Annotated in this window: 58 protein-coding genes and 1 pseudogene (2 of these 59 only partly in view); 32 read left to right on the forward strand and 27 right to left on the reverse strand. The window is 63.4% G+C overall.

The window, feature by feature from the left end; genetic code table 11:
* Together CH296_RS27470 and CH296_RS27475 are read right to left on the reverse strand one after the other, a co-directional pair.
* Positions 1-263, reverse strand: partial view of a hypothetical protein gene (locus CH296_RS27470; protein ID WP_143546451.1) — the beginning only. The gene continues 568 nt to the left of window position 1, outside the view; only the first 263 of its 831 coding nucleotides appear in the window; the start codon lies at positions 261-263; its stop codon lies beyond the left edge, outside the window.
* 59 nt (positions 264-322) lie between these two features.
* Positions 323-1,588 (reverse strand): hypothetical protein, encoded by a 1,266-nt coding sequence (locus CH296_RS27475; RefSeq protein ID WP_143546452.1) that lies wholly within the window; start codon positions 1,586-1,588, stop codon positions 323-325.
* Between the two features lie 1,193 nt (positions 1,589-2,781).
* On the opposite strand from CH296_RS27475, the gene CH296_RS27485 reads away from it, so the two are divergent.
* The 5 genes from CH296_RS27485 to CH296_RS27505 all read left to right on the forward strand — a co-directional run bounded on the left by CH296_RS27485 (position 2,782) and on the right by CH296_RS27505 (position 6,298).
* Positions 2,782-3,258, forward strand: a complete 477-nt coding sequence (locus CH296_RS27485) for a helix-turn-helix domain-containing protein (protein WP_080734334.1) — start codon at positions 2,782-2,784, stop codon at positions 3,256-3,258.
* A 259-nt stretch (positions 3,259-3,517) separates the two neighbouring features.
* Positions 3,518-4,195, forward strand: a complete 678-nt coding sequence (locus CH296_RS27490) for a helix-turn-helix domain-containing protein (RefSeq protein ID WP_094686175.1) — start codon at positions 3,518-3,520, stop codon at positions 4,193-4,195.
* A 203-nt stretch (positions 4,196-4,398) separates the two neighbouring features.
* The gene (locus CH296_RS27495; protein ID WP_143546453.1) at positions 4,399-4,746 is read left to right on the forward strand and encodes a hypothetical protein; all 348 of its coding nucleotides are present in this window, start codon (positions 4,399-4,401) and stop codon (positions 4,744-4,746) included.
* Complete coding sequence (locus CH296_RS27500) at positions 4,746-5,357, forward strand: hypothetical protein (protein WP_094686177.1); 612 nt, start codon at positions 4,746-4,748, stop codon at positions 5,355-5,357. Before CH296_RS27495 ends, CH296_RS27500 begins: the two co-directional genes overlap by 1 nt.
* Positions 5,358-5,449: 92 nt before the next feature.
* Positions 5,450-6,298, forward strand: coding sequence for a hypothetical protein (locus CH296_RS27505; protein WP_143546454.1), 849 nt, complete (start codon positions 5,450-5,452; stop codon positions 6,296-6,298).
* On the opposite strand, the gene CH296_RS29740 is transcribed toward CH296_RS27505, so the two are convergent.
* The gene (locus CH296_RS29740) at positions 6,288-6,626 is read right to left on the reverse strand and encodes an isoprenylcysteine carboxylmethyltransferase family protein (protein WP_256980601.1); all 339 of its coding nucleotides are present in this window, start codon (positions 6,624-6,626) and stop codon (positions 6,288-6,290) included. The two genes, CH296_RS27505 and CH296_RS29740, sit on opposite strands and share 11 nt — an antisense overlap.
* A 333-nt stretch (positions 6,627-6,959) precedes the next feature.
* Here CH296_RS29740 and CH296_RS27515 point away from each other — a divergent pair, with 333 nt between their 5' ends.
* From CH296_RS27515 to CH296_RS27545, 7 genes are all read left to right on the forward strand, one after another.
* On the forward strand, positions 6,960-7,976 hold the full coding sequence (locus CH296_RS27515; protein ID WP_094686180.1) for a DUF3068 domain-containing protein: 1,017 nt from the start codon (positions 6,960-6,962) through the stop codon (positions 7,974-7,976).
* Positions 7,977-8,109: 133 nt separating this feature from the next.
* Positions 8,110-8,310, forward strand: coding sequence for a hypothetical protein (locus tag CH296_RS27520; RefSeq protein WP_094661819.1), 201 nt, complete (start codon positions 8,110-8,112; stop codon positions 8,308-8,310).
* Between the two features lie 274 nt (positions 8,311-8,584).
* On the forward strand, positions 8,585-10,483 hold the full coding sequence (locus tag CH296_RS27525) for a hypothetical protein (RefSeq protein WP_094686181.1): 1,899 nt from the start codon (positions 8,585-8,587) through the stop codon (positions 10,481-10,483).
* A 148-nt stretch (positions 10,484-10,631) separates the two neighbouring features.
* Positions 10,632-11,672 carry an acyl-CoA dehydrogenase family protein gene (locus tag CH296_RS27530; protein WP_094686182.1) on the forward strand — a complete coding sequence of 347 codons (1,041 nt, stop codon included), beginning with the start codon at positions 10,632-10,634 and terminating at the stop codon, positions 11,670-11,672.
* Between the two features lie 547 nt (positions 11,673-12,219).
* Positions 12,220-13,014, forward strand: coding sequence for a ParA family protein (locus tag CH296_RS27535; RefSeq protein WP_052058282.1), 795 nt, complete (start codon positions 12,220-12,222; stop codon positions 13,012-13,014).
* Between the two features lie 194 nt (positions 13,015-13,208).
* Entirely contained in the window at positions 13,209-13,418 is a 210-nt protein-coding gene (locus tag CH296_RS27540) for a hypothetical protein (RefSeq protein WP_094661813.1), read from the forward strand.
* A 170-nt stretch (positions 13,419-13,588) separates the two neighbouring features.
* Positions 13,589-14,518 carry a DUF2637 domain-containing protein gene (locus CH296_RS27545; RefSeq protein ID WP_094686183.1) on the forward strand — a complete coding sequence of 310 codons (930 nt, stop codon included), beginning with the start codon at positions 13,589-13,591 and terminating at the stop codon, positions 14,516-14,518.
* Positions 14,519-14,546: 28 nt separating this feature from the next.
* On the opposite strand, the gene CH296_RS27550 is transcribed toward CH296_RS27545, so the two are convergent.
* On the reverse strand, positions 14,547-14,999 hold the full coding sequence (locus CH296_RS27550; RefSeq protein ID WP_143546455.1) for a hypothetical protein: 453 nt from the start codon (positions 14,997-14,999) through the stop codon (positions 14,547-14,549).
* A 306-nt stretch (positions 15,000-15,305) separates the two neighbouring features.
* Between CH296_RS27550 and CH296_RS27555 the strand changes: the two genes are divergently transcribed.
* The 5 genes from CH296_RS27555 (at position 15,306) to CH296_RS27575 (ending at position 21,634) form a co-directional block, all read left to right on the forward strand.
* A complete protein-coding gene (locus CH296_RS27555) occupies positions 15,306-16,976 on the forward strand; it encodes a Mu transposase C-terminal domain-containing protein (RefSeq protein ID WP_094686184.1) in 1,671 nt (556 codons plus the stop codon).
* A gap of 4 nt (positions 16,977-16,980) precedes the next feature.
* Positions 16,981-17,919, forward strand: a complete 939-nt coding sequence (locus tag CH296_RS27560) for a TniB family NTP-binding protein (protein ID WP_094686185.1) — start codon at positions 16,981-16,983, stop codon at positions 17,917-17,919.
* Positions 17,916-19,148: a TniQ family protein gene (locus CH296_RS27565; protein ID WP_256980602.1), complete on the forward strand. Its 1,233-nt coding sequence runs from the start codon at positions 17,916-17,918 to the stop codon at positions 19,146-19,148. The genes CH296_RS27560 and CH296_RS27565 overlap by 4 nt, the downstream gene beginning before the upstream one ends.
* 204 nt (positions 19,149-19,352) lie before the next feature.
* A complete protein-coding gene (locus CH296_RS27570) occupies positions 19,353-20,519 on the forward strand; it encodes a site-specific integrase (RefSeq protein ID WP_256980603.1) in 1,167 nt (388 codons plus the stop codon).
* A complete protein-coding gene (locus tag CH296_RS27575; RefSeq protein WP_237669161.1) occupies positions 20,516-21,634 on the forward strand; it encodes a hypothetical protein in 1,119 nt (372 codons plus the stop codon). Before CH296_RS27570 ends, CH296_RS27575 begins: the two co-directional genes overlap by 4 nt.
* A gap of 492 nt (positions 21,635-22,126) precedes the next feature.
* On the opposite strand, the gene CH296_RS27580 is transcribed toward CH296_RS27575, so the two are convergent.
* From CH296_RS27580 to CH296_RS29170, 7 genes and pseudogenes are all read right to left on the reverse strand, one after another.
* On the reverse strand, positions 22,127-22,354 hold the full coding sequence (locus CH296_RS27580; protein WP_094686187.1) for a heavy-metal-associated domain-containing protein: 228 nt from the start codon (positions 22,352-22,354) through the stop codon (positions 22,127-22,129).
* A gap of 402 nt (positions 22,355-22,756) precedes the next feature.
* Positions 22,757-23,566 (reverse strand): F510_1955 family glycosylhydrolase, encoded by an 810-nt coding sequence (locus CH296_RS27585; RefSeq protein ID WP_032401329.1) that lies wholly within the window; start codon positions 23,564-23,566, stop codon positions 22,757-22,759.
* Between the two features lie 383 nt (positions 23,567-23,949).
* A complete protein-coding gene (locus CH296_RS27595; RefSeq protein WP_032401331.1) occupies positions 23,950-24,789 on the reverse strand; it encodes a hypothetical protein in 840 nt (279 codons plus the stop codon).
* Positions 24,790-25,027: 238 nt separating this feature from the next.
* Positions 25,028-26,935: pseudogene (locus CH296_RS27600) on the reverse strand (transglycosylase domain-containing protein); the annotation flags it as partial.
* A 54-nt stretch (positions 26,936-26,989) separates the two neighbouring features.
* Positions 26,990-27,754, reverse strand: a complete 765-nt coding sequence (locus CH296_RS27610; RefSeq protein WP_001389365.1) for an IS6-like element IS6100 family transposase — start codon at positions 27,752-27,754, stop codon at positions 26,990-26,992.
* A 39-nt stretch (positions 27,755-27,793) separates the two neighbouring features.
* Positions 27,794-28,369, reverse strand: a complete 576-nt coding sequence (locus tag CH296_RS29165) for a GNAT family N-acetyltransferase (RefSeq protein WP_179277850.1) — start codon at positions 28,367-28,369, stop codon at positions 27,794-27,796.
* A gap of 91 nt (positions 28,370-28,460) precedes the next feature.
* On the reverse strand, positions 28,461-28,838 hold the full coding sequence (locus CH296_RS29170; protein ID WP_155288774.1) for a hypothetical protein: 378 nt from the start codon (positions 28,836-28,838) through the stop codon (positions 28,461-28,463).
* Positions 28,839-28,953: 115 nt separating this feature from the next.
* On the opposite strand from CH296_RS29170, the gene CH296_RS29175 reads away from it, so the two are divergent.
* The 3 genes from CH296_RS29175 to ccsB all read left to right on the forward strand — a co-directional run bounded on the left by CH296_RS29175 (position 28,954) and on the right by ccsB (position 32,092).
* Positions 28,954-29,121, forward strand: coding sequence for a hypothetical protein (locus CH296_RS29175; protein ID WP_155288775.1), 168 nt, complete (start codon positions 28,954-28,956; stop codon positions 29,119-29,121).
* A 342-nt stretch (positions 29,122-29,463) separates the two neighbouring features.
* Positions 29,464-31,116 (forward strand): cytochrome c biogenesis protein ResB, encoded by a 1,653-nt coding sequence (locus CH296_RS27625; RefSeq protein WP_179277851.1) that lies wholly within the window; start codon positions 29,464-29,466, stop codon positions 31,114-31,116.
* Positions 31,117-31,120: 4 nt separating this feature from the next.
* Positions 31,121-32,092, forward strand: a complete 972-nt coding sequence (ccsB, locus tag CH296_RS27630; protein WP_032375699.1) for a c-type cytochrome biogenesis protein CcsB — start codon at positions 31,121-31,123, stop codon at positions 32,090-32,092.
* 9 nt (positions 32,093-32,101) lie between these two features.
* On the opposite strand, the gene CH296_RS27635 is transcribed toward ccsB, so the two are convergent.
* A complete protein-coding gene (locus CH296_RS27635; protein ID WP_080733457.1) occupies positions 32,102-32,233 on the reverse strand; it encodes a DUF3703 domain-containing protein in 132 nt (43 codons plus the stop codon).
* A gap of 11 nt (positions 32,234-32,244) precedes the next feature.
* Here CH296_RS27635 and CH296_RS29180 point away from each other — a divergent pair, with 11 nt between their 5' ends.
* Genes CH296_RS29180 through CH296_RS27645 form a run of 3 tightly spaced genes read left to right on the forward strand, consistent with a single transcriptional unit; the run spans position 32,245 to position 33,838 of the window.
* Positions 32,245-32,391 (forward strand): hypothetical protein, encoded by a 147-nt coding sequence (locus CH296_RS29180; protein WP_155288776.1) that lies wholly within the window; start codon positions 32,245-32,247, stop codon positions 32,389-32,391.
* Entirely contained in the window at positions 32,388-33,020 is a 633-nt protein-coding gene (locus CH296_RS27640) for a TlpA disulfide reductase family protein (protein WP_080736598.1), read from the forward strand. The genes CH296_RS29180 and CH296_RS27640 overlap by 4 nt, the downstream gene beginning before the upstream one ends.
* Positions 33,017-33,838: a cytochrome c biogenesis CcdA family protein gene (locus CH296_RS27645; RefSeq protein ID WP_032375700.1), complete on the forward strand. Its 822-nt coding sequence runs from the start codon at positions 33,017-33,019 to the stop codon at positions 33,836-33,838. The genes CH296_RS27640 and CH296_RS27645 overlap by 4 nt, the downstream gene beginning before the upstream one ends.
* A 316-nt stretch (positions 33,839-34,154) precedes the next feature.
* Here the strand turns inward: CH296_RS27645 and CH296_RS27650 are convergent, their stop codons facing one another.
* The 3 genes from CH296_RS27650 to CH296_RS27660 all read right to left on the reverse strand — a co-directional run bounded on the left by CH296_RS27650 (position 34,155) and on the right by CH296_RS27660 (position 36,389).
* Positions 34,155-34,826: a DUF305 domain-containing protein gene (locus CH296_RS27650; protein WP_094656089.1), complete on the reverse strand. Its 672-nt coding sequence runs from the start codon at positions 34,824-34,826 to the stop codon at positions 34,155-34,157.
* Positions 34,827-34,918: 92 nt separating this feature from the next.
* Positions 34,919-35,437 (reverse strand): DUF6153 family protein, encoded by a 519-nt coding sequence (locus CH296_RS29955; protein ID WP_373557313.1) that lies wholly within the window; start codon positions 35,435-35,437, stop codon positions 34,919-34,921.
* Between the two features lie 4 nt (positions 35,438-35,441).
* On the reverse strand, positions 35,442-36,389 hold the full coding sequence (locus tag CH296_RS27660) for an NlpC/P60 family protein (protein ID WP_179277852.1): 948 nt from the start codon (positions 36,387-36,389) through the stop codon (positions 35,442-35,444).
* A 401-nt stretch (positions 36,390-36,790) separates the two neighbouring features.
* Between CH296_RS27660 and CH296_RS27665 the strand changes: the two genes are divergently transcribed.
* Complete coding sequence (locus CH296_RS27665) at positions 36,791-37,294, forward strand: hypothetical protein (protein ID WP_176457804.1); 504 nt, start codon at positions 36,791-36,793, stop codon at positions 37,292-37,294.
* A gap of 16 nt (positions 37,295-37,310) precedes the next feature.
* Here the strand turns inward: CH296_RS27665 and CH296_RS27670 are convergent, their stop codons facing one another.
* The 6 genes from CH296_RS27670 to CH296_RS27690 all read right to left on the reverse strand — a co-directional run bounded on the left by CH296_RS27670 (position 37,311) and on the right by CH296_RS27690 (position 41,557).
* Positions 37,311-38,039 (reverse strand): TVP38/TMEM64 family protein, encoded by a 729-nt coding sequence (locus CH296_RS27670; RefSeq protein ID WP_045841173.1) that lies wholly within the window; start codon positions 38,037-38,039, stop codon positions 37,311-37,313.
* 86 nt (positions 38,040-38,125) lie between these two features.
* Complete coding sequence (locus CH296_RS27675; RefSeq protein WP_032375786.1) at positions 38,126-38,464, reverse strand: metal-sensitive transcriptional regulator; 339 nt, start codon at positions 38,462-38,464, stop codon at positions 38,126-38,128.
* A gap of 23 nt (positions 38,465-38,487) precedes the next feature.
* On the reverse strand, positions 38,488-38,655 hold the full coding sequence (locus tag CH296_RS29185) for a hypothetical protein (RefSeq protein ID WP_155288777.1): 168 nt from the start codon (positions 38,653-38,655) through the stop codon (positions 38,488-38,490).
* Positions 38,656-38,763: 108 nt separating this feature from the next.
* Positions 38,764-41,028, reverse strand: a complete 2,265-nt coding sequence (locus tag CH296_RS27680; protein WP_094686191.1) for a cation-translocating P-type ATPase — start codon at positions 41,026-41,028, stop codon at positions 38,764-38,766.
* Between the two features lie 29 nt (positions 41,029-41,057).
* Complete coding sequence (locus CH296_RS27685) at positions 41,058-41,321, reverse strand: hypothetical protein (RefSeq protein WP_032375704.1); 264 nt, start codon at positions 41,319-41,321, stop codon at positions 41,058-41,060.
* Positions 41,322-41,353: 32 nt separating this feature from the next.
* Entirely contained in the window at positions 41,354-41,557 is a 204-nt protein-coding gene (locus tag CH296_RS27690; RefSeq protein WP_032375705.1) for a heavy-metal-associated domain-containing protein, read from the reverse strand.
* Between the two features lie 327 nt (positions 41,558-41,884).
* On the opposite strand from CH296_RS27690, the gene CH296_RS27695 reads away from it, so the two are divergent.
* Positions 41,885-42,199 carry a DUF4396 domain-containing protein gene (locus CH296_RS27695; protein ID WP_094686192.1) on the forward strand — a complete coding sequence of 105 codons (315 nt, stop codon included), beginning with the start codon at positions 41,885-41,887 and terminating at the stop codon, positions 42,197-42,199.
* Positions 42,200-42,363: 164 nt separating this feature from the next.
* On the opposite strand, the gene CH296_RS27700 is transcribed toward CH296_RS27695, so the two are convergent.
* The 3 genes from CH296_RS27700 to CH296_RS27710 form a co-directional block, all read right to left on the reverse strand.
* Entirely contained in the window at positions 42,364-43,653 is a 1,290-nt protein-coding gene (locus CH296_RS27700; RefSeq protein WP_094686193.1) for an MFS transporter, read from the reverse strand.
* Positions 43,650-44,810 (reverse strand): PLP-dependent cysteine synthase family protein, encoded by a 1,161-nt coding sequence (locus CH296_RS27705; RefSeq protein WP_094686194.1) that lies wholly within the window; start codon positions 44,808-44,810, stop codon positions 43,650-43,652. Before CH296_RS27705 ends, CH296_RS27700 begins: the two co-directional genes overlap by 4 nt.
* Before the next feature lie 104 nt (positions 44,811-44,914).
* Complete coding sequence (locus CH296_RS27710; RefSeq protein WP_243597145.1) at positions 44,915-45,334, reverse strand: hypothetical protein; 420 nt, start codon at positions 45,332-45,334, stop codon at positions 44,915-44,917.
* A gap of 519 nt (positions 45,335-45,853) precedes the next feature.
* Between CH296_RS27710 and lnt the strand changes: the two genes are divergently transcribed.
* Both lnt and CH296_RS27725 read left to right on the forward strand, forming a co-directional pair.
* On the forward strand, positions 45,854-47,419 hold the full coding sequence (gene lnt / locus CH296_RS27720) for an apolipoprotein N-acyltransferase (protein WP_094642697.1): 1,566 nt from the start codon (positions 45,854-45,856) through the stop codon (positions 47,417-47,419).
* Between the two features lie 163 nt (positions 47,420-47,582).
* Entirely contained in the window at positions 47,583-48,368 is a 786-nt protein-coding gene (locus CH296_RS27725; RefSeq protein WP_243597146.1) for a M23 family metallopeptidase, read from the forward strand.
* 201 nt (positions 48,369-48,569) lie between these two features.
* Here the strand turns inward: CH296_RS27725 and CH296_RS27730 are convergent, their stop codons facing one another.
* Complete coding sequence (locus tag CH296_RS27730; RefSeq protein ID WP_256980605.1) at positions 48,570-49,757, reverse strand: peptidoglycan DD-metalloendopeptidase family protein; 1,188 nt, start codon at positions 49,755-49,757, stop codon at positions 48,570-48,572.
* A 497-nt stretch (positions 49,758-50,254) separates the two neighbouring features.
* Between CH296_RS27730 and CH296_RS27735 the strand changes: the two genes are divergently transcribed.
* The 4 genes from CH296_RS27735 to CH296_RS27750 all read left to right on the forward strand — a co-directional run bounded on the left by CH296_RS27735 (position 50,255) and on the right by CH296_RS27750 (position 53,876).
* A complete protein-coding gene (locus tag CH296_RS27735; protein ID WP_080733473.1) occupies positions 50,255-50,842 on the forward strand; it encodes a TlpA disulfide reductase family protein in 588 nt (195 codons plus the stop codon).
* Between the two features lie 97 nt (positions 50,843-50,939).
* Positions 50,940-52,439 carry a multicopper oxidase family protein gene (locus CH296_RS27740; RefSeq protein WP_094662170.1) on the forward strand — a complete coding sequence of 500 codons (1,500 nt, stop codon included), beginning with the start codon at positions 50,940-50,942 and terminating at the stop codon, positions 52,437-52,439.
* 121 nt (positions 52,440-52,560) lie between these two features.
* Positions 52,561-52,917, forward strand: a complete 357-nt coding sequence (locus CH296_RS27745; protein WP_094610783.1) for a BlaI/MecI/CopY family transcriptional regulator — start codon at positions 52,561-52,563, stop codon at positions 52,915-52,917.
* Positions 52,914-53,876 (forward strand): M56 family metallopeptidase, encoded by a 963-nt coding sequence (locus tag CH296_RS27750; protein WP_094610784.1) that lies wholly within the window; start codon positions 52,914-52,916, stop codon positions 53,874-53,876. Before CH296_RS27745 ends, CH296_RS27750 begins: the two co-directional genes overlap by 4 nt.
* Before the next feature lie 668 nt (positions 53,877-54,544).
* On the opposite strand, the gene CH296_RS27755 is transcribed toward CH296_RS27750, so the two are convergent.
* A complete protein-coding gene (locus CH296_RS27755) occupies positions 54,545-55,042 on the reverse strand; it encodes a rhodanese-like domain-containing protein (RefSeq protein ID WP_256980606.1) in 498 nt (165 codons plus the stop codon).
* On the reverse strand, positions 55,039-56,334 hold the full coding sequence (locus tag CH296_RS27760) for a prolipoprotein diacylglyceryl transferase family protein (RefSeq protein WP_243597150.1): 1,296 nt from the start codon (positions 56,332-56,334) through the stop codon (positions 55,039-55,041). The genes CH296_RS27755 and CH296_RS27760 overlap by 4 nt, the downstream gene beginning before the upstream one ends.
* 296 nt (positions 56,335-56,630) lie before the next feature.
* On the opposite strand from CH296_RS27760, the gene CH296_RS27765 reads away from it, so the two are divergent.
* Positions 56,631-56,824, forward strand: partial view of a hypothetical protein gene (locus CH296_RS27765; RefSeq protein WP_032401334.1) — the 5' portion only. It continues 58 nt past the right edge of the window; only the first 194 of its 252 coding nucleotides appear in the window; the start codon lies at positions 56,631-56,633; its stop codon lies off the right edge, out of view.

Consider the following 56,824-nt stretch of genomic DNA (forward strand, 5'->3'; position numbering starts at 1 on the left):
CCCCAGATCGCCAGCCGCGAGCGGCGTCCGCGCTTGTTCTGTGGGATCGGGCGAGGCACAGGTTTCGGCACCGGCTTCGGTGAGAGGCCGGCGACCGCGGCCTCCCGGCCCGTGTGTACGGGTGGGGCCTCGCTCGCCGGCCGCCCAGCAGCGGCCGGGGTGCGCGGGTGAGGCGTGCTCGGTGTGTCGGTCAGTGTGGTCCGCTCCCACGGTTTGCTTCCGGGACGGGAGGTGCCGGGACTGCGATCAGACAGCGATGCCATAGCTGCTGCTCACTCCTTCTGGTCGACGAAACGCTGGAACACCGAGCACGCCTGCTCCTCTAGACGGGCTGGCTGGTGGTCAGGGCCTGCCACGCCGCATTGGCCTGCTCGAGGGCCGGTCCTGCAGCGGCCACCGCGTCTGCGACGGCAGGCTGTTCGACGACCGTCGAGGCGAAGCCCGCCGCCGCGGTAGCGGCCGGTGCGACCCACGTGCCTGCGTCGCTGACAGCCTTTTCGACGACCGGAGCAGCATTCTGAACGGCCGTGTTCGCCTGAGCGAGGAGGTCCGGTCCCGCCTCCGCCGCCAGTGGTGCCGGGGTGACCGGAACCGGGCTGGTGGTCGGCGCTGCGGGTGCGGGGGCGGGAGCGGGTGCCGGCTCCTCGATCGTCGCTGCTTCGCCGCCGGCGGCCGCGCCGCCGATCAGAGCACCGGCTGCCGCGCCGACCGCGGTGGTCGCAGCGACGATCGGTGCCGAAACCGCCGCTCCGACACCGGCTCCAGCGAGTGCCGCTGCGCCGGGGACGAAGACGTAGCCGACCGGGCCGGCCCAGACGATCGCCGGAGTCAGGACTGGGGTTGCGGCCACGCCGAGTCCGGCACCGATGGCCGCGCCGCCTGCGGTGATCGCTGCGCCGGGGACGAGGCCGACACCGAGTCCGACCAGGCCACCCGTCACGGCACCGGCAGCGGTACCGGCGGCGATACGGTCGGCTCGCGGGGCAGTCGCGAGGCCGTTGTCTACGAGAAGGTTTCCGCCGTCTGCCTGGATGGCCTGGAAGGTGTTCGAGACCTGGCGGGCGAAGACACGGTCGACGCCGTCGGGAATTCGATACGGGGTCGCGCCGATCAGGACGGAGTCGTCATCGACCTCGATAGGCACGATTGTCGGCCGCTTGACCGTCGGCACCGGTGCTGGTGCCGGTGGTGGTGTGGGAGCGACGGTTTCGGGGCTATCGCTGATGCCAGGGCCCTGGATCGGTGCCGGGTTGCTCTCGTAGACGACCGGTTCGGAGTAGTAGGTGGTGTCGTAGGAGGGCCGCTGACGACCTGCGTTGTAGTCGTCGACGGTGCGAGTCTCGGAGTAGTCGTAGATCGGGGTGTAACCGGCGATGTACGAGTCCTCGGGAGCGGGCGGGGCGGGTGCCGGAGCTGGCTGGGTCACACCAGGCTGCTGGCCTGGCGCAACAGACACGCCCGGCTGACCCGGTGCAGCCTGAGCAACACCGGCGCACGCGATGCACAGTGCAATGGGGATGGCGCACGCAGCAGCGATCCGCGTCGTGGTGCGTCGGTGCCGCCCCCCACTACCAGTCGATCTGAACATTTCTTCACCTTTCATTGACGAACAATGCGTTTGGGTTACAGCGGGTAGATCCAAGAAGGGAGCTGGTGCTCTCGGCCCGTCCTCGATTGGTTGTCAACCAATCATGCTGAACAGCAGTGTGATTCAGGTTCTAACCTCGTAGCTCCGCCGACGTGCGATTGGGAGTGCGGGTGATGCCGAAGGTTTGCGGGTCCGATCACCCGCACCCACCAAGTGCACTTGGCTTATGTGAACAAAGACGAGAGGGAGTTCACGAAGAGAATCCACTGAAGGAAGAACGGCACCTGTCTAAATCCTTTCTCTGAGAGGGAGTTGCGGGGTTCTGTCGATGTCCCGGCGGGGCCGCGTAGGTCGGCACACGATGAGGTCGAAGCGTCACCATGCGGCCCTCGCGCCGGTCCATCTGATGAGACGGAGGCGACAACCCTCAAGTCAGGCAATCGCCGGGCTCCCGTCTCACGACTTTTCAACGGTGGCGGGGAGTCCGATCTGCACGTGAGGTCCAGTTCGGGTTCCCCGCCACTCGCTGTGAACGTGATTGGCCTGCCCTGGGCGTTAGGGCGAGCTTTCACGTCCTGAGACCGACATCTGTTGGGCAGGTGTCGATTTCAAGCGTTGGCCTCTTTAGGCGACGTGCTGGAGGTCGGGGCTGTTGGCCGGCTGGGAGTAGCTCGACGGTGACAGCCACTCGGTGAGGACCTGGCCTGTCGAGTCGTCCATCTCTTGGTGAGGCCGATCGTTCTCGTGCCCGGCATCGAGTGAGCACGAAACGAGGCCGATGCCGACGACCGTGGTGAGGGAGGCGCACGGAGTCGAATCCGTGTGGCCGTGACGGGGCGTGGAAGCGGGTCGAAACCGTAACGGTTGAGGTTTCAGCAGCGATGTCATAGGTGCTCCAGTCGTGTGGACTGCGCTGTGCACCTAGGCTGGTAGGCCTGTGGGTGCGGTGCGTTCAGGCGCAGTTGTCATTCGCAGATACGGGACCCCGGGGCGTTCGGACGCCAATCACTTGCGCACCCGGGGTTTCTCTTACTTTGCTTCTGCCCCTCCTTCGATCAGGGGCATCGCCACCTCCACGTTCGGGACTGTGGAGAGCAACTGCCTGTCCTCCAGGTCAATAAAACGGTTCGACCTATCACGACATTTGCATCGTTTAAGGTCATGCACAGATTAGACCTTAGTGGAGGTGCGGCATGGTGTCTAGCAATGAACGGAATGCGACAGTGAGTCGACGCGTCTTGCGGGGGTTCGACCCGGCACGGCTGACGTCGCTGCGTGAAAGTAGAGGCATGAGCCGCGCGGATCTCGCGCGAAAGTCCGGGCTCGGAGGTGCCACCGTCCAGCAATGGGAAGCCGGCACCCGGAGTCCTCAGGTCGATACCTTGGCCCTCGTTGCGAAGACCCTGGGCTTGCCCATCAGTGAGCTTGTCGACGTCCCCCGGGATCAACGGTTCCCCGGAGATTGGCGCGTCCTTCTCGGGCTTACGCAGCCGCAGCTGGGCCAGCAGGTGGGCATCAGTACGTCGATGATTGCTCGCATCGAGCGCGGCGAGGTGAAGCTGACCGATGAGAATGCTCGCCGTCTGGCGACGGCGCTTGAGATTGGGGTCGACGAGCTCGTTCGCAGTTACGAGCGTGCGCGAGACCGGCCGGCTGGCGTTCAGGCGTGACAAGGGTCGCCAGTTCCTGAATGGGCATCGTCGTTGGGTCGACGTCGTGGACCGCAGCGACGGTAGGTGTAGCGCGGCGAGCGACGGCATGAGTGCAGTATGTACCGGCGATTGAAAACAGAGCAACTTAGAAGCAAAAGTTTTGCAAATCAGCCATGTGTGTAACGACATCCATGTAGTTCTGAGCTGCTCCTATGCCAGTCCGGTACATTGATCCGGAAATTGCGATTTTTTTGCTAATCGGACATAGGATGCAGCAATGCAGGAAACAGACGACCTGGCCCGTTTCGGCAAGGTGGTGGCGGCGCGGCGGGCAAGGCTTGCGTTGACCAGGTTCGAGGTCCGTGATGCTGGTGGACCGTCGGACACCACACTTGGCAACATCGAAAACGACACTCTCGGTCGGGCGCCCAGTCCGGCCGTGCTCAGGAGGCTCGACCAGGGCCTGCGGTGGAGCAAAGGGAGCGCAGCTGCTGTTCTCGCCGGTGGCGATCCTGTCCCCCTGGAGAGCCTGTCGAACAGAAACTCCAGATCGAGCAGTGCCGCCGCCGAGCCGGATGCGATTGTGCTTCCTCTGGACGAAATCAACAATCTGTTCGGGCTGCACCGGCAGCTCAATGCCGCGCACGAGAGCTGTCATGGCGCGGATCCCCCACTGGAGGACTTCGACCAGGTCGTCGGGGGATTCAACGCCTTTGTTTCCCGCGTAGCCGGACGGTATGCCACCGCGGTCTTGGAACGAAGTGGGGGCCCTGGGAGAACCCTCCCTCCGATGGCGGAGATGGCATTCGGCCCCCTCCTCGATAAACCCGCCGTCGACTACGACCCGGTCGAGCGCGAAGAACAGCTCTACCGTCGCTGGCTGGCTGGGCGGCACGACGACATCGACGACGAGCTGGACGCCAGGTTCCAGGAGCGATGGGCGGAGCGCGAGTGAAGCAGTTGAAGTTGCGCAGGAAATGGGCAAGGGTGCTTGCTCGGGACCAAGCCTCTCGTAGTACTCCGCGGGGAGAGAACGTTCGGAAGGAACAGACCACAATGGACAGCCAGCTACCGCTACACGATCGAATCAGCAGGCTATTCGGGGGCTTCCGACATCTGGGGACACCCGATGATCTGGACCCGCAGGTCGCGGCGCATGTGAGCAAGAACGTCGGTCGCCACGTCACTGCCGAAGAAGTGAAAGTGCTCCGCAGCCAGGCGGTCGACGCCGCCGAACGAGACGTCCTCGAGGCAGTGGCCACATTCTTCGAGTCGCCGGTTACCTACCTGGTCGGCACCACTGCCGAGCAGATGGACTACAACGCGCAGCTCGATTACTTCGACAATGTTCGGAACTCCCAGGCCACGGTATTTGCTCTACGAACTCGCGTACCGCAGCTGACTCCGGCGATCGCTGAGCGTCTGAGCGAGCTGGTCCGGGACACGCACGGACGTTTCGAGAAGCAGAATCGGCACGAACCGGCCGAGGCTGGCGAATCGACATAATGAGCTCGGTCCGAGACGCTGCCGCTGCAGCGAGAACTATCGACGACCCCGAGCTACGTGCCAGATCCTTCCTCGACACACTGCAACTGCAGTTCACGAGACCCTGGTCGATCGACCAATTCGTTGCCGAGGTTGGGTTCAAGATCGGCCGCGTCATTTTGATCCTCGATCTACCTGATGATCTGAGCGAAAGCGGCGAGGTCTCGGGCTTTTGGGTACGAACTGCCCCGGTCGATGTCATCTACGTCCGTGCGGACGTAGATCCGCTCTTTCGTGAACAATGCATCCTCCACGAAGTCGCACACATACTTCTCGGTCACGATGCCGATGTTGTTGTCACCGAGGACATTCTGGTCGAATCGTTCATGAGGATGGCTCCTGCCATTCCGAGGACAATGATCAGCGCGCTTGCCGAGGAACAACGGGCGAAGGTGTGCTTCACGCGAGTCCCGGATTTCCTTCAGCCCATCGAAGCAGAGGCCGAATGGCTCGGCACCCTCATGCTGGCCCGCGCCGATTCCCTACGCAAGCCGTTCTACCCGGAGAGTATCGACTCGAAAGACAAGGAGACCCTGCGCCGGGTGGCCACAATTTTTGGGTGGCAGATGTGAGCACGTTCTTCGAGGCGATACTGCCAATAGTGTTGTTGGTGTTCGGTCTTCAACGCCTACCGTTGTACAGGCGGAGGCCGCAAACTCGCCCCATGACGGTGCTACTGCTCACTCTCAGTGTTGCGCAGATGTTCAGAATTCATGCGCTGGCAGACGACAAGCTCGACCCTGTCTTACACGACGTAACGGGCCTGTGGAACATGTCTGTTCTGATAGCTCAGGCCTTGGCGATTTGCGCCGCAACACAATGGGTCGGGATGGTGGCGCACTCGACCCAACGTAGTTTTCCGCGTCGCTATCGCTACGCCGTCACCACGGCGTTGGTCGGCGGTCTGGTCATCTCATTTCTGCTCTCCCCCGCGCCGTCGAGACCGACTTACTACCTCAGTCAGACCTTTGCAGCCGAAGGCTGGATGTTGGTCTACTGGGTCATCTTTCTCGGAAGCCTGTCGTTGTGCGTGGTTGTGCCGTTCTACCTGTTGGTCCGCATGGCTTTGATCGTGAAGACCGGAGAATTGGCGCGCGTTCTCACCGCTGCTGCGGTGGCGTGCGGGATGATCCTGCTGTACGCAGTTCACAAGATCGTGTACCTGGTGGCGTTCGCCCGCGGCATAGAGAACTGGTACACCGACCACACCGTTCAGATATCGCTCTTTCTCATCATGTCGCCGCTGCTCGTCGCCGGATACGTTGCGTGGGTGTATATCTGGACGACACTGCTTCCTCGCGTCCAGCGGTACCGACGCATCGTTGCGTACATGGATGAGTGGCAGGCCTTGGCGACTCGAAGCAACGCCATCCTTGCGGACACTCTGATCCCGAGCTCCAAGCGGGCTGCCTGGCGTGCCAGCAGAAATTCCGTCGCGTCTACCCGACTGATGGTCGAGATGGTCGACGGCGAAGACGGTAAGGCAACTTCCGCGGGGGCGACTAGAAGATGAACGGGATCAAGCGCTTAGAGCGCGTCATGTATTCGGCGTACCCCTCTCCTATGCCCTCGAGCATCGCGGACTCTTCCGACGGGATCCGGTGGACATATCCGCCCGCCAGAAACGACACCATGACGGGGGCAAGCCAGTTCCCGTACGCGATGGAGAAGCCCAGCGCGCAGATCAATGCCCCTGTGTACGAGGGGTGCCGAATCAACCGGTACGGGCCCGTCTGCACTACCAGTTGCTCTGGATGCGTGTGGACCTTGAACGTGAAGGACTCCCCGAGCTTTCGCGCCGAAGCCAGCCGGAGGGCCTGCCCGAGTGCAGCGGTGGTCAATCCCGCAACGAAAATCGTTCTCGGGTGCCGATCAATGACGGTTGCCGGCGAGGCCACGCTCAGCACGAGGCCTCCGCCATACGCCAGTGCAAGGCCACGGCCAACTGCTCTACCGGACCCGTTGTCCCGATTCACAGAGCCCGCGCGCGGCCTCCGCTTGGCCATCCTGTACTCCGACAACGCAAATCCCGCGAAAGCGGTAGCCAAAACCGCAGCGGCCGGTCGACTGGTCACGAACAAGGGCAGCCTCTTGACGATCATGCGACACAGCTTCTCAGACTCTGTAGCCGCTCCGAGACGAGCAGGGTACCGACCAACTTCAAGGACCAACGCATGACGACGGCGACACGACCGATCAAAGGCCTGGCACTGGTGGGGGTCGGTGCGTTTCTCGCCGCATCCTCGGCAACAATGTCCCTGTACATGGCTCCACAGCTGGTGAAGACGCCTCTCGACGTCGACTCCGCGACGGTCGCAACAGGCACCGCGACCTTGCTCGACACCGAAGCGCTCATTCAGGGCGTCTCGAAAGTCGATCGCGACGTTCCCATCCGGGTCTTGCAGCAGGTCACTGTCGAAGAACCGTCCGACAGCACCAAGATCACCATGCAATCCGCTGTTCTGTTGCAACGAGACGACAGACCTGGTGAAAGAGGGACGGTCAACGCAACCGTCGACAGATTCACCGCCGACCGCAGAACTGCGATGCCGATGGACGATCCGATCGGGTCGATCCAGAAGTACAACGATCAACCCGCCGACGAAGTCACACACGACGGGCTTTCGCTCAAGTTTCCGTTCGACGTCCAAAAGAGGTCCTATCCGTACTTCGATACGACCGCGCGCCGCAGCCAGGAGATCCAGTTCGACGGCCAGACCACCATCAACGGCCTGGACGTCTACCGGTTCGTTCAGGACATCGCGCCACTAGACACCGGCGGCAAGCTCAGCCTCCCTGCGTCGTACTGGGGTATCGACGGGGACGAAGAAATTCTGATGCACCGGTTCTACAAAGCACGCCGTGAGCTGCTCGTCGAGCCCACGACAGGTGCAATCGTCTTCGGGAAACAAGCGGTTCACCAGTACTACGGCCGCACCGCTGACGACCCCTCGGCGGTCACCATCGTGGAAATGTCGCCGGAGCTCGACGCCGCCACTGTCGACGAGCAGGTACAGCGTGCAGTCGAGTCCAAACGACTCATCGATTGGGCCGAGATCTACGGCCCGCTGACGGCCGGTGGTCTTGGCGTTGTATGCCTCGTTTTGGGGGCGGTAGTGATTCGTCGCCATTCACGCACTTCAGAGCTGGTATTGGAGAAGCCCCAGGCCCTGGCTGATGCCCACCGCTGATGGCTGCCAGACAGTCAATGCGACAGAAGCCTGGCCCAGTTTCGGCGTGTCTGCGGAAGATGCCACGACACTCGAGACAGGATTGGTGGACGCGGGGATGACGGTCCCTCGTCGAGACCGGAGGAGACCACCAGTGCCTCAAAACAGCAAGGGCAAGCGCAAGGCTCTGAGAGCTCGCGCGCCCGAGGAGATCATTCCGACAATCGAGCGCATGGCGCGAGAGGCCGGATGCAGTTCGGTCAGTCAGTACCTTTCCGACATGTTGTGCCTGGTGGCCGACCGACCCGATCTCGTTCGAGAGCTGAACCAGGAGGTGTTGCCGCTCTCCGCATGACGTGACGCAAGGCCTCTCAGCTCGAATACGGAAGGGCGTTCCGTAGGGCTAGCTGGAGGAAAATACAGCGACACACGCCAGACCCGAGACACGAAAAACCCCCCGGCTCTTGTTGGGCAAGAAACGAGGGGCATTCGAGTTTGGTGAGAAGCGAGCTAGGAACTCGGTTCTCGGTGTTGCATTCCCCAGAAGGGACACTGTCTTGCTGGACAGGTCTCAGGGTACATCGCGCCCTGATGAAGATTCAAGATCTATAGCTCGTGTCGGGTCGACGATGTCGGCACCCGACAACACTTGGGGACGTCTGTCGCCGTTGGTGGCCGCGCGTCGGTCCATGCGTGTGTGGAGTGCCGTTACTGGCAAGTTCGATACCTCGCGCAGTCTGACGAAGCGCCTGCCGGCCGTGCCGGCCGCAGTGCCGATCTATGCGCGCGGCCGTACGACCCTGCTAGCGCTGGACTTCGACGCCAAACACCACACGCCGGCACAGGTCGACGCCGATGTCGAACGTGCCTTGGGATGGCTCCACGAATGCGGCGCGCGCACAATCACCGACCGCTCGACGAGCGGTGGCCGCCACATTCTGGTCCCTATGGCCACCGACATCCCTCTGCGCGTCGACGACATCAAAATGGTGATGGAGCTCCTCGGTGCCCGGTTGATCACCCTGGACGCCACACCGATGCTCAACGCAGACTGGGGATGCATCACTCCCCCCGGCTCACCCTGCCGCGAGGGCGGCTACCGACTGCTCGACGGCACCCTCGACGACGCAATAGACGCCTTCACCGTCCGCTCCGACCGCGGTGTCATCGCGCGCCTGATCGCCCTGCTGGGTGGCGCAACCACTCCCCGACACCGAACCCCTGTGGCCGCAGTCGCAGCCTCCCTCACCCAGGACGAACGCCTCGTCGGCATCGGACGCGATCGACGCCTGGACCCACGCTTCCACCGCACCACACCTGTCCCCCAAGCCGTCGAGATGTACGCGGCCACAGGCAAGTTCACCAAGGCTCACAAAGCCCTCTGGACATCCCCGTCAGAAGCACGCCAGTCCGTCATCAGCCACGCCGTTCTGCGCGGTGCCAGCACTGCGGACATCGAGAAGTCAATCGCCACCACAGAGTGGGCCGGGCTGCGTCAGGCCTACATCGACAAGTACGGGTCTCATTCAGCCGCAGCCTTGCAACGGGATGTGGAGAAGGCTCTGACCTGGGCCGCAACGATTGTCCGTCCATTCCACCAACTCACGCACAAGAAAAAATACACAGGGGGGGATGGTTCCTTCCTGAAAGATCGTGTTCGTCAGCAATGGCTGGCTCACGCAAAGATGTGGATTGACTCAGAATTTCTCGGTACTCGCCAACGCCCAGTCCTACTAGCAGTGGTGCAGGCCCTCGCATACACATCTGCGTTGGCGGGGGAATTGGTGGAGGGAGTCCCAGTGGTCGCCGTTGGTGGTCGAAGCCTGTCGCATGCAGCGGGGCTGATGTCGGAATCGACTGTGTGGAGTGGGCTGAGACTGCTTAGAGAGACCCCAGGTTCTCCTCTGCTACTGGTTTCGCGCGGGGCAGGTCGAGAGGCAGACCGCTACGCCCTGACCACTCCAGCCACGATCCAGAATCCAGGAGCAGCGCATATCGAGCGAGCGCGGGTCGAGCCCGTGCATCCGGCATGGAGCGTGCTTGGTCTACGTGGTCGTGCGGTGTACGAGCTGCTCAAGGCCGGCCTGGCCACCGACGTCGAGGACATCTTTGCCGCTGCAAAGCTCCGGCCGTCCAACGGATACGCGATCCTCGCGGACCTAACAACGGCTGGGCTCATCGAGCGAAACAATGCAACCTTGACCCTAGGACGCCGCACGCTGGACGACGTAGCGGCCGCTCACGGTGTGGAAATGGTCGTAGCCGACCGCATTGTTCGGCACCGAGCCGAACGGCTCTTGTGGCAGGTGTGGCTTGAGAACCGGTTCTCCGCTCCATCCCGTGACTCCGCTACGCGCGACCAGACGATTTTCCCGCCTGCCGAGGCCGCTCCCCTGCCTGGCGACGCAGATTCGGAGGCTCTTTGGGCAGCACTCATGAAGGCTGGTCCACCGCCAAGAGATCCGGTGTTAGAGGCAGTCGAGATACTCGGTGACCTTCTAGGGGCGGTCATTGTGGATACGTCGTAGCGCTTCGGAAACGGGTCTTGAGGTCGGTCGCCGGCCCCACTTATCTGTCAGCTGTGCTCCGTACCACCCATCGGCTATCCGCATCCGAGGACGGTCCGACGCTAGCGTGGTGCGGCGATGCTTGAGCAAACCTATAGAGAGGCGGGTTATGACCGACTGGGTTGGAGCGGCGGAAGAATTACGCGCCGAGCTGTTGGCCCCGGACGCGAATGATGTCGACTGCTCGGGGGTGATACCGGCCTCGCATTTCGACGCGCTGCGCAGCAGAGGTTTCTACGGACTTGCGTTCAAGTCGCAGGATCCGATCCGGACACTTGCGGACACAGGCGAAGTGCTGGTCAGCGGCTGCCTCGCCACAGCATTCGTATGGGCGCAACACCACGGCACGCTGCTACGCCTGGCCACGTCGAGCAACGAGGGCCTGAAAGCTAAGTATCTGACGGCGCTGCAGACGGGCGACATGCGCGCAGGTGTTTCCGGCAGTGGTTATGCCAGCCCACGGAAGCCGCTGGTCAAAGCAGTTCGAGTAGCTGCCGGCTACTCGATTACAGGGACCTCGCCCTTCGTAACGGGATGGAACGGTCTCACCGAGGTCATCGGTGTGACCGCGTACGACGAGGCAGCGGGACAGCAAGTTACGTTCCTTGCCCACGCCGAGGACGTCTCAGGCTTGGTAAGCGATCGCCTAGAACTGACGGCCGCGCACGCCTCACATACGGTCAGACTCACCTTCGACAGGCTTCATGTACCCGACGACATGGTCATGAGTGTGTCATCGGCGTCAAAGAAGGACGGTTCGGAACTGAGTGACATGGATCGGGCTGTGACCCGCTTGAACGGCTCCCTCGCTCTCGGAACGGCGAAGGCATCCCTCTTGGAGTTGGCCGCAATGGGCCGGTCCAACGACATCCTCGATGCGAGACATAACGAGATCAGAGCCACGCTCACTCGCGCGATCACCGAGCGGCAGATTGACATCTTCGTAGTGCGCGCTGCCGCAAGCCGATTCAGTGTGGACGTTGCGAACCATTTGGCGAGCGAGGCTGGAAGTGGAGCGATATTGCGAGGCGCGACACCTGAACGGCTTCTCCGTGAAGCTGCTTTCAGTCTTGTATGTACAACGACGCCGGAGATGAAGGCGCACTTGCTACGTGAGGCGGCACATCGGTACGACCTCTCGGTTGCGTAAGACGGAGGCCGCAAACCCGCGTGCTGACTGTTGCCTCAACTGATCAACTGGATCTGGGACGCGCAACGGTGGCTGCCCCAGTCCCCCGGTTGGGGCAGTTGTGCCCCCGTCTGTGGAAGATGTTTCGACCTCCCCTAGGGGCTATGGCCGCCTATATGGGCGACCGGAATGTCGCGCCGCTTCCCTGGTGAGCGGTGGTGAACGCCGGAGTTGCAAGCTGTTGCGGGCCCTTGCGCTTGGACGCAATAGCCTCCATGTGCCCATATGGGCAATTATATAACATTATATTTACTTACCGTACCTAGCCTAGATACGCTAGGTACTGTAAGCTAACGTTACTCAATATTTGGTACTATTTGCTTTGCTGTTCTTTAATAGTGAAAGCGTATATACGCTGCGCTTACGTACTATTCGCTAAGCACTACTAGTTCAACTTCGGTCCATATGTCCCCGTAAGTGCCCCATCTGCTTTGTTCCTCGGCTCTCCCTCTGACACGGGGGAGGGGGGTGGTCGCATCAACGAACGAGAGGGAGAAGAAACACCGCTATGACAATTACTGCGATCGCGAACCTGAAGGGTGGCGTCGGCAAGACCACCATCGTGAACGGCCTAGCCCACGCAGCGGCCAGCGTGCAGCAAACCTGCTTGGTCGTTGACGCTGACTCTCAGGGGAATTCGACCAAGCATCTCACCAGTCACACTGTCGAAGATCCGCCTGAAGCGAGTCTCGCGGATGTGCTCGACCGAGATGTCGACTGTTCGACCGAGCAAGCCATCATTCAGGCGCGGCGTCCAGGCATAGATGTTCTGCCGAGCGGGTTCAGTGACCTTCAAGCAGTCATGGACACGCTGGTGGGGAAGACCGGCGGCGAGATGGCCGTCGACAGGGCGCTGAAAACGGTTGCAAACAAGTACGAGCACATCCTCATCGACTGCCGTCCCGCGATCGACCTTGTGTCCCGTGGAGCGCTGTTCGCCGCCGATAACGTTCTGATCGTCGTGAACCCCGAATCGGACGCAATCGACGGGTTCGACGCTATTCGCCAGTCGATCGAGGACCTTGAGCAGTACATGGGCAAGGTACTGCCTATTGCAGGCGTAGTCGTCAACAAGATCGACGGTCGCCGTGCCGATCATGCGAAGACGCTGGAGTACCTCAAGGAGTACGTGCAAGAGGCTGATATCCGAATCGTGGGGGAGCCGATACCGATGCTGACCGACATCAGCAAACTCACCAACGTGGGAATGGGCCTCGATGAACACCCCCGGCCCACGGGACGGATCCGCAACCTTCACGAAAACTTCGTAAAGATTCTCAACGCAACAGGAGGGAAGGCATAGTGAGTAAAGAGATTCCGGCACCGCAGCTACCCGCCGCGCGCGCGCCTCGGCGCAACACGTTCGCGCAGGCGGCGGCACCGGCGCAACGCGAAGCTGAGGCCGCAACTCCGCCGGTAGCGTCACCGTCTCGGCCGCCGTCTCAGCCGGCGAGCACGCCAGAAGTTGAGGTTGGCGCGAAGGAGAGATCCAAGCGGATGGAAGGAACGAAGGACATTCTGCTCTCGATGCCCTCGTCTCAGAAAGAACGGATGGAGGCCACCATCGCCCACACGCAGGCATACACCGGTGTCAAGCATCAGCAGGTCTTCATCAGGACTGCAGTCGAGCGGTTGTGTGAACAGCTGGAACGGCAGTACAACAACGGCCAGCGATACAAGTTGCCCCCGGCCGCACCTTCCCTATAGCGCCCCTATGGGCGCTATAGGGGGTATGGGCGAGTCGTTCCGCACCGCCCACATCCCCGCAGCGTCTTAGGCGTTGCGTTCGTATCAAAGCCCACGCCGACACCCCGAAAGGCCCCGATAGTGCGCTCACACCACCGGGGCCGGTCGATCACAGATTGGACCTGCGATCAATGAACAACGCTAGTGCCTCTATCGAACCGGTCGAAGACCACGTCGACCACACCAGCGTCGACCACGCCGGCACGGTATTCATCCACCCTCGAGTGCTGATCGGCGCACTGGCCACTGCCATTGTGCTGACGGTCGGTATCGCCGCAGCGTCCTTCTGGCTGTCCTTCGGAGCGCTCCGGGATCTCGCCACAATGGCCGGCACCGAGCCTGGCCGAGCCTGGGTGATACCCGTAGTCCTCGACGGCGCAATTGTGGCCACCACCGTCACCGCGATTGCACTGTCACACCACACGGACCCGCGGACGGTACGAGGACGGCGATTCGTCCTCTGCGTTCTTGCTGTCGCAGCCGGCGCATCCATAGCCGGAAACGCTTACCACGCAACGTTGACCTCGACCGTAATGCCGGCTTTCGTCGCCGCGGGCATCGCGACCATCGCCCCGGTCTTCCTGCTCGCCATGACCGAAGTCCTCGCTGTCATCCTCCGAGCTCCACGCGCCAGTCGCGCCGCAGCAACGCCTTTGTCGCAGAACGTGATCGAGAGCGTGCCGAGTCCAGACAGCCCGGGGGAGGTGCAGAGCGCGCCAAAAAGCGACAACAGCGCGCAGCAGCTCAGTGATCTACTCGACGCGCACGGGGCACTCAACGACGACGTCTGGGAAACGGTCTACCTGTATCACAAGCATCCCGAGGTGCAGGGCAACTTCTCAGCTGTCTCTCGGATGCTTGAGGTCACGACCTCCACAGTCACACGTCGCTACGACAAGCTCGTTCAGCTCCTGATGGAGGTCGCGGCATCGAAGGTGCCCAACCGTGCACTGGACCCCCGCGGGGACTCGCCGGACGAACCCGAAACAGTCGAGTTCACAACGGACGTCGACGAGGCTCACGAAGTGCGCGTCGGGGGATACGCGGAGGCAGCACGATGACCCAACCCGAGAACGCAATAGACAACGGCTACCGAGGTCGGGCTTGGTGTTCCACCTGCTTCTGTAGATCCGCGCGCATCTCGTGAACGGACCGGACGAACCTCGGGTGCTGCCCGGCTGCTGCCTTGACCCACTCTGCGCGCACATCATCGCTCTTCAAAGGTATGTTTGCCTCTCCTCTGCCCGTCCCAGTCCTCCAGAACACCCACTTGCCTTTGGTGTTGACCGCGAACTCCTGACGGCTTCCCCAAGGGTTATCCGGTGAGCCGGTGGGTATCTGAAATGTCCACCCATTGCTGAACAATGTGATGGAGATGGCGGTCTTGACTTTCAACTCTCGCAACGCCTCCACGCACTCCGGTAACAGCCCGTCTATCTGAGCCACGAAACGGTCGAACTCCGCTGCGGCAGAATGCGTTGCGCTATCTTTGGCTACCTGCTCGGCGGCCTGCTTCTTACGGATGTCATCGGCCATTCCCATGCCCGGATCGAACCACAATCAGGCCGATCACGCCGTCGTTCGAATAGGTGTGAAGCTGTGGTCAAATTGCTGTGATCTCGTCGGTTATCCGCCTGAGCCGATTCCTGCGGGTTCGGGTGTGCGTTTTGACCATCGTCATACCGGACGATCGCGAACGAGCCTCTAGCGTCGGTTGTGTCAGTTTCAAAAGACGGCTGCACTCTTTGCAGGCGTTTTGAGGATGAGTGCAAGTGTCTTCTGACATTCTGATGTCGGAAGTGCGGTGCACGGTCGCGCGTTCAGCTCTCGGTGACAGGGAGGCTTGTGATGGAGCTCGACGTCGTGGAGACCGGTGTGCTGACGGCGTCGGGGGAGCGGTGGGCGCAGGCAGAGACCCGATTCGCTGTCTTGGCTCCCTTGCTGGAGATGCATCCGGTGCGTTTGGCAGCGGTCGATGATGCGGCCGAACGACTGGGGTTGTCGCGTCGTCGGGTCTATGCGTTGCTTGGCAAACTCAGGGACGGGACAGGTACGGTCACCGATCTTCTGACGAAGGTCTCGCCGGGTGGGCGTGGCCGCAGCCGAGTAGCGGCTGAGGTCGAAGAAGTGATCGGCGATCATCTCACCCGATATTTTCTTCACCGCCAGAAGCTGAGTGTCGCTGCGCTGCATCGACGTATCGCGTTGACTTGTCACCGCGCGGGTCTGCCAGTGCCGGCCAGAAACACCGTCACCGCACGAATCGCCGCGCTCCATCCGGCATCGGTGGCCAGGTCACGCGGAGGACCCGATGCCGCCCGCCCACGTCAGTCCGCCGGCGACGATCCACCGACGGTTGCGGGGATTCTCGATCAGGTCCAGATCGACCACACCGTCGTCGATCTGATGGTCGTCGACGAGTACGAGCGTCAACCGATCGGTCGCCCCTACCTGACGATCGCCATCGATGTCCTCAGCCGTTCCGTACTCGGGTTCGTCGTCACTTTGGAGCCGCCGTCGTCGATATCGGTCGGGTTGTGCCTGGGCCGCGTGTGCTGCGAGAAGCAGACATGGCTGGAGGCATGCGAGCTCGCGGAACAGGTGCAGTGGCCGATGGCAGGGAAACCGAAACAGTTGTATCTCGACAACGCCTCCGAGTTCAAAAGCGAAGCGCTGCGCCGCGGATGCGCCCAGCACGCCATCACACTTGAAAACCGTCCTCCGGGCCGACCGCACTACGGCGGGATCGTCGAACGCATCATCGGAACGGCGATGACGGCGGTGCACGAGCTGCCTGGGACCACCTTCTCGAACCCAGCGGACCGAGGAAGTTACGACTCGGACAAGCATGCGGCGTTGACATTGCGTGAGTTGGAGCGCTGGCTGGTCCTGGCCATAGCCTCGTATCACGCGAGTGTTCACAAAGGGATCGGGAACACTCCGGCCGCCGTGTGGGCCGGCGGGGTCGCCGCAGTTGGTCATGCCCCTCGTGTGGTGCTCGGCGAAACCGCGTTCCTGGTGGACTTTCTTCCCGTCATCCGGCGACGTCTGACGCGCACGGGCTTCGTTCTCGATCACGTGCACTACTTCTCGAACGCGCTCAAACCGTGGGTTGCGCGGCGAGAGGATTTGGGGCGGTTCGTGATACGACGTGACCCACGAGATTTGAGCAGAATCTGGGTCCTCGAACCAGACGGTGCCGGCTATGTCGAGGTGCCGTACCGGACGATGTCACATCCCGCAGTGACACTGTGGGAGCACAGAGCTGCTATCGCCCGTCTCCGCGAACAAGGTCGGTCGAACGTTGATGAGAGCGCACTGTTTTCGATGATCGAGCAGATGCGCGAGGTCACCGACCGCTCGCAGAAAGCCACCCGCAAAGCCCGGCGCAACCGCGCCCGCCGCACACACCTCACCGGCGCCGCGTCTGCACCGATCCCGGCGATCCACCCGCCGGTGGAGCCTCGAGCGGACGCCGGCACCGCAACACCGGTCTTCAGCGACATCGAGGAATGGTGAGGCGATGACCGCATCGACAGGAAGCAGCGACGAAACCACCGAGTCGTCCAGCGAGGGTTTGGGGCACCTGCGGGAGTCGGTTCGACCGCTCACCGCACTCGATGCCGCGGACCGGATCCGGTTGATCCGGTCGGAGAGGTGGATCGGGTATCCGCAGGCCCGTATGGTCATCGACCGTCTGGAGACGTTGTTGTCGTGGCCGGACCGACAGCGTATGCCGAACTTACTGTTGCTCGGTCCGACGAACAACGGCAAGTCGATGATCATCGAAAAGTTCCGGCGTACTCATCCGCCGATCAGCTTGTCCGACCGCGAGCAGATACCGGTGTTGTGCGTGCAGATGCCCCCGGACCCGTCACCCGGCCGGTTCTACCTCGCACTGCTCACAGCGTTGGGAACACCGACCCGACCACGCAATCGGGTCCACGAACTCGAACAGCAAGCGTTGATGCTGCTCCGCGCCACCGGCGTACGGATGTTGATCATCGACGAGCTCCACAATGTTCTCGCTGGCCGCGACAACGTCCGCCGCGAATTCTTGAACGTGCTGCGGTTCCTGGGCAACGAACTACGCATTCCTCTTGTCGCTGTCGGAACCCGCGACGCCTACCTCGCCATCCGGACCGATCCCCAGTTGGAGAACCGATTCCATCCCATGACTTTGCCGGTCTGGACCAACACTGCCGACACCAGATCACTGCTGGCCAGCTTCAGCACGAGCTTCCCCCTCCGCAAACCCTCGCACCTGACATCACCGGAGATGACCGACTACCTCCTTACTCGCTCCGAGGGCACCATCGGTGAACTGACAACGCTGCTCACTGCCGCAGCAGTGACCGCCGTCGACAACGGAGAGGAAGCGATGACCTCATCGGTGCTCACGCGCACTCCGTACCTCGGCCCCACGGAGCGACGCCGCCAGTTCGAACGCCACCTCGCGTGAACGTGCGGCTCGCACCGATGCCCGGTGATGCGTACGTTCGCCCGTGGCCGCTGCATCCGCAGCCACTGCCAGGTGAGGTCCTCTCGTCATGGTTGGCCCGGATATGCGAGCTGTATCCGCACATCAAGCCCTCTGACCTGCTTGCAGACCTCGAAATCGATTGTTCTGTCGAGGATCTCGACCGCTACACACCGGAGCCGATACTTGCCGAGCTGGCCGGTCGCGGCGCAGTCCCGGTAGAGAGGGTGCGGATGATGACGTTGGCGGGGTGGACACCGTGGCTGCTCGACAGCACCGACCCCGCCGACTGCGACTTCGACACCTACGTCCACCAATTCTCGATCCTGCTACCGGCCGACCTCGCGAGGGAGGATCGACGACGCCGCACACCCACGAGCGAAGCATGGTTGCCGTGGGCGAGCACTCCGCACAGTCGGGCATGCCCGGCATGTATCGACAGCCTCGAATCCACTGCTGATATCAACATGACTCTGCTGCATCAATATCCGGTGCTGAGCAGCTGCCTCGACCACCGTTGTCGACTCGAACCCTGCTCTGCTTTCCCTGGTCATGCAATCTTCTGGGATCAGGTCCGGTTCGGTTCGGACGAACGGGTCTCGCCCGTTCCGGTTCCCTCAGCGGTCACCGACCTCGATCGGCGCAGCACCGAGGCTCTGACGACGGGATGGGTGGAACTCGGCCCAGGCCGGGTACATGCCGCAGTTTGGTTCCGGCTTCTGCGCACCGTCGTCGACGAAGTGTCCTCGCCACTGGTTCGCACCGGACGGTGGGCGACGAGGCTCGTTGCGATCTGGAAGGCCGCCGGTCGTTCTCGCCCGCTCCGGACCGCGTGGGTTCCGTTCGAGGACCTGCACTGGGACGAGCAGGCGAAAGTCCTCGATGCCGCAGCGATCGGTATTGCGTTGGTCGAGAACGGTGAGATCGACGCCGGCGGTGCGCACGCATCTCTGCTGAGCCCACGACCCTATGAGCCGGTCGATCCCGGGACAGCTCCGACGCGCTCGTCTTATCCCGCACCCGAGCGCGATCTGTGGGCTGACGCGCACGCTGCGGCCGAGGCCGCCATCGCGGCGGCGCGTGTCGATCCCGCATCCGCCAGTTCGTTGTACAACTTCCTGCGCATGGGGTGCCGCACTGCAGCGGAGCTGGATGAGACGGTGCAACTGTTCCTCGACCACGGGATCCCGCTGCAACATCCGCCGACATAACTATCGCCGATGGAGCGGGGTCGTCCGCGACGCACACGCGGCGATAGCAGAGGAGCCCGTTTTCGCGCCGGGGTCATAGTCACCAACGTTATTTGTGCGGTGACCGACGAGAATTTTCCTTCCCGCACCGTCTCGAACGAAACACCTGGTGAGCGTGTTTCCAGTCCGAGAACCGTGTCGGAGGTGCCCGATACAGTCCTGCCCATGATGAAACGCCAGCTCGTAGACGGCTCGAACATTGTTCCGGTCGTTTTGCCGGGTGCCGCGGCGGTGTTTCCAGACCTGTCGCCTGAGGTTGCTGCTCGGATCGAGCGGTCGGTGGCGGCATCGCGCTCGACCGGTACCCGTAGGGCTTACTCCTCGGCGTGGCGACGCTTCGAGACCTGGTGCACCGTCGCCGGGCACCACGCGTTGCCGGCGCATCCCGCGACAGTGGCGGCCTACCTCGTCGCTGCGGCGGACACGCTCACCGTCGACGGGACGCGGGCGTACGCGGCCGCGACGTTCGGCAAGTGGATTGCGGCGATCGCCGACCGGCATCGCCAGGTCGGCCACGACAACCCCTGCGGTCACGAGATGGTGCGCGCCACGCTAGCCGGTATTCGTCGCGACTATGCCGCGGCGGGGGATCGGCCACGCAATCCCCGTGCCCCGCTGCTGACGTCCGATATTACCACGATCGTCGCTCTCGCTCGCGCCGGTGTAGCCGGGTGGGCCAGCGAAGTACTCGAACGCCGCGACACCGCGTTGCTGCTGATGGGGTACGCCGGGGCGTTTCGGCGCAGCGAGCTCGTGGGGCTCGAATGTCGGGACGTGCGCCGCGACCGGCTCGACGGTGCGCACGTGCACCTGCGACAATCCAAGACCGACCAGGACGGTACCGGGGCAGTGAAAGCGTTGCCGTACACCGCCAATCACGATTCATGCCCAGTCTGCGCGTGGATCCGATGGATCCAGGTGGTCGCTGCGTTCGACAGCGGAGGCCGGGTCGCCGTGATCCGTACACTTGCCCGTTCCGTGCCGTTCGATCAGCACGTCTGCCGCGGACCGGTTCCAGTTGCGGCACATCGGATGCCGTTGTTTCGGGCGATCCGGAAGAACGGCAACCTGTCCGAGACGGCACTGTCCGGTGCTGCGGTGCACGCCGCGATTCGCCGCAGGGCCGGTCAGGCTGGATACGCCGCGGATCTCGTTACTCAGTTGGGCGGGCACTCGTTGCGGTCCGGCTTCGTCACCCAAGCGTTCCGTAATGGGTCCGACGCGCACGCGATCATGCGTCAGACCGGACACAGCACGCCGGGGATGGTCGAAATCTACGCCCGCGAGAACGCGCCGTTGATCGGTAACGCCGTGAACGACCTCGGGCTGTGACCAGTCCATTCGGCGTCGATCCGAGTCACAGCGGCCGCGCGGAACGCGGCGAAGGCGCTCGACGCGATGACTCCGGTGCTTCGTCGGTGCAGAAGGGCGGAGTCGGTGCCGGAGCGACCCGACCCATAGCTGCTTCGCCGAGCGGTTACCGCTACGAGTGGGCGCTGTTCGAGGACTGGTGCATTGCAACCGAGGTCGAGCCACTGCCTGCCTCGCCGATCACACTGGTGAACTTTCTGGCTGCGAACCCCGCGAGTGACGCTGTGCAGCTCCGCAGGGTCGCCGCGATCAACCGCCGACATCTCGATTCTGGACATACTCCGCCCGGGCGTACGACAGCACTGCGAATGGCGCTCGATTCCGGGCGGTCCGCACGAACGGCACGCCGCGCCGAACACTACTGGGGACTGGCCTCGGCGCTACCCTCGGCGGGATCGATGCAGGCGTTGTTCGGTCGTAGGGACGCGGTTCTGCTTGTGTTGTCGGGAGCCGGGCTCTCGCACCGAGCAATATCGGCGCTCGATCGGTCGGACGTCACCAGCGCGGGCCCCGACGTGCGCATCGGTGGCCGGCACGGTATCCGGATTGCAGCAAATCAGTCGACACAGTTTCGCCCGGCCGAGATCTGGGAACGGTGGCGCACCGTACTGCGATTTTCGGATCGATACCCCTCGACTACATTGCTCGCAGAGCATCTGCAGGCGAACGCTTTTCCCGATATGTCTGGGTGGCCGCGGAGTGTGGGTCCGGTCGCTGTACCGATCGACCGGTGGGGCCACATGCCGTTACCGGCCGATCCGATGACGCCAGCTGCGGTCGGGACGGTGATCGATGCCCACCGCTCCGGGGAGCCGCCCCGACACGTTCTACGGTGTGCACTTCCGCACCCGCGGGGGCGCGGCGAGATGGACTCGAAGGTGACTGTCCCAGTATCGGAACCCGTTTCAGCAGTACTGAATTCGGATTACTATCGCATCGGTCTCGACGCCCGGCGTCGCGCGCATTTCGCTTTGGCCGATGTGCCCGGCATCACCGACGATCTCGAGGACCGGATCGAGCATCTGCTGCAACGCACCGCGGAGCTGCTCGAGGTCGGCGATCGTTCAGGTTGGTGACGTTGCTGCACCTTTTCCTCGATCTACGGCGTCGACGGTGTCGGAGGACGATGACGCGCAAGATATTGGAACTGACTGCAGCGGTGCGTCGTTCGATGCGCGGGATCAAAGTTGTAAGGTGGCCGGACACGGCAAGTTCACCGTTGGCACGGGAGTGCAGGCCTACTTCTGCGACCCGCACTCCCGTGGCTGCGGGGCGCGCCAGCGAGAACACCAATGGATTGCTACGTCAGTATTTTCCCCAGGGCGCCGACTTTTTCCAATGCAGCGTCGAGCGGCTCGACGAGGTCGCCGACCTCCTGAACAACCGACCCGAAGACTCTCGACTGGCATAATCGGCGGCAGGCGTTCCCTCTGTCGTAGAGGACCACGCCGACTTGTCAACGACCACGATGCGGCCGCGCTCCTTCCTTCTCGGAGCTCCCGAATTGCCGAGGATGCCGACAGCTCCAAGAACCTCTCTGTTTCCGGTGTCCGGACTGACCGAGTGAATCAGTCGGCAATCAAGTGATAGTCGCCCGCTTCGTCGAGCGCGGCCGTGACTTGTTCTCGAGTGAGTGTCGTCTCGGAGTCGACCGATACCGTCGACTCACCGCCTGCGACGAGATCGACCCTGACGTGGTGGACACCGTCGATCGCTTCGAGTTCGGTGGTGACTGCGTCGGCGCAGTGACCGCAGGTGAGGCCGGTAACGGTGTATTGCGTGCTGGTCGTACTCATGGGAGCCTCCTTCGATTCTGTGGTCGTCGTGGACTGCGGTGAACTGCAGCCGCAGCCACTGCTCGGTGAAAGGTCGGTCAACGACAAATCTGACACGTTGTTCATCGGGTTCCGTTCATTGTTCATGGGCTCTGTAGTACCCTAAGGGGGTATCTAGACAAGGCAAACTATACCCCCTATGGGTATGTCTACGCCAAGTATTTCGGTTGTCCTCATTCCTGGATATCTCGGAGTCGGACCCCGGTGTCATCGCGGGATCTCGTGGCGGGCCGAACCCCAGGGGAGGAAGAGGGAGTAAGCCGCTCAACAGCGGCAAGCGCCCGCATCAGCCGCGCGGGTGACCGCCTGCGGTCGCGTCGAAATGTCGCTATCTGTTGTCGGGCTGGTCTCGACCGGGCCGAGTTACGTCAGTGTGTACAACGCCTGGGGGCTGGCTGCGTAGGCGGTGTCGTAGTCGACCGCGGTCAATGCCTCGACGGACCCGGTTGCGGAACGCTTCTGCCAATCGGCGCCGTTGCGACTACGCCAGGCGTATCCGTCGGTGTCGATCCCCCACAGTGCATCGCCGGCACCGGCGAGCAATACCAAGTTCGGTGCGTCGAGGACAGGAGAGAATGTTCGGGCCGTGTCGGTGCTGTGCTGAAGTCCATCAGGTGTCACCGCCCATACTCCGGAGCTCGTAATCGCCAACGACGCCGCGGGCGCAGCGGCGCCGGGAGTCCAGGTGGAGCCGCTGTCGGCGGAGACGAGTAGACCGGTACTGCCATCGAATCCGACGAGGATGCGTCCATCGGCAGCCAGCGCGTGGAAGTCGACTTGTCCCTCCAGTGACCGATCCGACCACGACATTCCGCCGTCATTGCTGCTACGCAGTCCCAGTGGGTTCGCCGCCGTGCTGGATTCGCCGGGATGACCGGAGGTGAAGAGGGTATCGGTGGCCGGTACACCCGACAAACCCATGAAGTCATCGTCGGAAGAGCCGACCCTGGTCAGGTTTCCGGACGAACCGATGGCGAAGAGTCCTGTGTGGCTACCAGCGAGGACGGTGCCATCGGCGTTGACGTGCAATCCGTGCACATGAGCCAGTGAGGAGGTGAAGTCGACCACTGCCGGATCGGCCGCGCCGTCAGTCGCTGCCGGAGCGGAACATCCAACGAGGGACAGAGCTGCGATCAGAGACGGCAGCAGGATGCGGGAAAGCGAGATGGACATAAAGTGCGGTTCTCGTTCTGTCGATGAGGGCTCGGTGATGTAATCGCTTGAGCGTCAACGCCAAGTGATCTCCCGGTCAGGCGCGGTGAACATGACCGGATACGGCGGCTGAGGTGGACGTGACTGCTCGGGCGGTATGTGCGGGACGACGTAGACGCATCGACCTTCATCTCCATTCACTTAATCTCCAATCACTGAGGCGATGTACGAGCGCGGATCGTTCGGCAGCGAACAGCCGTGGCAGCGACATCGCACCGACGATCGGTATCGGCTGAGTGCGAACAATTCCGACACCTTCACCCGCCTCGCCGTGGCGAGCACTCAACTACTAACCAGCATAGTATTTCGGGCAGGTCAGGCCGAAGTGCCCATCCGGTTCGGTGTCATCGCAGATGCGCCGGTGCGTCGCCCGGGGTGATGCCGACGTGGACGTGGTCGCTGTGCACGTCGTCGGTGAAGAATCCTGGACGGTCACCGTTGAGGTCGGTCGGACCTCCGACCTCGGTTGCGCCCAGTAGGGCTGCCGCAGTGACGAATTCGGAGATCGTTGGGTTGTTGAAGGGATCGTCGACAACGCGCCGACCGTTGATTTCTCGGATGTCCACCGCTCGTCCCACTGCGTGGTTGGACAAGCGCGGGTGCGGGAAGACGGTCTGGATGTGACCGGTGTGCATCACCTGCACTGCGTAGGTGAATCGATCGGCAAGTCCGAGCATGATCTGGAGCACATTGTTGTTGATGCGTCCGGTTCCGATGTCGAGTCGTGCAGGCTCGGAGAGCGTGATGCGAGGGTTGCTCAGCACCGACGACGCAGCGGCGGTCAGTGGTACTGGGGACCCAAGAGAGGTCAAAGGGTTGATCTTTTCCACCGTCCAGGCCGCGCCAGCGGCGATGTCGCGCTTGAGCCGGATATCGAGTGCCATCTGCCGGGTCGTCTCAGCCGGCTGCGCGAGCGTGGGGCGTTGTAGGAGTTGGTCGAACAGCACGATCACTGCAGCACTCTCTGGACCGATTCCGGCGTACTGCGGATACACCACTCGCAGGGTGCTGGCGAGGGCCTCGTCGGGTTGAAGCAGTGCTGCCGTCGCCGCGACTTCGAGCGATACCCCTGCGGTGCGCAAGCTGTCGAGTACTCCTCCTCCCTCGCTCCAGCTGCCACCTGCTTCGAGGAAGCTCGTCGCTGCGCGTTTGATCTCGGGCATCACTTCGCCAGCTGTCGGCATCCACCGCCCCGGATTCACCGGGGCCGATGATCGACTGCTCGGTGCGCTCACGGCCGGGGACCGTGCGGGAGATGCGTTACTGCTCGGTGCGAGGCTGGGGGATTGTCTGTCGGCGGTGTTGATGGTGCAGCTGACTGTGAGCGGCAAAACCGCTGCGGCTGTGAGCAGTTGTCGACGGCTGACTGTGATGGCGTTTCCTTTCGTGCGCGGGGGTCTCAAGGGTGAGTGTCGTGGGTGATCACCGCGGCGGCGGTAGCGGCAGGCCGGGAATGTCGATACTGGGCGGCGCTGGCGTGGGCGTGCGGTCGGGGGCGGGGGAGCCGTCACTGATGTACAGCGTGATCAGCGATCCCGGGATCGCCGCGCCGGATGGGGATGTGCCGGTAGCGGTACCGCGAGCGCCCTGACCGGTGGTGGTGACGACGGTCACCTAGAATCCTGCTGCTTCCAATCTCGATGTGGCCGACGACTGGCTCATGCCGCTGACCTCAGGTACTTGGCCGTTGGCGGAGCCGCGGACGTATTTGTCGTCGACCGGTGGCAGCTCGATGGGGCCGAAGTTCGAGGCGATTGGGTCCATCGCGTCGTACCAGGTTCGTGCGGGTTCGTTACCGCCGTAGAGGTTCCCGGAGCTGCAGGGCCGCAGTGGGAAGGAGCAGATCTGGCCCGGTGTCGGTGAGTCACCGTAGGTGTAGACGGCGGCGGCGTAGCGGTTGGTGAAGCCGAGGAAGCCCGAGGATCGGTTGGATTCGGTAGTGCCGGTTTTCCCGGACATCGGCAGCGTCCAGCCCACGGACCTGGCCGCCGATGCCGAGGTTCCTCCGGGTTGGTCGTCCTTGCTCATCGCGTTGGCGAGTGTGTTGGCCAGGCCGGGTTCGACGACCTGCTCGCACGCTTGTTGTGTGACCGGTACAGCTACACCCTCGCGGTCGGAGATGGAGTCGATCGGGTTCGGCGGGCACCAAGTACCTCCCGAGGCGAGGGTAGCTGCGACGTTGGACAGCTCGAGCGGGTTGACCCAGGTAGGTCCGAGTGTGAACGAGCCGAGGCTTTGCTCTTTCTGGAGGTCGGCCATGCTCTGCTCGTCGAATCCAGACGAGCCGGGGAGGGTGTAGGAGCGAAGCCCTAGCCGCACTGCCATGTCGACTGTCGGTGTGACACCGACGGACTCGAGCAACTTCACGAACGCCGTGTTCGGTGATTGCGCCAGTGCGTCGGTGACCGTCAGCGCCGGTGGGTAGTTTCCGACGTTCTCCACGCAGTAAGCGCCCGCCGGGCAGTTACGCGCGCCGCCGTCGCCCAACCCCCTGACCTCGACGCGCCGGGGAACCTGCAGTGTGGCGTTGGTGCCGAGTCCGCGTTCCATCGCGGCGGCAGTGGTGAATATCTTGAAGATCGACCCGGCGCCGTTGCCTACGAGTGAATACGGTTGCGGCTGAACCGTTTCGTCGGCGTCGGCATCGAGTCCGTAGGTGCGACTACTGCCCATGGCGAGGATGCGGTGTTCGTCCTGTCCGGGTGCGACGACATTCATCACGGTGGCGACACCGTCGAGGTCGGGATCTGTGTTCGCGGTCAGTGCGGCCTGGGTCGAGTTCTGCACCGCCGGGTCGAGAGTCGTTTTGATCAGATAACCGCCCTCGTCGATCTGCTCGCGGCTGATACCGGCGTCCTCAAGATATTGGAGTGCGTAGTCGCAGAAGAACCCTCGATCACCGGCGGCGATGCATCCACGTGGGAGGGTGTTGGGCTCGGCCAGCACCCCCAATGGCTCGGATTTGGCGGCCTCGAATTCTGCGGCTCGGTTCGGGATGGTTTCGATCATGTTGTCCAAGACAAGGTTTCGGCGGCTTGTGACTCCCTCGACGTTGGTGTACGGGTTCAGTGCCGAACTGGACTGAACCATCCCTGCCAGCATCGCTGATTGCGTCGCCGTTAACTCGCTGGCATCGACACCGAAGTAGGTTTGCGCGGCGTCTTGGATGCCGAACGAGGCATTGCCGAACGGAACCAGGTTCAGATAGCGGGTCAATGTCTCGTCTTTGGTCAATTCTCTGTCCAAGGACAACGCCATTCGGATCTCGCGGATCTTGCGAGCCGGCGTGGTCTCGATCGCGGCACGCCGCTCGGCGTCGGTGTCAGCGACGGCTCTGTTGCAAAGATTGGCGGCAGTCAGAGGTAGGCTGTCGCTCTGCGCCGATCAGGCGGCTGCTGCGAAATGGTGGTTGAGCATGCCCATGGCCTCCGTCAGCGCCGAGGGCCCAATGCCAAAAGCTCTCTCCACAAGGCGCACCTCGCCCCTGATGCCGGGCTGCAGGCACCAGGGGCGAGCCTGTCCTTTGCGCAGGGCTCGCATGACTTCGAATCCCTTGATCGTGGCATAGGCCGTGGGGATCGATTTGAAACCGCGCACCGGCTTGATCAGTATCTTGAGCTTTCCGTGATCGGCCTCGATCACGTTATTGAGATACTTCACCTGCCGGTGGGCCGTCTCCCGGTCCAGCTTTCCTTCGCGCTTCAATTCGGTGATCGCTGCACCATAGCTCGGCGCTTTGTCGGTATTGAGCGTGGCAGGCTTTTCCCAGTGCTTCAGGCCTCGCAGGGCCTTGCCCAGGAACCGCTTCGCTGCCTTGGCGCTGCGGGTCGGCGACAGGTAGAAATCGATCGTGTCGCCCCGCTTGTCGACTGCCCGGTACAGGTAGGTCCACTTGCCCCGCACCTTGACGTAGGTTTCATCCAGGCGCCAGCTCGGATCAAAGCCACGCCGCCAGAACCAGCGCAGCCGCTTCTCCATCTCCGGGGCGTAGCACTGGACCCAGCGATAGATCGTCGTATGGTCGACCGAAATGCCGCGTTCCGCCAGCATTTCCTCAAGGTCGCGATAGCTGATCGGATAGCGACAATACCAGCGCACCGCCCACAGGATCACATCACCCTGGAAATGGCGCCACTTGAAATCCGTCATCGTTCCGTCCGTCCAATCTCCGCCAAGCATGCTCAAGCTTCACGATTTTTGCAACAGAGCCCCCACTCCGATCCCTCGCACCCGTGGGCTCACCGCTATCGCAACGACGACGGCGACACTGTCGGCCGGGGGAGTCTCGGGTTCGCCGTTCGGCAGTGGGATGGGCCGAGCGCGCGCCACCGCTCTGCACCAGGGGCGAAGACGCGTACGAACGAACCGCATGGCGGTGCGCGGGCGGACTGCCATCGCCGCACCGGCGTGTGCAGCCAACGGCAGCACGGTCATCTTCTCGCGCAGTAGATCACCGATATGGGCATGGTGATCGAGGGTGCCGAGGAGGAATCCGACGACGGCGCCTTCGCTATCGGTTGCGACAAGAGCGATGGCGTGTCGTCGGTTGACGAAGCTGCGGTGCCACCGGCGCAGGAACCGTGCTCCCAGCTCGGGGAACAGGCCAATCGGTAGCTCGTCGAGGTGCAACTGCGCGCTCTGCGGTAGATCGTGCGGCCCGGCCTCGCGAAGGACGATCGCGACTCCGGGAGGAGGCGCGGCGGGGTTGGGATGAGGGAAACAAAGGTGCGGCGTAGACGATGAAACGTTGAAGAAGATATGCATGGCGTTGTCCTCGACGAGGCAGGCTCGCGCCCTCACCGCGGAGGCGGCGCGCGAGAAGAAAGGTGGACCGATCTGCGCAAACGCAGACCTCTCACACCCTCAGAAGGCATGCCGCGTCGAGCACGGACATCGGCGCAGGGGGAGAGACCGACCTCTCAGTTGGCGACGATCTCGATGCCTGTAGACCTCGAAGCTGGTGCAGCAGCACTGTCCATCCGGTCCGGCGCAGCAACATTGCCAGCCCTAGCGCAAGGATCGCCACCGCTATGTGGACGGACCCGATCAGGGATCCGTGATTGTCGTGATGACTGGACGCGCTACCGCCGATCCCCTCGTCCTGCTCCGGCGCCGACGTGTGCTCGATTTCCGGGACGCTCTCGATGACCGCAGCCAGCGGAGCGTGGCCGGGCTCTGCGGTGGTGTGTGCGACCTGCGACATCATCAGCACCGCCACTGCCGTGGCCGCCATGATGGACCAGAGCAGAATTCGGCGAATACACTCGCTCAACCGAATCGGACACACACGACGAAAATAGCAGATCCATGTCGCCGTCTACCCGCGCTAGCGACGAATACCGTGTGCGGTGACGCCTCCAGCGTTCCATGCGGGCCGCACCCTCAACTGCCAGGCATTGTTGGGTTCGACGTTGGCGCAGGGCCGTGGTGACCCAGAGGGCGGCGGGCCCGTCATCGAGCAGGTGCGCGGCGGCGCGATCCACGGTGACCAGTACATCCTCGTAGGCCAGTCGTAGTGGCGCTCGCTCATCGAGTTGGGACATCGCGACATCCTCGATCAACTGCAGAGGGAACCGCGCCGCTTCGTACTCGGCACGCAAAACAGCTAGTGCAAGTGTGCCTGATCTCACCGCACAGGTATTACTCCGCGGGATGAAACGCGTTTGGACGGCATGAGTAGAAGAACCGATCCGCGCCTACCGTGGGGCCGAAAGCGGCCTAAACCGAACCGCAGCCCGGCAGCGTTCCGGATGGACCAAGTACCACGTTTGTGGTTGCAGCACTTACCCTCTCGCCCAGGCGACTACCGCGCACAACTGCACACGGCCCATCAACTACTATGTTGCATAGTAATTGAGATGCAATCGTCGAAAGGGTGTGGCGGTGTGACAGCTGATCAAACCCCGGCGCTCACATCGCAGGGACGGTTACGCAGAGCAATCGCTGCGGTGCGCAACAGGTGGCGGCAACTGACCTCGATGCGAACGGCACTGGTGCTGCTGTTTTTGCTCGCTATCGCAGCAATCCCAGGCGCCCTGCTGCCACAGCGCAATCTCAACACCCAGGCGGTTGATTCCTACATCGCAGCGCGCCCGGCTCTCGGGGCCGTCATGGACACGCTGGAATTGTTCGACGTATTCGGAAGCTTCTGGTTCACCGCCATCTACGTCCTACTGTTTGTGTCGTTGATCGGCTGCCTGACTCCCCGAATGATCGAACACGGTAAAGCCCTTCGCGCACAGCCAGTTCGCGTACCCCGAAACCTTTCGCGACTACCGCTTCATCATTCGGGCGCTCTCGCCGGTAGCCCGAAAACCGTCATCGACGACATCGCGCCCCACTTGAGAGGGTGGCGTACTGCCGTTAGGCCCGAGCCCGATGGGGCGCTCACCCTCTCCGCCGAGAAGGGCTATACCCGCGAAGCGGGAAACCTACTTTTTCATTTCTCGCTGATCGGTCTGCTCGCGGCCATCGCCATCGGCAAGCTCTTCGGTTACGAAGGATCGGTCATCGTCATCGCCGACAACGGGCCCGGTTTCTGCAACACCTCGCCCGCCATCTACGACTCCTTCCGGGCCGGCAACAGCACCGACGGAACCGGGCTGGAGCCGTTCTGCATCAGAGTCAAGGACTTCAACGCCGACTACCTTGAGAACGGCCAGGCAGAGATGTTCACCTCGAACATCTCCTACCAGTCCGCCGACGACATCGCCGCAGACACCTGGCGCGACTATCAACTCAAAGTCAACGAACCCCTCCGGCTCGGAGATGAACGCATCTACCTCACCGGCCACGGATACGCCCCGGAATTCACCGTGACCTTCCCCGACGGTCAGAGTCGAACCGAGGCCCTGCAGTTCCGGCCCGACGACGCCACCACGTTCCTGAGTAGCGGGGCGTTGCGTTTCGATCCACCCGGCGGGACCTATGCCACCGCCGATGAGCGACGCCGCGGCCAGATCGCCATCGAAGGCCTCTTCGCTCCCACTGCGCAATTCAACGGAACCCTGCTCTCCTCCCGCTTCCCGGACTTGGTCGATCCTGCTGTGGCAGTGGATATCTACAAAGGAGATACCGGCCTCGACACCGGCATACCCCAGTCGATCTTCTCCCTGGACCAGGAGATGATCAACCAGGGCCGACTTGTCAAGCAGGATCGGGTGAACCTGCGTCCCGGTGAATCGACGACCCTCACCGACGGCACCAACATTCGATTCGACGGCGCCAAGGAGTTCGCCAACCTGCAGGTCGGATACGACCCCGCACAGTTGTGGGTGCTCGTGTTCGCGATCACGATGATGACCGGACTGTTGGTCTCGCTGGTGATCAAGCGACGTCGAGTCTGGTTCCGTGTACTCCCGGCCGAAACAGGCCGATCGAGCGTGGAGATGGGCGGGCTCGCCCGTACCGATCACGCCGGATGGGGACCCGAATTCGAGACCCTCCGCACCGAAATCTGGACGCCGCGGACAAAGAACCACTCCGAGACCCTCGATACAGAAACGGTGTAGCGCCATGCCGATCGACGACAACCTCGCCCGCTGGAGCGACATCAGTTTCGAGACCGCCTTCGTGGTCTACCTTCTCGCCGCGATCCTGTTCATCGCACAACTCGCAACGACACGAACAGCGACTCTGAGCCGGGCCTCGAGTCTGCATCCGCAACTGATCGCAGCGACATCATCGACACCGGGATACGTGCCGGTCCCCGAGCGAAGAGCCCCGTCCGAACGCCTGGGCCGCACGGGACTCGCCCTGGTAATGCTCGCACTCACTTTGCATATCGGGTCGATCGTCCTGCGCGGGATCGCCACTGGCCGCCCGCCGTGGGGAAACATGTACGAATTCGTCTCCGTCACATGCGCGGCCGGCATACTTGCCGGACTGATCGTGCTGCGCTCGGAGCAACTGCGCACACTATGGTTGTTCGTCCTCGTGCCGACCTTGATCCTGCTCTTCATTGCCGGAACTGTGCTCTATGCCAACGCGGCGCCCGTCGTACCAGCCTTGCAGTCGTATTGGCTCCCCGTGCACGTCTCCGTCGTCTCGCTCGGCAGCGGGGTGTTCCTGATCTCCGGTGCAGCCAGCACATTGTTCCTGATCCGGATCCGATATCCCAACAACAACGCCGTCCCCGACAGCAGAGTGGGCCGGATCGTCGCTCGTCTCCCCTCGGCGCACTCGCTCGACGTGCTGGCGTACAAGACCACCATCTTCGCGTTTCCCCTGTTCGGAATCGGTGTCATCCTCGGCGCGATCTGGGCCGAGGCCGCGTGGGGTCGGTTCTGGGGCTGGGACCCGAAAGAGACGGTCTCATTCATCGCGTGGATCATCTACGCCGCGTACCTGCACGCCCGGGCCACCAGCGGGTGGCGTGACACCCGGGCCGCGTGGATCAACATCGCCGGATTCGTGGCCATGCTGTTCAACCTGTTCATCATCAACATGGTGGTCTCCGGACTGCATTCGTACGCGGGTTTGAACTGATGTCGCCTGCTAGCCGCCGCCCTGTGCTTCGGCGAGGTCATGCGGCACCGGTCGCGTCAATCCCGCGTCGACCCGGCCGGTGTTGCCGACCGGGTATCGACCGGACCAGGATCCAGGAGCCACGACCACGATCCGAATCAACTGACTGCCTCGTGTCCGTAGTGCATTCCGGAGAGGGAAGTCACAGTGCCCCGAGCTTCGTCACCGGCCAAGACTGGGGCATCGACCGCGTCACCGATCCCACGATGTTCGAGACATCGGCGCAGATCCGTACTGCAGCAAAGGCGTCGACTTCATGAGACTCGGCCGCCCTACGGGGGCTCGCACACGCGAACAGAGCAGTCTGCCCGCCACGGCAACGGCATCCATCCTTGCCGTTGTACTCCTGGTCTCCGGATGTTCCGCAGGCGCCGACGCCGTGCCCTCCGGAGGTAGCTTCGATTTCGTTGCACCCGGTGGTCAAACCGACATCGTCTACGATCCCCCCGAAACGCGCGGAACCATCGGTGAACTCGCCGGACCCGATCTGATGGAGGAAGGTAAGAACACCGCTCTGTCGGACTATGACGGCGAGGTGGTCGTGATCAATCTCTGGGGTCAGTGGTGCGGCCCCTGCCGCGGCGAAGCCGACGACCTCGAAGAGGTCTACGAAGCAACCCGCGAGCGCGGTGTGCAGTTCCTCGGTATCAATGTTCGAGATCCGCAGAAGGACAAAGCGCAGGACTTCGTTGTCGACAACAATGTCTCCTACGCCTCGATCTACGACCCCTCGATGCGGACGCTGATCGCCCTCGGCGGGAACTACCCGACCAGCGTGATTCCCTCGACGCTGGTACTCGATCGAGAGCACCGGGTGGCGGCAGTGTTCATGCGTGCCCTCCTCGCCGAAGACCTGCTCCCTGTCGTCGAACGGATAGCAGACGAATGACTGTTCTTCTTGCCCAAGGCGGCGTTGGCTCGACGTTCCAAAATCTGGCATCGAGCGGACCTCTGGTACTGGCGATCGCCGCATGTATGCTCGCCGGGCTGGTCTCGTTCGCGTCACCGTGCGTGGTGCCCCTGGTGCCGGGCTACCTGTCGTACCTGGCGGGCATCGCAGGTGCCGACGTGCCGTCGCTCGCCGCCGCCTCGACTGGTGAAGCACCGCCGAAGCTGGCAAGCCGCTGGCGCGTGGCAGGTGCAGCGGGGTTGTTCGTCGCCGGCTTCACCATCGTCTTCGTCCTCGCCACCGCCTCGATTTTCGGGGTCATCGGCACCCTGCGCATCAACGAACAGGTGCTTCAGCAGGTCGGCGGTGCCATCACGATCATCATGGGCTTGACGTTCATCGGGTTCATTCCCGCATTCCAACGCGACACTCGATTCGCGCCGCAAACCATCTCGTCTCTTGCTGGAGCGCCGCTGCTCGGTGGCGTGTTCGCGCTCGGCTGGACGCCGTGCCTTGGCCCCACGCTCGCCGGGGTGTTGTCCGTTGCCGCTGGCACTGAAGGCGCAACCGCAGCGCGCGGCGTCACTCTCATCGTCGCCTACTGTCTGGGACTCGGTCTACCGTTCGTGGTCCTCGCGTTCGGCTCGAGTTCGGCGATGCGCGGTGTCGGCTGGCTACGGCGGAACTCGCAGAGAATCAAAGTGGCAGGCGGAGTGATCATGATCGCCGTCGGTGTCGCCCTGCTGACGGGGGTGTGGGGTCTGTTCATTGCCTGGATACGCAATGAATTCGTCAGTTCGGTTGTATTACCCATCTGAGAAGGAAGCCGAGCAGCCGCACGTGCAAGATCACGCCTCCCCAACTGCCAGTGCCGGTGGTATCGAACCCACTCTCTGTCGACGGCGCGCCCCCGCCGGGCCGCGATGACCCGATCCGAGAGCCGCCCCCTGTCCCTACCGCGGATCTGCGTGTCCCAAGGACCCCGCAGGCGGGTGCATCAGCAGGGGAGGGCATGTTTCCGGGGCCGTGTTGATCGGTGTGGCAGCTAAAAGGGCCAGGTCCTTCGAAACCGAAGGGCGGGGCTCGGTATCGGCCGAGCCCCGCCCTACGGTTGATAGTTCCCAGAATTGAGAGTTACTGGGCGAGCAAACTTTCCATTGTGGAGATTTCGCTCTGCTGCGCATCGATGATTGTGGAGGCAAGCTCCTTGGCATCAGCATTGGAGCCGTCGGCCAACTCGATCTGAGCCATCTCGATTGCCCCCTTGTGGTGCTCGATCATCATGGTGAGCCACATGGAGTCGAACTCCGCTCCGTTGGCGGCCGACAACATGTCCATGTCTTCCTGGCTCATCATGCCGGTCATGCCACCGCTCCCCATGTCCATACCGCCCATGTCCATTCCGCCCATGTCCATTCCGCCCATGTCGGCGGACGCTGCGGGCTGTCCCCATGCGGTGAGCAGGGCATTCATCTGCTCCATCTCCGGTGCTTGAGCTGCTTCGATGGCCTGGGCCAGCTCGATGACCTGAGCATTCTCGGTTCGGCCGTCGACAAGTGAAGCCATCTCCACCGCTTGTGCATGGTGGGGGTACATCCCTTCGACGAACGTGACATCGGCATCGTTGAATTCGGCCGATGCTTCGGCGGAATTCTCGGAGGACGACGAGGCCGGTGTATCGCTGCTCGACATGCCGGGCATGTTCATTTCGCCGTCGTTACTGCTGCAGCCAGCGAGAACTGCGGCGGCGACAGCGGAGGCCGCCGTTATCGCGATCGTGAAGCGGGTAGGTCGATTCGAACGCATAACAAACTCCTGAAATTGTTGGGGGGGTGGTTCGGATCGACAGGCGCACTGGCCTGTCGATATCTGTGTCTCACACAACGGTGAGTCACCTGTCAGATCCGAAGCACAGACAATTCGGAGAGAGTGAATATGGTCCAGGGTGGCGGGTGCCCGGTTCGATGACGAACTGCCGACAGTCGCGCAGCGTGGACGAGAGAACCGGCGAAGCCCACAACGATTGCCCGTAAGACGGCCAACGCCGCGACAGCACCGATGATAGCCAGACACAGATGCATGACCGAGCTGTGATCGCCACAGCCGTTCCCGCAGTGTGCTGCGGAACCACTCTCCGATGCTGTCGCAGATGATGCTCCCGAATGCTCGTCGACGGCAGGTGGAGCGCTCACCGTCGAGGTCATCGAGTGTTCGCCGATACTCGTCGCCGTTGCGAACGACATCGGCGCAGAATGCATGAGAAGGACTCCGAACAGCACTATCGAAGCGCAAACAGCACCTAGGAGCCACTTCTGGTTCATAGGTTCCGTGGCTGAAATCCTCACCGGTTCGATCTTACCGGTCTGCCACACGGGCATCCGGTCTCCTCGCAGTCGCGGCGTCCGGACCGTGGACATCGAATCAGGTGGCGATGGGCCGGTTGATTGCGGTCACTTCATCCCAGGGAACGGGCGCGACTTTGACGACGTCGCCGCCGGTGGGGGCGTTGACGTATTTCCCGTCGCCGATGTAGATCCCGATGTGTCCGATCGGTGAGTAGAGAGAGATGAAGTCACCCGGTTGCACTGATTCGCGGGAGACAGGTGTGCCCGCTCGTGCTTGGTCTGCGGCCACGCGTGGAACGGTCAGTCCCAGTTGTTTGTAGGCGAAGTAGATCAGTCCGGAGCAATCGAAGGACCCCGGCCCGGTAGCTCCCCAGGAATAGGGTTTGCCGAGTTGGTCGAGGGCGATGCGCATCGCCTCCGCTGATGTTCCACTCGCAGCCGAGACGGCGGCGGGTAGCTCGGAAGGATTCGTGGTGCCGGGGCTGACGATGGCAGCTCGATCCGCATCGGTGAGGGCGGCGAATTGGTCGGTGATTTTGGCGATCTGATCGGCCAGGTCGGTCTGGCGTTGCTCGAGGTCGCGTTGTGTACGTGCGGCGTCCGCCTCGGCTACCGCAGCGGACGCCTGTGCTTGCCGGGCTTGTTCGAGCTGGTCTCGCGCTTCTTCGTCGATCTGTGTCGAGTCGGCGAGTGCAGCGGCTCGATCGGCGAGGATCCGGTCCAACAACACCATCTGATCGAGTAGTTGCTGCGGGCTGTCCGCGACCAGAACGGCCCCGAGAGGGGATTGCGGTACACCTTTGTACGCGGCGTCGACAGCTGTGGCCAGTGCTCGACGGTTGGCAGATGCGGCCACTTCGGCTTCCCGAGCCGCCGCCGAGGTCTCGTGGGCGAATCGAACTGCGGTACTCAGTTCGCCGCGGCGACGATCGAGGGTGTCCTGCGCGGCGTACATGCTCTCGGTGAGAGTGAAGGCGGTCGCATTGAGTTCAGCGAGTTGTCGTACGGCTTCGGATGCGTTCACCGGGGGTGCAGCAGGGTCCGCCGAAGCTGGAGCATTTACCGAAAATGCCGCGGCAACAACGATGATCGAGGCGATCAGGGTAGCGCGGACACGCCGCGTCGGGCCTGAAAAAGAATGCACAGAAGAAATCCTCTGGGGTCGGTGTGGGTTCCCTGCGTCACCAGCGAAGGAAACGGAGCGCGGCGAGAGCCGCATGGGACTGTGTCCGGCCTCGCCGGTCACCATTGTCGGGTATCGGCAGTCGTAGACGGTTCCTCACGGTCGACTGAGGCTCGCGTCGACGCTCGACGCCTGTGCCGTATGGGCGGCGAGTCGGCGTCGATTGACGCCGACTCACCGCACCTGCAAACTACTATCATTCATAGTAGATGGTGGGGTGGTATCCGCTGACCGGGAGAGGGATGACGACTGTGACGATGCGTGACTGGCCGGCGCGCCGTTGGGTGGCCGCGTTACTGGGCGCGACGGTGGCCGCGCTGGTCGTGGCGATCCCCACCGGGATCATCCACACTGCGTTCTACGTTCGAATGACCCCGGTGTTGTGGTGGAACTATCCGGTGTGGATTGCCACCGCAGTTCTCAGTGGCCTCATTCTTGCGACATACGTGAGCACTGGGCTGGCGTCGTCGGTTTCTTCCCGTGTAGGGGTCAGTGCGAATGCGTTGTCGTTGTTGGCAGTCGGATGTCCGATATGCAACAAACTGGTAGTGGTGGCGGTCGGGGTGAGCGGTGCTCTGGATCTATGGGCACCCGTGCAGCCCGTAATCGGAGTGATGTCGGTGGGGGTGATGGTGTGGGCTCTTCGACTGCGAATCCGCGGGGAACGCGCGTGCCCTACTTCTCGCGTAGGTCAGGAGTTCGGCAACTCCGCTGGCTTTGGCGGTGCAGGCGCAGCAAAATTGTAGGATTTCTCGCCACGTCCTATCCGCGGTCCGGCAGCAACAGACGACGAAGGCGACCGCTTCTCGATGCGCCATCTGCGGTGTTGGGCTGTGCCTGCGACACCGGCAGGCGGGCGTCGGCCAGCAATCCTGCCACCCCGGCGGCCACGCAGGCCGACGTCACCACTATCAATGCCGGATTCGTTCGCCCGGTCAAAGCGTCCCCGAACAGCACCGCGGCGATCGTACCGGGCAGAATCCCCACGACAGTGGCCGTCGTGTAGGGCAGCAGGCGCACCGCGGAGAGTCCGGAGCAGTAGTTGACCAGGGCGAACGGTGCCGGGGCAATGAGCCGTAAGGACCCGACGGCCAGCCACCCCCGCCGAGCCAACCGGGCATCGATGGACTTGACCGCAGGATTCGTCAGCCGCTCCTGCACCGCGGTGCGCCCGAGCGCGCGCACCAGCAGCAACGCCAGCACAGCGCTGACAGTTGTGGCGGCGATCGTGACGGCGACCCCGGTGGCGGGACCGAACAACAGTCCGGCGCTGAGGGTGAACACCGTGCGCGGTACCGGGGCAATCGTCAACACCGCCTGGGTCAGAAAGAACACCACCACGAACGACGGGCCCATCGACTCCGCCCACTCGCGCACCACAATGATCGACGGGCGGGGTACGAGGGCGGCAGCCACTGCCAGTATTGCCAGCGCTGCCACGGTGGCGAGGACTCGGCGATCGCGCAGAATCGCCGATACGGTTTCGGTCATGACGGTCTCTGCCTGCGCCGCCTCGCCGAGGTTTCCGACAAGCACGCGGGAGTGGACGGCGAGGAATGGCTTCGCACTGCCGGTGCTCAGGAGCGGACGAGCCGTGAGATCGCGTCGGTGGCCTCTTTGATCTTCGCGTCGGCTTGGGGACCGCCGGCGATGGCGGCGTCGACCACGCAGTGGCTGATGTGAGCTTCGAGCAGGCCCATGGCCACCGCCTGCAAGGCTTTGGTCATCGCCGAGACCTGGGTGAGGATGTCGATGCAGTACTTGTCTTCCTCGACCATGCGCTGCAGTCCTCGGGCCTGGCCTTCGATGCGCTTGAGGCGTTTGAGGTAGGCGTCCTTTTCGGTGATGTAGCCGTGCGCGGCGTGATCATGGCCGTCGGTCTCGGCGGGTGCCTGCGCGGCCGCGGGAGTGGCCATGGTGTCCTCCTGGAATCCGAGTGTCATGCCGAGCATCCTCGATTATGCCCGCCCGGGGTATGGCGCGAGAGGGTCGGTCCGTCGAGTCGTCGCTGGGCCGCCGCCGCAGCGCACATCACCGCGCAGCGGGCCACCGCTCGGGTCGCCGGGTGCCGGGTGATCTGCACCAAGGTCGTTGTCACGAAGGACATGGCCCTCTCCTTTCGTAGGCTGCATCGGGGTTGTAGCGGTGGGGTGGGGTGGCGCGCCTGCATGCCACGCCCACCCCAGCCTTTTGGGTGCTTGTTCTACCCGCGCGGTTATCCGGTGAGGGACTTGAACCGGCGCAACCGCAAGCTGTTGCTGACCACGAACACCGACGAGAACGCCATCGCTGCACCGGCCAGCATCGGATTGAGCAGCCCGGCCGCAGCCAAGGGGAGGGCGGCCACGTTGTAGGCGAACGCCCAGAACAAGTTGCCCTTGATGGTGCCCAACGTTCGGCGGGACAGGCGGATAGCATCCGCTGCTGCGCGCAGATCACCGCGCACCAACGTCAGATCGCTGGCTTCGATCGCAACGTCGGTACCGGTGCCCATCGCCAGACCGAGGTCGGCCTGCGCCAACGCGGCGGCGTCGTTCACGCCGTCGCCGACCATCGCCACTACCTTGCCCTGCTCCTGCAGCCTTTTGACGACGTCCACCTTGTCTGCGGGCAGCACCTCCGCGATCACTTCGTGGATGCCGACCTGGTCGGCGATGGCACGCGCGGCGGCTGCGTTGTCGCCGGTGAGCATGATCGGCGTCAAACCCAGGCCCCGCAGCTGCTCGATCGCCTCGGCGGAGGTGGGTTTGACCGCGTCGGCGACGACCAGTACTCCGCGAGCCCGACCGTCCCAACCGACTGCGACGGCGGTCTTGCCCTCGGATTCGGCTGCACGCATCGCACTTTCGAGTTCGTCCGGCAGCTGCTGCGCCCGGTCGGCGAGGAGGCGGGCCCGTCCGACGATCATTGCGTGGTCGTCGACTATGCCCTGCACCCCGAGGCCTTCGATATTTATAAACTGCTCCACCGGTGGCAGGGCTCCGACCTTCTCGCGGGCACCTTTGGCGATGGCCTGGGCGATGGGGTGCTCGGACGAATCTTCGAGTGCACCGGCCAGGCGCAGCACCTGCGCGGTGTCCTCGCCGTCGGCGGTGATCACGTCGAGCAGAGTCATCTTGCCGGTGGTGACGGTGCCGGTCTTGTCGAGTACCACGGTGTCGACACGGCGGGTCGATTCGAGCACTTCGGGACCCTTGATCAGGATGCCGAGCTGAGCGCCGCGGCCGGTGCCGACCATCAGCGCGGTCGGGGTGGCCAGGCCGAGGGCACACGGGCAGGCGATGATCAGGACGGCGACGGCTGCGGTGAACGCGGCCGCGATCCCACCGCCGGTGCCGATCCAGAAGCCGAGTGTCGCCGCGGCAAGGGCGATCACGATCGGGACGAAGACTCCGGAGATCTTGTCGGCCAGACGCTGAGCTTGGGCTTTACCGGTCTGAGCGTCTTCGACGAGTTTCGCCATCTGTGCGAGCTGGGTGTCCGAGCCGATGCGGGTCGCCCGGACCACGATTCGGCCACCGACGTTGACCGTCGCGCCGACGACCAGATCATCGGGTCCTACCTCGACGGGCACGGATTCGCCGGTCAACATCGAATTGTCGACCGCGGAAGAGCCGTCGGCGACCACGCCGTCGGTGGCGATCTTCTCCCCGGGGCGGACGACGAACTCGTCACCGACGATGAGTTGATCGGTGGGGATGCGCTGTTCGACACCCTCGCGCAGGACGGAGACTTCCTTGGCACCGAGCTCGAGCAGGGCACGCAGGGCGGCACCGGCGCGTCGCTTGGAGCGTGCTTCGAAGTAGCGGCCGGCGAGGATGAAGGTGGTGACTCCGGCTGCGGCCTCGAGGTAGATGTTGCCGGCCCCGTCGGAGCGGGAGATGGTCAGCTCGAACGGGTGTGTCATGCCGGCCGTTCCGGCGGTGCCCCAGAACAGGGCATACAACGACCACCCCAGTGCTGCGATGGTGCCCATCGAGATCAGGGTGTCCATCGTTGAGGTGGCGTGCCGCAGATTGGTGAAGGCGGCCTTGTGGAACGGCCATGCCCCCCACACCACCACGGGTGCGGCGAGGGTCAAGGAAAGCCACTGCCAGTTGGTGAACTGCAGTACCGGAACCATAGCCATCGCGATCACCGGCACGCTGAGCACCAGCGATATGAGCAGGCGTTGGCGCAGCGAGGCGGTGGGGTCGATCTCGGCTGGCCCGGCCGCGTCGGGGTCGGTGGAGGAGGCGGCGGGCGCGGGGACCGTGGCGGTGTAGCCGGCCTGCTCGACGGTGCCCACGAGATCCTCGGTCGAGACATCACCGACGTAGTCGACGCGTGCTTTTTCGGTGGCGTAGTTCACCGTCGCGGTGACACCGTCGAGCTTGTTGAGCTTTTTCTCGATCCGGTTCGCGCAGGAGGCGCAGGTCATACCACCGATGTCGAGTTCGACTCGGCCGTCGGCGGTGGGGTGGTGCGTGACGGGATTCATCGTCGCTCCTCTCGGGGTGTGGTGGTGTGTCAGTGTCCGTGCCCGGCGGGCATCGGCTCCGAGGCGGCGGGCACCGCGGCGTATCTGCTGTCGGTGACCATCAATCCTCCAGGTCTCTGATTGGCGACGGGCCCGCCCGCAGTGGACACCGCGGCGGCGTCGTGAGTCGAGGTGTCGTGTGTGTCGGGTGGTGCGGCACCTTCGGGGCCGAAGGCGTCCCCGGCTCCGAAGGCGAGCCCGAAGACCGCGGCTAGGGCGATGGTGAATCCGACGAACTTCGATGATGCGTTCATCGTGCGAATCTCCTGTCCGGGTCTGGTGTCGATCAGGAGGCGAGCTGGTAGCCGGCCTCGTCGACTGCGTGGGCGATGGCCGTCTGCTCGATCGGGGTGTCCGAGTCGATATCGACTCGGCCGCTCGCGAGGTCGACATTCACGGCGGTCACACCGGGGATGCCGCTGATCTCCTCTCGGACCGAGGAGACGCAGTGCCCGCAGGTCATTCCGGTGACGGTGACGGTGGTGTTCATCGATGCCCTTCTTTCTTCGATTCGGAATGTGATCGAGGTCGTCGCGACCCACTTACAGATTTACCATACCCCCCTACGGTATGCAACGAGATGTGCCGCACCGGTGCTACGGCATGACCCTGGGCACTGACCGGAACACCGCCCTCGGATGCGGGAGCGGCACCCAGAATCGAACGTCGCACCAGAGCCTGCATCGGCGGGCGTCCTCGACTCCGGCTACTACGAACGCGGATTACGCGCGCGCAGAGATGCCCACAATCTTCTCGATGATGTCGCTTCCGTCCTTGCCGACGTCGAATCTCGTGCGGACAGAGTGTTCTTTGGGTGATGATCATCGTCATCGCCATACTGGCCACGATCATGCTCTTCGCATACGAGCGTTCGGCCATCACACCGGTAGTCGGTGCGCAGGCAATCCATCGGCGTTCTGTCCTGGCTGCGGTCGGCGTCGCCGCGTTGACCGTACTGGCTTTCGACCTCGGGATGGGTGGTTGGATGCTGCTGCTGCACTACACCGAGACCATGCCACCGGCCACCGATGCTGCGTTCTGGATGCTCATGCAAATCGGTATCGTCCTCGGGGTGGTCACGGGTTACCCCGTCGTCCGTCGCCTCCAACGTCACCGCAGTACCCCCGCCTGAGGTGTGGGTGGCCCGCATTCGCGTGAATGCGGGCCACCGGTCGGTGGATAGACGTGAACGGTGCCGCGTCGATACCCTCGTGTTCGGCAATCATCGTCGAGGTCTTGGGTGTGGGCAGTGCATGGGTGTGGGCAGTGCAGGCCATTTCCCGGCGTGCACTGCCGCTAGCCGGTGGCCGGTACCTCGCCGCTTTCGGTCACTGTGGTCTCGGTGGGGGGTGGGGTGAGCCGGTCGGATCGATCGAGCGCATAGAGAGCGGCCACAGATGCCGCCCCGACCAGGGTCAGTATCGCCCAGATCAGTGCACCCAGATGCGCGTCGCTGAGAAGCCCGAAGACGGCTCCTGTACCCAGATTACCGAGCAGGATGCCGACCCCGACGATGGTGTTGTAGAACCCGTAATGGGTGGCCACCAGCTTCCCGCCCGACAGGGTCACCACCGTGTCCATCTCGAACGGAAACACCGCGGCGGTGCCGACCGCCAACAGTGCAGCGGTGAACACCAGGGCGCCGGCGGCGGCCCACCCGCCCAGCGCGGCCGGGCTCGGCAGCACGATCAGCGGGAGGAACGCCAGCGCCATGATTGCCATACCGACCACCACGCTTCGCCCCGAACCCCACCTGCGGGACAACCAGGACGTGATCCGGAACTGCCCGGCGATCGCGACCACGCCGGAGACCACGAACAACGAGGTCACCAGAGCGGTGTCGGACCTGCCGTCACCGACTACTACCGCCGCCTGCAGCGGCAGCGCAAGATAGATCTGGAACGAAAGCACGTAGGATCCGATCATCGCCAGCGCGAACAGCACGAAGGGTCGGTTGGACATCACCACCCGCCAGTCCTCGAGTACCGATGTCGTGGCCCCGGCAGTTTCGGCCCGGTGCGCGGGGAGCGTCCAGATCTGCACGATCGTCAGCACAGCAAAAATCGCGGCCGCGGCCAGTGAGGTGACTCGGAAGTCGAGGGTGGTCAGCGCGAGACCGATCAACGGGCCCAGCAGAATCCCGGCCTGATAGAACACGTTGAACACCGCGAACGCCTCGACCCGCCGTGGACCGGCGTCGGCGGCCAGGTACGCCCGTACGGCCGGGTTGAACAGCGCACCGGCGAACCCGGTTGCGGCCGAGGCGAGCAGGATCGCCGGCAGCGATTCCGCGGCCGCGAGCAGTACGAAACCGGCGACCCGCAGCAGGCAGCCGGCGACGATCAAGGGTTTGTATCCGAGGCGGTCGGCGAGGGTGCCGCCGAGCAGGAACATCCCTTGCTGGGAGAAGTTGCGCATACCCAGCACCAGCCCGACCGCCCACGCCGCCAGGCCCAGGGGACCGGCCAGATACCCGGCCAGGTACGGCATCAGCATGTAGAAACCGACGTTGATGGAGAACTGGTTGACCATCAACACCTGGCTGGGCCGGTCGAAGCTACGGAACTGAGTCAGAAGGGTTTTCATCGAACGCTTTCGGTGGGATCGACGACGGTGGGATCGACGACGGTGGGATCGACGACGGTGGGATCGACGACGGTGGCGCACCGCGTCCACGACGTCACAGTCTCATCGGCGGGGTGGGCGATGGTCGTCGGCTCGGTCGGCGGGTCAACGTCGAGCAGGCCATGCTCGGTGCAGTACTCGTCGTTGTAGATGGTGTCGAAGTAGCGCTGCGGTCCGTCGGGGAAGACCGCCGCGACCCGGGTCTCCGGCGGGCTGGTGCGAGCGATCCAGCCGGCCGCGAGGGCCACGGCCCCGACGCTCCAGCCGCCGCTGGCGTGGTGCGTCGCCGCCAGGGTGCGGCACGACCACACCGCTTCGTGCGGGGCCACCCAGTGCACCTCGTCGAAGGCGGGATAGTCGATATTGTCGGGATAGATGCTCGAACCCAACCCGCGCATGAGCCGAGCGCTTGCGGGTTGCCCGAAGATCGTCGATCCGATGGTGTCGACACCGACCAGTTTCAGGTCGGGGCAGAACTGCCGGAGCACCCTGGCCACCCCGGCGGAGTGCCCTCCGGTACCCACCGAGCAAACCAAGGTGTCGACGCGGCCGAGCTGGGCGATGAGTTCGTGAGCGAGCGACTCGTACGCCTCGACATTGTCCGGGTTGGTGTACTGATCCGGGCACCACGACCCTGGATGTGTATCGAGGAGTTCACGGACCTTCTCACGCCGGGCCTGCTGCCAGCCGCCGTCGGGGTGCGGTGTGGTGACCAGTTCGACGCGGGCACCGTACGCGGCGAGCATCCGGTGCACGATCGGTTCCAGTCCCGGGTCGGTGACGAGGGTGACGGGGTGGTGATGGGTGATCCCGGCCAGGGCCAAACCCAGGCCGAGGGTTCCGCTGGTGGATTCGATGATCATCGAACCGGGAGCGAGGTCGCCGCGGGCCTTTGCTTTCTCGACCATGTGCAGCGCGGGGCGGTCTTTCATCCCGCCGGGATTGCTGCCTTCGAGTTTCGCCCAGAAACCGCGGCCGGAGTCCGCGAACGGTTCACCGATCCACAGAACGGGCGTGTTGCCGACCATCGTGCTCGGTTCCGGGCAGTTCTTGGCGGTCGCCAACATGTGGCCGGCGGAGGACGGTGGCACGAGTGTGGAGCGAACAGCACTGTTCATGAGTAATCCCTGTATGTGACCTGCGAGGGCGCAGTAAGTGAGTGATGGGCAGCACGAACTGGGCCATGAGAAGAGGAGTCCTCGGATGGCCCGCGGGCTGCTGATCAGCACCTGTTGATACAGAGTTCGTTCAAGACGGTTCGGCCGTGCCGGATCGGAATGGGTAGATCCGGTGGGGCTCGCGGGTTGCGCGGGGCAGACATCGCCACCAACACCACAGCGAAGGCCATCGCTGCGACCGCGGCGATGGTCGATGGGCGGGGCGGGTTGTCGGATCGGGGCATTGCGATGACGGTGTTCGTATCGTGCGCCATGTGGGGCGATCCGACGTCGATGTGCGCGTGGTTCGGGGAGAGTTCCGCGGCGGCCTGAGACGAGGACGAAACGATGTGTACGCCGTCGCTGTGATGGTCCTGTTCCCAGGCGATGCCGCATTGAGCGATGGTGTGAGCCAACAAATACAGGACAGCGGCGACTGCGATAACCGTCCGCAGGCGCGGCGGGCCCAGCGCAGAGATTCTCACAACGCCTCGACGGTAGCAGCCGGAAACTGGGTTGGCCCAAACCCATTCAGGGTGCCCCTGATGTGCCGCCGCCGAATCGGGCGGTCACACCGCCCGCCCGCAGGCACCACATGTTTCTGGTCACGTCGAACACGGCCAGGACGATCGGGGCGGTGATCATGATGGCCGCCAGAGCAGATGCACCCGCATATGTCGGCGTGCTGCGGCGCGGTAGAAGCCAGTCTCCATCCCGGGGTCCAGCACGCATCTTGTGCGAGCCGAGGGTGGTCCGTGCACCGGTCGATGCCCGGCCACGAAGGGCACCGCGAAGGACAAAGGGCACAGCGAAGGTGCGCGGTCGATATCCCGGGGTATGCATCGACGTCGCAGAGGCGCGGTGTCGGCGGGGGAGCCGGTCCGGGCTCACCGCTGTTACTACTATCGTGCATAGTAGCAACCGAGGGTGGTCAGGTGGCGCTATGCCGTACATGAGAAAAGAGCCATGCAGGCATGCTCGATATCGAGTCCAGCGCAACAACAATGAACCGTCACCGACGAACCCGACGTCGTGCGTTCACCGCGATAGCAGGCAGGTCATCGTCCGCGGTATCTGCTGGTGTGCTGTTGTACGCGGGCTTTCCACCTCGGTCGCTGTGGTTCCTCGCGCCGCTGGGTATCGGGGTTCTTGTTCTCGTCATCCGCGGCCGTTCCATCCGGGCGGCATTCTTCTACGGGTATCTGTCGGGGCTTGCGTTCTTTCTGCCCCTTCTGCCCTGGGTGGGCGTCTACGTCGGCGCCCCGCCGTGGCTGGCGCTCGCGGCGATCCAAGCGATAGCAGTGGCACTGTTCTGCGCTGCAGCGGCCGCAGTGTCCGGGTTGCGCTTCGAAGCGCTGTGGATCGCCGCGATCTGGACCGCCACCGAAGGTCTGCGCGCACGGATTCCGTTCGGGGGATTTCCGTGGGGGAGATTAGCTTTCGCCCAAGCAGACGGCCCTCTGCTCTCGCTTGCCGCGTTCGCCGGTGCGCCCGGTGTATCTTTCGCAGTCGCAGTGATCGGCGCGGCACTGGCAAGTGTGGTCCGCCAGGTACGCTCGCCGACGTCGCGATTCGCAGTCGGATCGGTGGCCACTGTAGTGATCGTGCCAGCTCTGGCTTTCGCGCTCACTCCCGCTGGCGACGCAGGCGCAGCGCGTGCGACGGTCGCCGTTGTGCAAGGCAACGTTCCGCGGTTGGGTCTGGACTTCAACTCGCAACGTCGAGCAGTTCTCGACAATCACATCGAGCGAACAAGGCAACTCGGGGACGACATCACCGTCGGCAGTGTGCCCGCTCCCGACCTGGTGATCTGGCCGGAGAATGCATCCGATATCGATCCGCTGCGCAATGCCGACGCCACTGCCGGGATCGACGCTGCAGCGCGGTCGGTCGGGGTGCCGATTCTGGTCGGTGCGGTCCTTGGCAACGACGACGGCACCTCGACGAATACCTCGATCGTGTGGGATCCGGTACTCGGACCGGGGGAGCGACACGACAAACGCAAACTTGTTCCTTTCGGAGAGTATCTCCCGATGCGATCTGTGATGACGGCGTTGTCCTCGTACGCCTCGCAGGCCGGTAACTTCGTTCCCGGGTCGGGCGACGGTGTCGTCGATATCGCCGGAATTCCGACGGCCGTCGCCACGTGTTACGAGGTCGCGTTCGATGACCTGGTCACCGAGTCCGTGCGTGCGGGGGCGCAGCTGATCACGGTCCCCACCAACAATGCGACGTTCGGGCGCACCGACATGACCTACCAGCAGTTGGCGATGTCGCGGCTGCGGGCGGTCGAGCACAACAGGACTGTTCTCGTTGCGGCGACCAGTGGGGTCAGTGCCGTCATCGACCCACAGGGGAAGGTCGCAGATCGTTCGGGCTTGTTCACTGCGCAGACGTTGGTCGCTGATGTTGCCCTGGAAACGAGATCGACGTGGGCGACAAAGCTGGGACCGCTTCCGGAGTACGCCGCGGTCGTTCTTGCTGTCGTGGGGTGTGCTCTCGCATGGAGAAGGCAGCGTTCGCCGGCCGATGGTCTCCGACCGTCGACGTCCGGTGCTACCGCGCTGTGAGGCACGAAACCACTGCGGGGGACATCGAACTACTAACCATGATAGTAATTACCCCACTCGTCGTGTATCTTTTCGTTATCGCGTCGTGATCCGTTCGATACATCAGTGAGGTGCGCACGTCGATGATTACGCCTCGCTCCATTCGATTACCGAGGACTCTGCTGTGGCACAACACCGTATGACCCGCATGACCGACCGACGTCGACAGTTGATGGACTGTGACGTGCAGGGAGTGGCGGTGACGCCGAGAGGGCGGCATCGCGCTCGGGCGCGCGCCACCGAGCGCCGCGGCAGTGTCGCTGTCGGTATTGCGGTGGCAGCGGGCGCTCTGGTCACGGCGGGTGCCCAATATGCGAGTCCCGCACAGGCGCAGGCAGTCCCCGTGCACGAAGCGACACCGATGCAGGACCCGGTGGCCGAATACTTGCCTCAGATCCTCGCCATACCGGAGATCTCCAATATCAACGATGCGATCGAGCAGTTGGCGAAGGGGCAACGAAGGGCAGAGGAGAGCGCTGCGCGTGATGCAGCGGCGCTGCGACCACTCGTCGTTCGTCCGGTCGCCGGGACCCTGACCTCGGATTTCGGTCCACGATGGGGGACTACGCACACCGGGCTCGACATCGCCAACGCTATCGGAACTCCCGTCTACGCGGCAGCCGACGCTACCGTGCTCGACTCCGGTCCTGCAGACGGATTCGGCCTCTGGGTACGTCTTCAACATGACGATGGAACGACAACGGTCTACGGGCACATCGATCAAACCTTGGTGACAGTGGGGCAACGAGTACAAGCCGGTGAGCAGATCGCCACCGTCGGCAATCGTGGCCAATCGACCGGGCCTCACCTGCATTTCGAGGTCGTCGACGCTGCGGGGAGCAAGGTCGATCCTCAGGAGTGGCTCGCCTCTCGGGGTGTCGCGCTGTCCGACGCGGCTGTTCGGTCGTAGGCCCCCGTTTCACCTCTCGGGCTCGCAGTAGGTACGGCGAACTTACCGGAATGCGGGCGATCGTACTGCGCTCCCGCTGAACATGTCGAGGCACCGAGGGTTCAGGTCCGATGGTGAAAACGAGACCGCAGAGACGCATCCGAAGTCAGTGCAACAGTGCGGAATTCGTTCCCATCGGCGGGCCGTGCGGTCGAGGCTCGACTACGAGTCACGGTCCGAACCGGTGATGGTGGCTCCGCGTTCCGCGAGCCAAAGTCTGGGGTCGACCTTGTTGCCGGCGGGTGTGTCGACCTCGAAGTGCAGATGTGGACCGGTGGAGATACCCCGGTTTCCTACCGTCGCAATTTCTTCACCAGCAGTGACGCGTTGACCTACGGTCACGAGGTTGTCGTTGTTGTGCCCGTAGGTCGTTACGGTGCCGTCATCGTGGCGTATACGCACCCAGAGTCCGAAGCCCTGGGCCGGTCCCGCGCTGATCACCTCGCCGTCCGCAACGGCGACGATCGGTGTACCGGTGGAGTTGGCGATGTCGATTCCTTGATGGGCGCGGCCGTCGCCGAAGGTCGAGGTCAACGTTCCTGTTGTCGGCGCACGATACTTTCCGTTGCTCGACCCTGTTGTGCCGGTAGGGGATTGCGGGGCGGCCGACGGATGATCGCCCGCCTCGGGTGTCGTGGTTTCGGGTGTCGTTGTTTCAGATGACGTGCCGGGTGCCGACGTTTCAGGCACAGTGGCGTCGGGTTCGAGCGCGGGCAGTTCGGGCGTCGACGGGTCGGCGGCCGACTCGGGGTCCTGAGTGTCCTGAGTGTCCTGAGTGTCCTGGGTGCCTTGGGCGGTCGGTTGTTCGGTCGAGGGCTCGGCGTTCGACCTGCCGGGTGGGACCGCCGCATGTCCGCGCGACGAGGTGTGCGGGGTGGCCGGATCGTGGGGAGTCTCGGCGGCCGCGAGTGTGGATGCAAGTGTGGCGACGTCCATCGACGACACCAGTCGGGGGAGAACTGTGGGGTCGATGTCGTCGATCGGCGCGAGACAGGGGGTCAGTCGCGAAAGGGCTCCCGTTGGTCCGTCAGCTGTATCGGTGGCTCCGATCGTGCCCACGAGGCAGGAGACGATGCGGCTCTGTGGGCCGGCCAGGTCGTCGAGAGCGCCGTTGGCGCGAATCTCGCGTAGTGCGCCGACGACGAGATCGAGGACCTCCTGTTGGACGTGCGGGTCCGATTGGGCCTGCGCGGGGAAGGCAGGCGGCGGCGCAGCCGGATCGGCGTCCGGGGCTGCAGACGCCGTGGGTGCCAGCGCGAGGATGCCTCCCACGAACGCGGTACCGACGAGGATGCGAGTACCCCACCGAGTTCGGTGCGCCATGTACGAGGACGAGGGCAGAGGTCTCATGTCGGTGGTCCTCCTGGACGGCAACTGCATACCTGGCAGTAATTCAGGTCGCCTTCGAGTCAAGGCGACACGCCGCATCACTATTACACCCTTTCCGCACAAGCACCATCAGTCACAGTGAATTACATCGGTAACATTCGCACCCTGCGACCCATTTCGATCGTCGGGTTGTTTCTCGGGAGCCGAAGTTCATGTACGTAATATCTTCTGCGCCAGAAGGACTCGGCGTCGCTGGACGGCCTTCATCGTGCGCCTCGATGGGGACGGTCGTCTTCGGCGAACGGCCGGAGAGCTGTGTGCTGGCACTGTGAGGCCCGAGGGCGAAGGGGACCGCGAAAGCGTTGACGGCGTGCAGGATCCACGTTGCTACTATCGAAGATAGTAGATCGTGTAGTATGACGCTGACAGACCGGAAGACATCGTCGAGGTGAACGAGACAGAGGTGCAGGGTGCAGCGGGTGACGACACGCTGGTCCCTACTTGCGATCATCGTCATCGTGACAGTTGTTGGAGCGCTGGCATTGTGGTCTCGAGATCCCTCGACCCAGTCGGTGGGGTCCGCAGGATCGGCACCTCACGTCGAGGACGAGGATCTCCCGTCGGCAGTGATCGCTACCCGTGCTGCCCTCGAGCCGTGCCCGACCTCGTCGCCGGTTCCGTCCCCCGTAACTGGCGAGCTCGTCGGTACGTCCGCACGATGCTTGGGAACGTCGGACTTATCCGATCTGGGGACCTCCCTGGCTGGGCAACCCACATTGCTCAATGTCTGGGCGTCGTGGTGCGGTCCGTGTAGACAGGAGATTCCGGTTCTGGCACAGTACGCCGCAGAACCGGATGCGGTTCGGGTCGTCGGTCTCAACGTCCAAGACGATGCCGATGCGGCATTGAGCCTGCTCACCGAGCTGGGAGTGCACTATCCCTCGTTCGATCAGGCCGACGCGGCGTTGCAGACACTTGACGCGCCCCCTGTCCTGCCCCTGAGTTTCTTGGTCCAGAGCGATGGAACGATCGAGCGCATCACCTCGACGCCGGTGTTCTACGACCCGAGTCAGGTGCGGGAGGCGGTAACAGCGCTTGTGCGCTGATCTCAGCACGAGCACGAGCACGAGCACCAGCACCAGCAACGCGGCGAGGATCGAACGCCCGCCGGCGGACGGACTTCTACAGAATTGGGAGATGTGTATGACCGGGCAGCGGGCAGGTGCGTTCTCGCTCACGCGCCGCAACTTTCTCGCGCTGAGCGCGGCCGGAACGAGTGCCGTCGTGTTGGGGGCATGCGGCAATGGCTCGTCCGCAACAGCAGTCGTCGGACCGGACTCCGATGTGGTGGGACAGGCCGAGGACGCGCGCCGCTCGGCTACCGGCAGACAAGTCGATATTTCCTTGAGTGCTCAGCCCAGCACGATCGACCTCGGCGGAGTGCAGGTACAGACCTGGACTTTCGGCGACAGACTCCCCGGTGCCGAGATTCGCCTGAGCCGAGGTGATGTGTTGCGCGCACAGCTCGACAACCGCCTCGAGCAGGAGACGACGATCCATTGGCACGGAATCGCCTTGCGCAACGACATGGACGGAGTGCCGGGCCTGACTCAGCCGGCTGTGGCTTCCGGTGACTCGTTCGGCTACGACTTCACCGTGCCCGACGCGGGCACGTACTTCTTTCACCCTCACGTCGGTACCCAACTCGACAGAGGACTGTATGCACCGCTGATCGTCGAGGACCCCGCCGACGGCTCGGACTACGACCTCGAAGCCGTCCTGGTCCTCGACGACTGGCTCGACGGGGTAGCCGGCGACCCCGATCGAGAACTCGAACGGCTGCGCAGCGAGGGCATGTCGATGGGCGGCATGTCGATGAGCGCGCCCACCGCCCAGTCGCCTCTCGGTGGCGACACCGGCGACGTGAGCTACCCGTACTACCTGATCAACGGCAAGATCGGGGCCGATCCCATCGTGCTCGGCGGACGGCCGGGCCAGCGGCTGCGCCTGCGCATCATCAACGCAGCTGCCGACACGGCCTTCCGTTTCGCAGTGGGGGGGCATCCTCTCACTGTTACTCACAGCGACGGATTTCCGGTTCAGCCCGAGCAGGCGCAATGCTTGTTGATAGGGATGGGAGAGCGTTACGACGCAATCATCACCTTGCAGGACGGGGCGTTTCCGATTGTCGCCGCCGCGGAAGGTAAGGACGGGAGCGGGTTCGCTGTGTTGCGTACCGGGCCAGGCGCCGCGCCGCAGTCCTCAGTCCGGCCTGCCGAACTCTCTGCAGCCCCGGTGATGGCTGATCGACTGAGGTCGCTCGATACGGTCCGCTTGTCCGCACGCGAGCCGGATCGCACGTACGACATCGCTCTCGGGATGGAGATGGGCGGGTACACCTGGACGCTCAACGGTGAGACGTACGAGCAGCACACCCCCCTCGACGTTCGCGAAGGCGAAAGAGTACGACTTCGCTTCGTCAACGCCACCACGATGTTTCATCCCATGCATCTGCACGGACACACCTTCGAGGTTGTCAACGGTGCCGGATCAGGCCCCCGGAAGGACACCTCGCTGGTCTTGCCGAACCAAACTGTCGAAGTCGACTTCGACACCGACAATCCCGGCCAGTGGCTTCTGCACTGCCACAACCTCTATCACGGGGAAGCGGGAATGATGACATCGGTGTCCTACCTGGCGTGAGCCTACGGCCGCATTCGTGTTCGAGGCATGCAAACCTCTCGGACCAGGGTGCTCGCTACCGAAGGATCACGTAGCTGGCTCGTTCGACGGGATAGAGTGAACACGCGCCTAGGAGGCACTCATGCAGGGTTTGGGAGAGCTCGAAGCTCTGGTGATGGACGTGGTGTGGAATACCAGCGCCGCAGTCCGGGTTCGTGATGTCATCGATCAACTCGAGGACGGTCGAGAACCGGCGTACACCACGATTCAGACGGTGCTCGACAATTTGCACCGTAAAGGCTGGGTACACCGACAACGCAACGGACGGGCATATTGGTACGAAGCCACCCGAAGCAGGGAAGAAGCCGCCTCCGACGCCTTGCGAATACTTCTCGAATCGACCGGCGACCCGACGAGCGTGCTGCTGCACTTCGCCCGCGGCGCTTCCGATGACGAATCGAAGGTGCTCACCCGCGGTCTGAAAGAGCGTAAGAGGTGACTGCCGTACTCCTGTGGGCCCTCGGTGGGCTGTTGGTTGCGGCTGCCGCGCCATTGCTGATGAGGTCGATGATCGACAGAGGTATCGATGCGCACGTCACGCTCTTGACGTGGTCGGCGCTCGTTGTGGGCACCTTGGTCAGCATTGCGGTACCGGTCGTGCTCAGTGCGATCCCCAGTCATGGGGGCGTGACGACCCTGGTCGACATCGCACACCAATGCTGGCTCGCCCTTCAGGGCGACATACCTGCCCGCGTCGAGGCCATCGTCGGGGTTGTCGGGATTGCGATGTTGGGCTGCGGCGCAGTCCGCTGGATCATTCACCTGAGACGCGCAGTGTGTGAGCGACGGCGAGTGTACGAGCGGCACATCGATCTGCTGCGCATCATCGCTGGAGGCGTCGGGTTTTCCGGTTCGAATCAACCCGCGTCGACCTTGTGGCTTCCGTTGGACAGTCCTCTCGCGTACAGCGTCGCGGGACGACCGGCGATGGTCGTGGCCAGCGAGGGGCTACGTACGCAGTTGACGCCTGCTGAAGTCGAGGCGGTCCTCGCACACGAACGTGCACACATCGATGGCCGGCATCATCTGCTCGTAGGCATTGCCGAGTCGGTGGCCTATGCGTTTCCGTGGCTACCGATCATGCGAGCGTCACCTTCGCTCGTGCGCGCTCTGGTCGAACTCGACGCGGACGCCCGCGCAGCCCGCTCGCACGGACGAGACCCCGTGCGGCGCGCTCTGACTTCGCTGCGCCCGCACCCTGTTCCTCTGCCCGCCCTCGGTATGGTTTCCGATGCCACCGTTGTGCGGCTCGATCGTCTCGCCGTGGACCGAGTGATCCCGCATGCTCCCCTCCGGTGGGCGCGGGCGTTCGTAGCGTGCACCGCCGTTGCCCTGCCTGCGTTACCAGTAGTGGCCCTGCTGGGGGCCATGACGTTGGCATCCTGCGCGGTGGGATGAAATGCCCCGCGCGGCACTACAGATCACGGGAGCGAGTCCGCAATACTCGCCCCTCGGCTTTCGGGTGCGGGAAGCGATCATCATGAGACCGACGAGCGCGAGGACCATCGCCATCGGATAGCCGACCGCGAGATCCTGCCATCCGGCGCTCGGAAGTGACCCGAAGCTGCCCGAGATGAATTACGACGTGGGTCGCACCGATCACGACACCCGCCATCAGGACCACCCAACCCCGACCTTGACGGCGGCGCTCACGCTTGTACGCCTCGGTGTAGAGCGCCCGCGTCCTCCGGCGGCCGCCGTCTCGTTTTTGGCCTGTCATCGCGCGCCTGCACGTCCACACGCTATTGCTCGTGAGCGAGTTGGCCGACGGAGCCGAAGCACCGCCGAGAAGGCATTCCGCAAGCGGCGGCATCCCTGCGCTGGTAGCGCTGAGCGGGACAGCATGCGCGAGAGGTTCTGATTCGGCGGTACGGGGAGGGGGCCCGTTCGACTCCGTTGCGCCCGGTGGCAAACCGATATCGACTACTTCCCGGCAGTAGCGGGACCATCGGCGAATTGTCCGGTCCCGACCTGGTAAACCCTGACCAAGACGATCTCGGCATTCGATTTCATCGGACACGTTCTGGTGATCAACCTCCGGGGTCGGCACTGCGGAAGGTGATTGATCATTCTTCGATGGTTCGTCCGGTGTGTCGCCACGCGAGCATGCCGCCTTGTAGTTCGACTACATCGGTGTAGCCGAGAGCGGCCAGGTCTTTCGCCGCGGTGGCGCTCATTGTCCCGGTACGGCAGTAGATCGCCAGCGGTGTGGTCCGGTCGGGCGGCAACGTCGCGGCCTGTTGTCGGATCTGGTCGAAGGGAAGGCTCGAGTCGGTTCCCGGGAGCTGGCCCTCGTTGGGGGTATGGACGTTGATCGTGACTCGGGCGGGATCGGCGATTGCGGCGGCGAAGTCAGCGGGATCGAGCAGTTCCGCCCGTGTAGCAACGGGCATTGACGCGGTGGGCTCAGTGGCCTCGCCGCCGGTACATCCAGCGAGTGCAAGGACGAGGACAGTCAGTATCGATGCCGGACTACGGAGCGTCGATCGGGACACCGAATGCGGTGCCATCGCATCGAGGTGATCACCGAAAGGCACACGCATAAAAATACGTTCGGTGATCACGAGAGCACCTGCGACGCTGCGAGGACGCCGATGAGGACCGCGCAGCAGATGAGCGAGACAGTGAGTCGGCCTCGACGAGTGTGCGCGTCCACTCGAAACAGAAACAGGCCTTGCCGGACCAATGTGTATGCGGCAATACTCCCCAGGAAGACCAGCCCTCCGACGGGAAGGTCGACCTGAAGTACCGCGGCGAGCGCAACTCCCGCGATCAACAGGGCTGCAGCGGCCTCGTAGAGCTGAACCGGAATCCTCCTCGTCGCCAGGGTGCGATCGGACGAAAACAGGCCCCACCGAGATCGAGTCGGACGCCCCGAACAGCAGCCCGCCAAGAAGCATCCCGGACGACCGATCGCCATGCCGAGAAACAATCCCGGGGTGGTTGCATCCAGGACTGCGCCGACGTCCATACCCCCGAGTGCTCCGCCGATGACCAAGGTGCCGAGCGAAACGAGGAGGAAGCCTTGTATGCACGCTCCTGCGCGGATGAAAGTAGATATCGGTCGACGGTGCAAGATCAAGTACCAAACCTTGGCACCGATATATCCCAAAACGCAACTCAGAGCTGAAATTGCAACAGCAGCAGCAACATTGGCATCCATGCGTGAGAGCAGGAATCCCTGAACAATCAATGCAACCACCGCTCCCGCGGCTACCAACGCCGGCCAACTCCACACCCGCACAGCGGGACCGTATGTCAGTAGCGCAGTGCGCGCGGTGAGCACAGAGTTCTGCTGCCGTTCGCTACTGTCTGCGCCCCCGTCGATGCGTCGCGCACTCACCTCCCACTCCCCGCTGGCAATGCCCTGAATACGGGTGGTCGCGGCGAACCGGCCTCCAGCGGCAGGACGTGATTTCACGACCAGAGTCCGATCGAAACCGACCTTCTCGGTCGATGCATGGCCCTCGACTTCCACCCGCGATCCAGTGAAGCGAATCGCCACGTCGTGGCTGGGCTCGGCATCGGCCCCGCCGACACCCCAGTACGTCACCGCAAGCCCCAGCGGCTCGACCTGGGAAATCTCATCGGTACAACTGGTGGCTGGTGAGCGCTTGGGTGCGTAACTCTGCGGTGCGGGCGCAACAGCTTCAGGCGTGCGGGCACGTGGGCGCTCCGGCGGCGCTGCAGTATCGATCGTCGGTTCTGCGGCCTGGGCCGACGCTCGCGGTGGGGTAGTGGAGGCCGGCGCGAAAGCCCGGGCGACAGTGGGATGGAGTGCACCGCTGCCGGGCGAGTGGCCCCTGCTTCGAAGATAATCGGCGGCGGCGACGCTGACCGCAGAATGTGGGGCCACCGCTGAGAGGGGATGCCTTGGCTGGGGCTCAGTACGTATGGCACCGGGGTGGGGAGCCGGTGGGCCGCCCCCGGATCGTGTCGCCGTGGTTCGTCGTTTGTGCGCTTTCGATCGCGACTTGCTGGATTTCTTTCCCACAGGTTGCCTCCATCATCGCCTGTCCGGGCGACGGCGTCTCGACAGCAGTCAACTACTATGCTCGATAGTAGCTGAACTACTAAGCGTTATAGTAGGAGCTGCGGGATGACCACACTCCGCAGGTCAGCAGGTGGCTGGTGCGAGAGTGAGGAGCAGCAATGATGAATATGGGCACCATGAGTGGCGGATGGACGATGATGGCAGGAATGGCCGCGTTCTGGCTGGTCGTGATCGCTCTGTTGATCTGGGGTGCGGTTCGGCTGATGTCCGCTCGCCCGCAATCGGGGGAGGACGCGCAGGAAATCCTCGATCGTAGATTCGCGGCCGGGGAGATAGATCGAGATTTCTATCG

The organism is Rhodococcus sp. 14-2496-1d, from assembly GCF_002259365.1.
Taxonomy (GTDB): domain Bacteria; phylum Actinomycetota; class Actinomycetes; order Mycobacteriales; family Mycobacteriaceae; genus Rhodococcoides.

Bases quoted from the DNA above. Each gene is read 5' to 3' on its own strand.
- CH296_RS27475 (WP_143546452.1), bottom strand. From the start codon at position 1,588: ATGTTCAGATCGACTGGTAGTGGGGGGCGGCACCGACGCACCACGACG.
- CH296_RS27485 (WP_080734334.1), top strand. From the start codon at position 2,782: ATGGTGTCTAGCAATGAACGGAATGCGACAGTGAGTCGACGCGTCTTG.
- CH296_RS27490 (WP_094686175.1), top strand. From the start codon at position 3,518: ATGCAGGAAACAGACGACCTGGCCCGTTTCGGCAAGGTGGTGGCGGCG.
- CH296_RS27500 (WP_094686177.1), top strand. From the start codon at position 4,746: ATGAGCTCGGTCCGAGACGCTGCCGCTGCAGCGAGAACTATCGACGAC.
- CH296_RS27505 (WP_143546454.1), top strand. From the start codon at position 5,450: ATGACGGTGCTACTGCTCACTCTCAGTGTTGCGCAGATGTTCAGAATT.
- CH296_RS27515 (WP_094686180.1), top strand. From the start codon at position 6,960: ATGACGACGGCGACACGACCGATCAAAGGCCTGGCACTGGTGGGGGTC.
- CH296_RS27525 (WP_094686181.1), top strand. From the start codon at position 8,585: ATGTCGGCACCCGACAACACTTGGGGACGTCTGTCGCCGTTGGTGGCC.
- CH296_RS27530 (WP_094686182.1), top strand. From the start codon at position 10,632: ATGACCGACTGGGTTGGAGCGGCGGAAGAATTACGCGCCGAGCTGTTG.
- CH296_RS27535 (WP_052058282.1), top strand. From the start codon at position 12,220: ATGACAATTACTGCGATCGCGAACCTGAAGGGTGGCGTCGGCAAGACC.
- CH296_RS27540 (WP_094661813.1), top strand. From the start codon at position 13,209: ATGGAAGGAACGAAGGACATTCTGCTCTCGATGCCCTCGTCTCAGAAA.
- CH296_RS27545 (WP_094686183.1), top strand. From the start codon at position 13,589: ATGAACAACGCTAGTGCCTCTATCGAACCGGTCGAAGACCACGTCGAC.
- CH296_RS27550 (WP_143546455.1), bottom strand. From the start codon at position 14,999: ATGGGAATGGCCGATGACATCCGTAAGAAGCAGGCCGCCGAGCAGGTA.
- CH296_RS27555 (WP_094686184.1), top strand. From the start codon at position 15,306: ATGGAGCTCGACGTCGTGGAGACCGGTGTGCTGACGGCGTCGGGGGAG.
- CH296_RS27560 (WP_094686185.1), top strand. From the start codon at position 16,981: ATGACCGCATCGACAGGAAGCAGCGACGAAACCACCGAGTCGTCCAGC.
- CH296_RS27570 (WP_256980603.1), top strand. From the start codon at position 19,353: ATGATGAAACGCCAGCTCGTAGACGGCTCGAACATTGTTCCGGTCGTT.
- CH296_RS27580 (WP_094686187.1), bottom strand. From the start codon at position 22,354: ATGAGTACGACCAGCACGCAATACACCGTTACCGGCCTCACCTGCGGT.
- CH296_RS27585 (WP_032401329.1), bottom strand. From the start codon at position 23,566: ATGTCCATCTCGCTTTCCCGCATCCTGCTGCCGTCTCTGATCGCAGCT.
- CH296_RS27595 (WP_032401331.1), bottom strand. From the start codon at position 24,789: ATGCCGACAGCTGGCGAAGTGATGCCCGAGATCAAACGCGCAGCGACG.
- CH296_RS27610 (WP_001389365.1), bottom strand. From the start codon at position 27,754: ATGACGGATTTCAAGTGGCGCCATTTCCAGGGTGATGTGATCCTGTGG.
- CH296_RS29165 (WP_179277850.1), bottom strand. From the start codon at position 28,369: ATGCATATCTTCTTCAACGTTTCATCGTCTACGCCGCACCTTTGTTTC.
- CH296_RS29170 (WP_155288774.1), bottom strand. From the start codon at position 28,838: ATGGCGGCCACGGCAGTGGCGGTGCTGATGATGTCGCAGGTCGCACAC.
- CH296_RS27625 (WP_179277851.1), top strand. From the start codon at position 29,464: ATGCAATCGTCGAAAGGGTGTGGCGGTGTGACAGCTGATCAAACCCCG.
- ccsB (WP_032375699.1), top strand. From the start codon at position 31,121: ATGCCGATCGACGACAACCTCGCCCGCTGGAGCGACATCAGTTTCGAG.
- CH296_RS27640 (WP_080736598.1), top strand. From the start codon at position 32,388: ATGAGACTCGGCCGCCCTACGGGGGCTCGCACACGCGAACAGAGCAGT.
- CH296_RS27645 (WP_032375700.1), top strand. From the start codon at position 33,017: ATGACTGTTCTTCTTGCCCAAGGCGGCGTTGGCTCGACGTTCCAAAAT.
- CH296_RS27650 (WP_094656089.1), bottom strand. From the start codon at position 34,826: ATGCGTTCGAATCGACCTACCCGCTTCACGATCGCGATAACGGCGGCC.
- CH296_RS29955 (WP_373557313.1), bottom strand. From the start codon at position 35,437: ATGTCCACGGTCCGGACGCCGCGACTGCGAGGAGACCGGATGCCCGTG.
- CH296_RS27665 (WP_176457804.1), top strand. From the start codon at position 36,791: ATGACGACTGTGACGATGCGTGACTGGCCGGCGCGCCGTTGGGTGGCC.
- CH296_RS27670 (WP_045841173.1), bottom strand. From the start codon at position 38,039: ATGACCGAAACCGTATCGGCGATTCTGCGCGATCGCCGAGTCCTCGCC.
- CH296_RS27675 (WP_032375786.1), bottom strand. From the start codon at position 38,464: ATGGCCACTCCCGCGGCCGCGCAGGCACCCGCCGAGACCGACGGCCAT.
- CH296_RS29185 (WP_155288777.1), bottom strand. From the start codon at position 38,655: ATGTCCTTCGTGACAACGACCTTGGTGCAGATCACCCGGCACCCGGCG.
- CH296_RS27680 (WP_094686191.1), bottom strand. From the start codon at position 41,028: ATGAATCCCGTCACGCACCACCCCACCGCCGACGGCCGAGTCGAACTC.
- CH296_RS27685 (WP_032375704.1), bottom strand. From the start codon at position 41,321: ATGAACGCATCATCGAAGTTCGTCGGATTCACCATCGCCCTAGCCGCG.
- CH296_RS27690 (WP_032375705.1), bottom strand. From the start codon at position 41,557: ATGAACACCACCGTCACCGTCACCGGAATGACCTGCGGGCACTGCGTC.
- CH296_RS27695 (WP_094686192.1), top strand. From the start codon at position 41,885: ATGATCATCGTCATCGCCATACTGGCCACGATCATGCTCTTCGCATAC.
- CH296_RS27700 (WP_094686193.1), bottom strand. From the start codon at position 43,653: ATGAAAACCCTTCTGACTCAGTTCCGTAGCTTCGACCGGCCCAGCCAG.
- CH296_RS27705 (WP_094686194.1), bottom strand. From the start codon at position 44,810: ATGAACAGTGCTGTTCGCTCCACACTCGTGCCACCGTCCTCCGCCGGC.
- lnt (WP_094642697.1), top strand. From the start codon at position 45,854: ATGAACCGTCACCGACGAACCCGACGTCGTGCGTTCACCGCGATAGCA.
- CH296_RS27730 (WP_256980605.1), bottom strand. From the start codon at position 49,757: ATGAGACCTCTGCCCTCGTCCTCGTACATGGCGCACCGAACTCGGTGG.
- CH296_RS27740 (WP_094662170.1), top strand. From the start codon at position 50,940: ATGACCGGGCAGCGGGCAGGTGCGTTCTCGCTCACGCGCCGCAACTTT.
- CH296_RS27745 (WP_094610783.1), top strand. From the start codon at position 52,561: ATGCAGGGTTTGGGAGAGCTCGAAGCTCTGGTGATGGACGTGGTGTGG.